The 56,632-nt window shown below is 69.5% G+C and carries 54 protein-coding genes (2 of these 54 running past the window's edge); 28 read left to right on the top strand and 26 right to left on the bottom strand.

The window, feature by feature from the left end:
- From ACZ5IK_RS34495 to ACZ5IK_RS34485, 3 genes are all read right to left on the bottom strand, one after another.
- Positions 1–147 carry the 5' end (the start) of a hypothetical protein gene (locus ACZ5IK_RS34495; protein ID WP_465491529.1) on the bottom strand. Its footprint begins 267 nt before the window's first position, so only the first 147 of its 414 coding nucleotides appear in the window; its start codon is at positions 145–147; the stop codon falls past the left edge of the window.
- Between the two features lie 547 nt (positions 148–694).
- Positions 695–2,026, bottom strand: coding sequence for a carboxyl transferase domain-containing protein (locus ACZ5IK_RS34490; RefSeq protein ID WP_465491528.1), 1,332 nt, complete (start codon positions 2,024–2,026; stop codon positions 695–697).
- A complete protein-coding gene (locus ACZ5IK_RS34485; RefSeq protein WP_465491527.1) occupies positions 2,023–3,444 on the bottom strand; it encodes an acyl-CoA synthetase in 1,422 nt (473 codons plus the stop codon). Before ACZ5IK_RS34485 ends, ACZ5IK_RS34490 begins: the two co-directional genes overlap by 4 nt.
- A 344-nt stretch (positions 3,445–3,788) precedes the next feature.
- Here ACZ5IK_RS34485 and tsaB point away from each other — a divergent pair, with 344 nt between their 5' ends.
- Genes tsaB through tsaD form a run of 3 tightly spaced genes read left to right on the top strand, consistent with a single transcriptional unit; the run spans position 3,789 to position 5,976 of the window.
- Entirely contained in the window at positions 3,789–4,454 is a 666-nt protein-coding gene (tsaB, locus tag ACZ5IK_RS34480; protein ID WP_465491526.1) for a tRNA (adenosine(37)-N6)-threonylcarbamoyltransferase complex dimerization subunit type 1 TsaB, read from the top strand.
- Positions 4,451–4,930: a ribosomal protein S18-alanine N-acetyltransferase gene (rimI, locus tag ACZ5IK_RS34475; RefSeq protein ID WP_101612215.1), complete on the top strand. Its 480-nt coding sequence runs from the start codon at positions 4,451–4,453 to the stop codon at positions 4,928–4,930. Before tsaB ends, rimI begins: the two co-directional genes overlap by 4 nt.
- Positions 4,930–5,976, top strand: coding sequence for a tRNA (adenosine(37)-N6)-threonylcarbamoyltransferase complex transferase subunit TsaD (tsaD, locus tag ACZ5IK_RS34470; protein ID WP_465491525.1), 1,047 nt, complete (start codon positions 4,930–4,932; stop codon positions 5,974–5,976). Before rimI ends, tsaD begins: the two co-directional genes overlap by 1 nt.
- On the opposite strand, the gene wecB is transcribed toward tsaD, so the two are convergent.
- The 3 genes from wecB to ACZ5IK_RS34455 form a co-directional block, all read right to left on the bottom strand.
- The gene (gene wecB, locus ACZ5IK_RS34465) at positions 5,973–7,124 is read right to left on the bottom strand and encodes a non-hydrolyzing UDP-N-acetylglucosamine 2-epimerase (RefSeq protein WP_465491553.1); all 1,152 of its coding nucleotides are present in this window, start codon (positions 7,122–7,124) and stop codon (positions 5,973–5,975) included. The two genes, tsaD and wecB, sit on opposite strands and share 4 nt — an antisense overlap.
- A gap of 107 nt (positions 7,125–7,231) precedes the next feature.
- Positions 7,232–7,411, bottom strand: coding sequence for an LPXTG cell wall anchor domain-containing protein (locus ACZ5IK_RS34460; RefSeq protein WP_044855691.1), 180 nt, complete (start codon positions 7,409–7,411; stop codon positions 7,232–7,234).
- Positions 7,412–7,432: 21 nt separating this feature from the next.
- A complete protein-coding gene (locus ACZ5IK_RS34455; protein WP_465491524.1) occupies positions 7,433–8,209 on the bottom strand; it encodes a choice-of-anchor P family protein in 777 nt (258 codons plus the stop codon).
- 426 nt (positions 8,210–8,635) lie between these two features.
- Between ACZ5IK_RS34455 and xrtP the strand changes: the two genes are divergently transcribed.
- Positions 8,636–9,139: an exosortase P gene (gene xrtP, locus ACZ5IK_RS34450; protein ID WP_465491552.1), complete on the top strand. Its 504-nt coding sequence runs from the start codon at positions 8,636–8,638 to the stop codon at positions 9,137–9,139.
- Entirely contained in the window at positions 9,139–10,527 is a 1,389-nt protein-coding gene (locus ACZ5IK_RS34445) for a glycosyltransferase (protein ID WP_465491523.1), read from the top strand. The genes xrtP and ACZ5IK_RS34445 overlap by 1 nt, the downstream gene beginning before the upstream one ends.
- A gap of 15 nt (positions 10,528–10,542) precedes the next feature.
- On the opposite strand, the gene ACZ5IK_RS34440 is transcribed toward ACZ5IK_RS34445, so the two are convergent.
- Entirely contained in the window at positions 10,543–12,438 is a 1,896-nt protein-coding gene (locus tag ACZ5IK_RS34440; protein WP_465491522.1) for an N-acetylmuramoyl-L-alanine amidase, read from the bottom strand.
- Positions 12,439–12,581: 143 nt separating this feature from the next.
- Here ACZ5IK_RS34440 and ACZ5IK_RS34435 point away from each other — a divergent pair, with 143 nt between their 5' ends.
- Positions 12,582–13,244, top strand: a complete 663-nt coding sequence (locus tag ACZ5IK_RS34435; protein WP_465491521.1) for an HAD family hydrolase — start codon at positions 12,582–12,584, stop codon at positions 13,242–13,244.
- A gap of 53 nt (positions 13,245–13,297) precedes the next feature.
- Here ACZ5IK_RS34435 and ubiA read toward each other — a convergent pair whose 3' ends face one another.
- A complete protein-coding gene (gene ubiA / locus ACZ5IK_RS34430; RefSeq protein WP_465491520.1) occupies positions 13,298–14,158 on the bottom strand; it encodes a 4-hydroxybenzoate octaprenyltransferase in 861 nt (286 codons plus the stop codon).
- 327 nt (positions 14,159–14,485) lie between these two features.
- On the opposite strand from ubiA, the gene groES reads away from it, so the two are divergent.
- Both groES and groL read left to right on the top strand, forming a co-directional pair.
- Positions 14,486–14,779: a co-chaperone GroES gene (gene groES, locus ACZ5IK_RS34425; protein WP_007031106.1), complete on the top strand. Its 294-nt coding sequence runs from the start codon at positions 14,486–14,488 to the stop codon at positions 14,777–14,779.
- Positions 14,780–14,878: 99 nt separating this feature from the next.
- Complete coding sequence (gene groL, locus ACZ5IK_RS34420) at positions 14,879–16,492, top strand: chaperonin GroEL (protein WP_101612222.1); 1,614 nt, start codon at positions 14,879–14,881, stop codon at positions 16,490–16,492.
- Positions 16,493–16,786: 294 nt separating this feature from the next.
- On the opposite strand, the gene ACZ5IK_RS34415 is transcribed toward groL, so the two are convergent.
- The gene (locus ACZ5IK_RS34415; protein WP_037315007.1) at positions 16,787–17,089 is read right to left on the bottom strand and encodes a WhiB family transcriptional regulator; all 303 of its coding nucleotides are present in this window, start codon (positions 17,087–17,089) and stop codon (positions 16,787–16,789) included.
- Between the two features lie 249 nt (positions 17,090–17,338).
- On the opposite strand from ACZ5IK_RS34415, the gene ACZ5IK_RS34410 reads away from it, so the two are divergent.
- From ACZ5IK_RS34410 to ACZ5IK_RS34390, 5 genes are all read left to right on the top strand, one after another.
- Positions 17,339–18,253, top strand: a complete 915-nt coding sequence (locus ACZ5IK_RS34410) for a MerR family transcriptional regulator (RefSeq protein ID WP_465491551.1) — start codon at positions 17,339–17,341, stop codon at positions 18,251–18,253.
- Positions 18,254–18,262: 9 nt separating this feature from the next.
- Positions 18,263–19,111: a hypothetical protein gene (locus ACZ5IK_RS34405; protein ID WP_465491519.1), complete on the top strand. Its 849-nt coding sequence runs from the start codon at positions 18,263–18,265 to the stop codon at positions 19,109–19,111.
- Between the two features lie 130 nt (positions 19,112–19,241).
- Positions 19,242–19,838 (top strand): response regulator transcription factor, encoded by a 597-nt coding sequence (locus tag ACZ5IK_RS34400; RefSeq protein WP_003073605.1) that lies wholly within the window; start codon positions 19,242–19,244, stop codon positions 19,836–19,838.
- Between the two features lie 383 nt (positions 19,839–20,221).
- The gene (locus tag ACZ5IK_RS34395) at positions 20,222–20,794 is read left to right on the top strand and encodes a sigma-70 family RNA polymerase sigma factor (protein WP_037314832.1); all 573 of its coding nucleotides are present in this window, start codon (positions 20,222–20,224) and stop codon (positions 20,792–20,794) included.
- Positions 20,795–21,742, top strand: coding sequence for an anti-sigma-D factor RsdA (locus ACZ5IK_RS34390; protein ID WP_465491518.1), 948 nt, complete (start codon positions 20,795–20,797; stop codon positions 21,740–21,742).
- Between the two features lie 90 nt (positions 21,743–21,832).
- Here ACZ5IK_RS34390 and ACZ5IK_RS34385 read toward each other — a convergent pair whose 3' ends face one another.
- Positions 21,833–22,219: a DUF5319 domain-containing protein gene (locus tag ACZ5IK_RS34385; RefSeq protein WP_005166667.1), complete on the bottom strand. Its 387-nt coding sequence runs from the start codon at positions 22,217–22,219 to the stop codon at positions 21,833–21,835.
- Positions 22,220–22,354: 135 nt separating this feature from the next.
- Here ACZ5IK_RS34385 and guaB point away from each other — a divergent pair, with 135 nt between their 5' ends.
- The 4 genes from guaB (at position 22,355) to ACZ5IK_RS34365 (ending at position 26,258) form a co-directional block, all read left to right on the top strand.
- The gene (guaB, locus tag ACZ5IK_RS34380) at positions 22,355–23,866 is read left to right on the top strand and encodes an IMP dehydrogenase (RefSeq protein WP_101612225.1); all 1,512 of its coding nucleotides are present in this window, start codon (positions 22,355–22,357) and stop codon (positions 23,864–23,866) included.
- Positions 23,867–23,947: 81 nt separating this feature from the next.
- Positions 23,948–24,427, top strand: a complete 480-nt coding sequence (locus ACZ5IK_RS34375) for a DUF3574 domain-containing protein (RefSeq protein ID WP_465491517.1) — start codon at positions 23,948–23,950, stop codon at positions 24,425–24,427.
- Between the two features lie 172 nt (positions 24,428–24,599).
- A complete protein-coding gene (locus ACZ5IK_RS34370) occupies positions 24,600–25,733 on the top strand; it encodes a GuaB3 family IMP dehydrogenase-related protein (protein WP_101612227.1) in 1,134 nt (377 codons plus the stop codon).
- Positions 25,734–25,892: 159 nt separating this feature from the next.
- On the top strand, positions 25,893–26,258 hold the full coding sequence (locus ACZ5IK_RS34365) for a hypothetical protein (protein WP_410604475.1): 366 nt from the start codon (positions 25,893–25,895) through the stop codon (positions 26,256–26,258).
- 41 nt (positions 26,259–26,299) lie between these two features.
- Here ACZ5IK_RS34365 and ACZ5IK_RS34360 read toward each other — a convergent pair whose 3' ends face one another.
- Complete coding sequence (locus tag ACZ5IK_RS34360; protein WP_465491516.1) at positions 26,300–26,869, bottom strand: DinB family protein; 570 nt, start codon at positions 26,867–26,869, stop codon at positions 26,300–26,302.
- Positions 26,870–26,946: 77 nt separating this feature from the next.
- On the opposite strand from ACZ5IK_RS34360, the gene ACZ5IK_RS34355 reads away from it, so the two are divergent.
- From ACZ5IK_RS34355 to ACZ5IK_RS34345, 3 genes are read left to right on the top strand one after another with little or no spacing between them, the layout of a single operon-like run.
- Positions 26,947–28,653: a GMC oxidoreductase gene (locus ACZ5IK_RS34355; RefSeq protein ID WP_101612228.1), complete on the top strand. Its 1,707-nt coding sequence runs from the start codon at positions 26,947–26,949 to the stop codon at positions 28,651–28,653.
- Positions 28,654–28,663: 10 nt separating this feature from the next.
- Complete coding sequence (locus tag ACZ5IK_RS34350) at positions 28,664–29,386, top strand: maleylpyruvate isomerase N-terminal domain-containing protein (RefSeq protein WP_465491515.1); 723 nt, start codon at positions 28,664–28,666, stop codon at positions 29,384–29,386.
- A 52-nt stretch (positions 29,387–29,438) separates the two neighbouring features.
- Complete coding sequence (locus tag ACZ5IK_RS34345) at positions 29,439–30,893, top strand: FAD-binding oxidoreductase (RefSeq protein ID WP_465491514.1); 1,455 nt, start codon at positions 29,439–29,441, stop codon at positions 30,891–30,893.
- Here the strand turns inward: ACZ5IK_RS34345 and ACZ5IK_RS34340 are convergent.
- The 3 genes from ACZ5IK_RS34340 to ACZ5IK_RS34330 form a co-directional block, all read right to left on the bottom strand.
- Positions 30,890–32,335, bottom strand: a complete 1,446-nt coding sequence (locus tag ACZ5IK_RS34340) for an aldehyde dehydrogenase family protein (protein WP_465491513.1) — start codon at positions 32,333–32,335, stop codon at positions 30,890–30,892. The genes ACZ5IK_RS34345 and ACZ5IK_RS34340 overlap by 4 nt on opposite strands.
- Positions 32,336–32,354: 19 nt before the next feature.
- Positions 32,355–33,389, bottom strand: a complete 1,035-nt coding sequence (locus tag ACZ5IK_RS34335) for a zinc-dependent alcohol dehydrogenase family protein (RefSeq protein ID WP_465491512.1) — start codon at positions 33,387–33,389, stop codon at positions 32,355–32,357.
- A gap of 88 nt (positions 33,390–33,477) precedes the next feature.
- Entirely contained in the window at positions 33,478–34,008 is a 531-nt protein-coding gene (locus ACZ5IK_RS34330) for a DinB family protein (RefSeq protein WP_465491511.1), read from the bottom strand.
- Between the two features lie 127 nt (positions 34,009–34,135).
- Between ACZ5IK_RS34330 and guaA the strand changes: the two genes are divergently transcribed.
- The gene (guaA, locus tag ACZ5IK_RS34325) at positions 34,136–35,692 is read left to right on the top strand and encodes a glutamine-hydrolyzing GMP synthase (RefSeq protein WP_465491510.1); all 1,557 of its coding nucleotides are present in this window, start codon (positions 34,136–34,138) and stop codon (positions 35,690–35,692) included.
- 229 nt (positions 35,693–35,921) lie between these two features.
- Here the strand turns inward: guaA and ACZ5IK_RS34320 are convergent, their stop codons facing one another.
- Entirely contained in the window at positions 35,922–36,164 is a 243-nt protein-coding gene (locus tag ACZ5IK_RS34320; protein ID WP_465491509.1) for a hypothetical protein, read from the bottom strand.
- Complete coding sequence (locus ACZ5IK_RS34315) at positions 36,157–37,431, bottom strand: PspC domain-containing protein (RefSeq protein ID WP_465491508.1); 1,275 nt, start codon at positions 37,429–37,431, stop codon at positions 36,157–36,159. The genes ACZ5IK_RS34320 and ACZ5IK_RS34315 overlap by 8 nt, the downstream gene beginning before the upstream one ends.
- Positions 37,432–37,542: 111 nt before the next feature.
- On the opposite strand from ACZ5IK_RS34315, the gene ACZ5IK_RS34310 reads away from it, so the two are divergent.
- Genes ACZ5IK_RS34310 through ACZ5IK_RS34300 form a run of 3 tightly spaced genes read left to right on the top strand, consistent with a single transcriptional unit; the run spans position 37,543 to position 39,982 of the window.
- Positions 37,543–38,898, top strand: a complete 1,356-nt coding sequence (locus ACZ5IK_RS34310) for a PspC domain-containing protein (RefSeq protein ID WP_465491550.1) — start codon at positions 37,543–37,545, stop codon at positions 38,896–38,898.
- Positions 38,899–38,938: 40 nt separating this feature from the next.
- Entirely contained in the window at positions 38,939–39,613 is a 675-nt protein-coding gene (locus ACZ5IK_RS34305) for a response regulator (RefSeq protein ID WP_076163075.1), read from the top strand.
- Positions 39,614–39,982, top strand: a complete 369-nt coding sequence (locus tag ACZ5IK_RS34300; protein WP_465491507.1) for a DUF4345 domain-containing protein — start codon at positions 39,614–39,616, stop codon at positions 39,980–39,982.
- Between the two features lie 83 nt (positions 39,983–40,065).
- Here ACZ5IK_RS34300 and ACZ5IK_RS34295 read toward each other — a convergent pair whose 3' ends face one another.
- Positions 40,066–40,419 carry a hypothetical protein gene (locus ACZ5IK_RS34295; RefSeq protein WP_465491506.1) on the bottom strand — a complete coding sequence of 118 codons (354 nt, stop codon included), beginning with the start codon at positions 40,417–40,419 and terminating at the stop codon, positions 40,066–40,068.
- Positions 40,416–41,357 carry a DMT family transporter gene (locus tag ACZ5IK_RS34290; RefSeq protein ID WP_465491505.1) on the bottom strand — a complete coding sequence of 314 codons (942 nt, stop codon included), beginning with the start codon at positions 41,355–41,357 and terminating at the stop codon, positions 40,416–40,418. Before ACZ5IK_RS34290 ends, ACZ5IK_RS34295 begins: the two co-directional genes overlap by 4 nt.
- Positions 41,358–41,458: 101 nt before the next feature.
- Between ACZ5IK_RS34290 and ACZ5IK_RS34285 the strand changes: the two genes are divergently transcribed.
- Positions 41,459–42,358, top strand: a complete 900-nt coding sequence (locus ACZ5IK_RS34285; RefSeq protein WP_410604488.1) for a LysR family transcriptional regulator — start codon at positions 41,459–41,461, stop codon at positions 42,356–42,358.
- Positions 42,359–42,472: 114 nt separating this feature from the next.
- Positions 42,473–43,141 (top strand): alpha/beta fold hydrolase, encoded by a 669-nt coding sequence (locus ACZ5IK_RS34280; protein ID WP_465491504.1) that lies wholly within the window; start codon positions 42,473–42,475, stop codon positions 43,139–43,141.
- Between the two features lies 1 nt (position 43,142).
- Here ACZ5IK_RS34280 and ACZ5IK_RS34275 read toward each other — a convergent pair whose 3' ends face one another.
- The 7 genes from ACZ5IK_RS34275 to ACZ5IK_RS34245 all read right to left on the bottom strand — a co-directional run bounded on the left by ACZ5IK_RS34275 (position 43,143) and on the right by ACZ5IK_RS34245 (position 50,586).
- Positions 43,143–44,225 carry a serine/threonine-protein kinase gene (locus ACZ5IK_RS34275; protein WP_465491503.1) on the bottom strand — a complete coding sequence of 361 codons (1,083 nt, stop codon included), beginning with the start codon at positions 44,223–44,225 and terminating at the stop codon, positions 43,143–43,145.
- Positions 44,226–44,238: 13 nt separating this feature from the next.
- A complete protein-coding gene (locus ACZ5IK_RS34270) occupies positions 44,239–45,864 on the bottom strand; it encodes a serine/threonine-protein kinase (RefSeq protein WP_465491502.1) in 1,626 nt (541 codons plus the stop codon).
- A 219-nt stretch (positions 45,865–46,083) separates the two neighbouring features.
- Positions 46,084–46,926, bottom strand: coding sequence for a hypothetical protein (locus ACZ5IK_RS34265; RefSeq protein WP_465491501.1), 843 nt, complete (start codon positions 46,924–46,926; stop codon positions 46,084–46,086).
- Positions 46,927–47,180: 254 nt separating this feature from the next.
- Entirely contained in the window at positions 47,181–48,425 is a 1,245-nt protein-coding gene (locus ACZ5IK_RS34260; RefSeq protein WP_465491500.1) for a hypothetical protein, read from the bottom strand.
- 338 nt (positions 48,426–48,763) lie between these two features.
- Positions 48,764–49,069, bottom strand: a complete 306-nt coding sequence (locus ACZ5IK_RS34255; protein WP_465491499.1) for a hypothetical protein — start codon at positions 49,067–49,069, stop codon at positions 48,764–48,766.
- Positions 49,070–49,710: 641 nt separating this feature from the next.
- Positions 49,711–49,998, bottom strand: coding sequence for a chorismate mutase (locus ACZ5IK_RS34250; RefSeq protein ID WP_101612246.1), 288 nt, complete (start codon positions 49,996–49,998; stop codon positions 49,711–49,713).
- Between the two features lie 168 nt (positions 49,999–50,166).
- Complete coding sequence (locus ACZ5IK_RS34245) at positions 50,167–50,586, bottom strand: DUF1707 SHOCT-like domain-containing protein (protein ID WP_465491498.1); 420 nt, start codon at positions 50,584–50,586, stop codon at positions 50,167–50,169.
- A 90-nt stretch (positions 50,587–50,676) separates the two neighbouring features.
- Between ACZ5IK_RS34245 and pcrA the strand changes: the two genes are divergently transcribed.
- The gene (gene pcrA, locus ACZ5IK_RS34240; RefSeq protein ID WP_465491497.1) at positions 50,677–53,094 is read left to right on the top strand and encodes a DNA helicase PcrA; all 2,418 of its coding nucleotides are present in this window, start codon (positions 50,677–50,679) and stop codon (positions 53,092–53,094) included.
- 663 nt (positions 53,095–53,757) lie between these two features.
- Here the strand turns inward: pcrA and ACZ5IK_RS34235 are convergent.
- The gene (locus ACZ5IK_RS34235; RefSeq protein ID WP_101612249.1) at positions 53,758–54,444 is read right to left on the bottom strand and encodes a M23 family metallopeptidase; all 687 of its coding nucleotides are present in this window, start codon (positions 54,442–54,444) and stop codon (positions 53,758–53,760) included.
- Positions 54,445–55,052: 608 nt separating this feature from the next.
- Between ACZ5IK_RS34235 and ACZ5IK_RS34230 the strand changes: the two genes are divergently transcribed.
- On the top strand, positions 55,053–56,632 hold the 5' portion of the coding sequence (locus tag ACZ5IK_RS34230) for a hypothetical protein (protein WP_465491496.1). The gene runs 250 nt beyond the window's last position; the window shows 1,580 of its 1,830 coding nt (coding positions 1–1,580); the start codon lies at positions 55,053–55,055; its stop codon lies beyond the right edge, outside the window.

The raw sequence follows: 56,632 nt of genomic DNA, 5'->3' as shown, positions 1-56,632 counted from the left end.
TTCGCCCGCCAGATCGAGCAATTCGTCGAGAGTGACTTCTGCCGGGTGACACCCGCCGCGGTGATCCTGGTTCTTATCCGGGGTCATCGCCTGCGACTGGGGTGGCTCCTCTGGCATACCGCCGGAACACGGCGCTACGCTGGGCATGTTTGACGCCTCCATGGGACTTGTTCGGGTTGATGGAGCTGTTGAACCTCAAAGCGGCTCCCCCTTGCACGGGGAGCCGCTTCCTTTTGTGCGGCATTCGGCAGTTGCCCGACCGCAACACAAGCCATTGTGGACGAACTTTCCGGACCTACGGGGCGGTAAGTAAAAGGTTGCTGATCCTTGCGCCGAGCGGTCGGCGCACTTCACCCCGGGTCATCGGATTTCGCTGCTGTAACTCGAAAGAGTAGTTGCGGCCGTGGGCTACCAGCACGTTGGCGAGATAGCGGGAGCTGAGTACACCTAGAGTGTTTCGAATTCACGCTATCGAGTGGATTGCAGTTGTCGGCGCGGAAAGAAATGTTCAGTAACGGACGTTCGAAAGCAGCATTCGCACATGCAGATGGTCATGCTTCGCACAAAGCGTCCGCTCAGCGCCGATCTCCGACCGTTTGTCGCTTCCCATTCCGCGCCGAAAGGCCATCGCCGACATCGACACGGAAGGTATCGATGATTGTTCAATCACCCCGCACGGATCGCGTTTAGCGGGCTAAACGCGATCCGCCGGGCCGACCACGGAACGCGCGATTCCCAGGTCGACTAGGTCTTGGGGGCGTAGCCGCAGACGGTCCGCGAGAGCGGGGACGTCGTCTGCGGGCAGCTTGAGGATCGCCGCGGCCGCCTCGGGCGTCGTGACCGAGAAGTACGCGTTGGGCGTCACCCAGGTCGATCCCGGCGCCGCGAACGCGAGCGCGCCACCGGATCCGCCTTCGCCGATCACCAGCGTCGTGATCGGCACGGCCGCGCTCGCGACCGCCTCGAACAGTTCCGCGATCGCCGCCCCGGCCCCGGCCTGCTCGGCCGCCGCGTCGTTCGCCGCACCGGGGGTGTCGACCAGGGTGAGTACCGGGATCCCGAGCCTCGACGCGAGCCGCACCAGCCGCGCGGCCGTGCGAAAGCCCGCGGGCAGAGTCGCCGTCCCGCGCTGCGCCGCGTACGCGATCGTCCGGCCGTCTCGCCGGCCGAAGCCGCACAAGACACCAGAGTCGACTCCGCCGCACCTGTCGCCGGAGACGTCCTCGCGCCAGTCGAAGTACGCGTCGAGGTACTCGGCCGCCCTTGGCCGATCAGCGGAGCGTGCCGCCTGAACCGCGGCCCACCCGCTGTCGGGCAGTCCCGCAGATCCGAGCGCTCCGGGAGGTTCAGCTGCTTCCGGCGTCGGCGAGGTCAGCAAGCGCACCCACCGTTCCAGGACCGCGGGAAGGTCTGCGGGCCGCACGATCCTGTCGACCTGGCCCCACGCGAGCTTCGCTTCGGCCGTGTACGCCTCCGCGGGCGCGTCGGAAGGCCGAACCCGGGAACCGGCGAAACCGACCTGCGCCCCGGGCAACGCGAGAATGACGTCGGCGCTCGCACCGAGTGTCGCCCAGCCGCCGCCCGTGGTCGGATCGCGCAGCACCGAGATCTGCGGCACCGACCGGGCTCCGGCCGCCGCCCGCGCGACGCGCTGCAACTGCGAAAGCGCGCGCATCCCGTGCTGCATCCGGCTGCCGCCGGTCGCGATCAGCGAAACCACCGGCAATCGGGACTCCACCGCCCGCGCGAACGCCGCCTCGACGCGATCACCGGTCCGCTGACCGATCGATCCGCCCAGGAAACCGAATTCGAAGGCGATCACGACCGCCTCGACCTCGCCGATCGTGGCGGTTCCGCAGACGACGGACTCGTCTTCGCCCGATCGCTCGGCAGCGGCTTCCCGTGCCGAGCGGTAGCCCGGCCAGCCGATCGGCCCGTCTTCCGGCTCGTCGGACCGCGGAACGTCCAGATCTTCGAAACCGGTCGCGATCTCCTTGATGACGGACCGTGCGGAAGCCCTGCTCATCCGAGTGCCCGCTTCAGGACCTTGCCCATGTCGTTGCGTGGCAACGCCTCCAGGTAGCGGACCACACGAGGTCGTTTGTGCGGCGACAGCAGGCGCGAGACGTGGTCGGCGAGTTCCGACTCCGTCGGGCGTTCTCCGTCGGGCACCACCCAGGCCACGATGCGCTCGCCGAGGTCGTCGTCGGGCTCCCCGGTCACGGCGACCTCCGCGACACCGGGGTGTTCCATGAGCGCGTTCTCGATTTCGCCCGCGCCGATCTTGTAACCGCCGCTTTTGATCAGGTCCGTGGCCTTCCGGCCGACGATCTTCACGTAGCCGGCCTCATCGCGGGTCGCCATGTCGCCGGTCCGGAACCAGCCGTCGTCAAAGGCGGCTTCGGTGGCGTCGGGGCGGTTGAGGTATTCGGTGAACAGGTTCGGCCCGCGGACCTGGATCTCGCCGACGGTCTCGATCTCCTCGACGGGCTTTCCCACCTCGTCCACGAGCCGCAGCTCGACGCCGCCCAGCGGGACGCCGACGGTGCCGGGGACACGCTCGCCGTCGGCGCGAACGCTGGTGTTCATGAGGGTCTCGGTCATCCCGTAGCGCTCGATCACGCGCTGGCCGGTCGCCGCCGTGATGCGCTGGTGGTCGGGGACGGGCAGCGCGGCCGATCCGGAGACGAGCAGTCGGGCGCCGCTGAGAGCCTCGGCGAGCGACGGGTTGTCGCCGACCTCGCCCGCGATGCGGTGGTACATGGTCGGGACGCCGAACATCATCGTCGCTCCGGTCGAGAGTTCGCGTGCGACGCCCTCGGTGGAGAAACGGCCGAGATGCCGGACCGAGCCGCCGCGCCGGAGCGGTCCGAGGATACCGAGGATCAGGCCGTGGACGTGGAACAACGGGAGGCCGTGGACCAGGACGTCGTCGCCGGTCCATTCCCAGGCGTCTTCGAGGGCGTCGAGGGTGGTCGAGATCGCGCGGCGGGGGAGGACGACGCCCTTGGGCGGGCCGGTGGTGCCGGAGGTGTAGACGATCAGCGCCGGGGCTTCGGCGTCCGGTTCCGCGGGGAGAGCGACGGGCGTGCCTTCGAGGGGGATGTCGCGGCGTGGCAGGCCGTCGAGACCGGCGGGCAGGTCGGCGCCCGGTTCGGCGAGGACGAGGACGGGCTCGCTGTCGGCGAGGATGTGCGCGAGTTCGCGCTCGCCGATCTTCGGGTTGAGCGGGATGGCGGGGACGCCGGCGAGCAGCGCGGCGATCACGGCGATGCTGGTGTGCACCGTCGGTGTCGCCCAGACGGCGACGCGGCCGCTCGGGAGGTCGCGCGCGAGGGTGCCGGCGACGGCCGCGACCTCGGCGTAGGTCAGGGAGGTGCCGCCGAAACGGAGTGCCTCCTTGTCGGAGCCGCTCGCCAGCGTGGGGAACAACCGATCGGGCACCGTGTGACCTCCTGCTCGACTCCGCCGGGCCGGGGCGCGAGGGCCCTCGCCGAACCGTACCGTTCCGCCCGCCTTCACCCCTGCGACCTGGTTCACACCCCTGCTCGCTCCTGCCACCGACGTGCGTTTAGCCCCCTAATCGCGATCTGGGCCGAGGTCAGCGGGCCCCCGGCGGGAGCGACTTTCGCCCCCTAATCGCGATCCGGCGTCGGGACGCGGGGGCGGAGCGGCGGAGCGCGTTTAGCGGGCTAAACGCGATCCGGCGGCAGGGGAGCGGCCACGGCGCCGGATCGCACTTAGGCCGCTAAACGCACTCCGGGGCGCTGGTCGTAGGCTGGGTAACCGTGCTGGTACTGGCCATCGACACCTCGACCCCGGCGGTCACCGCGGGCCTCGTCGCCCTGGACGGCGACACGCTCGAATCCCGCGGCGACCGCGTGACGGTCGACCCGCGCGCACACGGCGAGCTGATCACGCCCCACACCCTCGAAGCGGTCAAGGCCGCGGGCGTCACGCTTCGCGACCTCGACGCCATCGTCTGCGGCGTCGGCCCAGGCCCCTTCACCGGCCTGCGCGCCGGCATGGCGACCGCCGCGTCGCTCGCCCACGCCCTCGGCATCCCGGCCCATCCGGTCTGCAGCCTCGACGCGATCGCCGCCGACGTCGCCCCCGGCGAAGCGCCCTTCCTCGTCCTCACCGACGCGAGGCGCCGCGAGGTCTACTGGGCCGCGTACGCCGCCGACGGTTCCCGCACCGACGGCCCGCACGTCCAGCGTCCGGCCGAGCTAGAGACCACCGTCAAGGTCGCGGCGGGCGACGGCGCCCTCCTCTACGCGGACGCCCTCGGCGTCCAGCCGATCGAGCCGCGTTTCCCGTCACCCGTCGGGCTGGTCAAGGCCGCTCGTGAGGCACTCCAAAACGGAAGCGACCCCGCCCCGCTCACCCCGCTCTATCTCCGCCGCCCGGACGCCGTCGAACCGGCCGCGCGCAAGAAGGTGACCACGCCGTGAGGCTGGAACCCTTACGCCGCAAGGATATTCCCCGCTGTGTCGAGATAGAGAAGATTCTCTTCCCCGGCGATTCACCCTGGAGCGCCTACGCCTTCCACGCGGAACTCGACGCCGGCGGCCACTATCTCGTCGCGCGCCCGGACGAAAGCGACGAGGTCATCGGCTACGCCGGGCTCGCCGTCGTCGGCCGCCGCGGCGACTACGAGACGAGCATCCACACGATCGGCGTCGACCCTGGCTGGCAGCGCAACGGGATCGGCACCACGCTGCTGAAGGCGCTTCTCGTTCGTGCGGACGAGCTCGCCGCGCCGGTGTTCCTCGAGGTCCGCACCGACAACGAAGCGGCGATCACGCTCTACGAACGGCACGGTTTCGAACGCGTCGGCCTCCGGAAGCGCTACTACCAGCCTTCCGGCGCCGACGCCTACACGATGGCCCGCCCGCGGGCCCAGGTCCGAGACGAGGTGGCGGGCTGATGCCACGCATCATCATGGGCATCGAGAGTTCGTGCGACGAGACCGGCGTCGGCCTCGTCCGCCTGCACGACGACAACACGGTCGAACTCCTCGCCGACGAGGTCGCCTCCAGCGTCGATCAGCACGCTCGCTTCGGAGGCGTCGTCCCCGAGGTCGCCAGCCGCGCGCACCTGGAGGCGATGGTCCCGACGGTCGAGCGAGCCTTCGCGAAGGCCGGGCTGAAACTGTCCGATGTGGACGCCATCGCGGTCACCGCCGGACCCGGCCTCGCCGGCGCGCTCCTGGTCGGCGTCGCCGCGGCCAAGGCTTACGCCGCCGCGCTGGACCTCCCGCTCTACGGCGTCAACCATCTCGCCGGGCACATCGCCGTCGACACCCTCCAGCACGGACCGTTGCCCGAACGCTGTCTCGCCCTGCTCGTCTCCGGCGGGCACACGCAATTGCTTCTGGTGGACGACATCGCGTCCGAGATCACCGAACTCGGGTCCACTGTGGATGATGCGGCGGGTGAGGCCTACGACAAGGTCGCCCGTGTCCTCGGCCTGCCGTACCCCGGCGGCCCGCCCATCGACAAGGCCGCCAAGAACGGTGACGGCGAGGCCATCGCGTTCCCGCGTGGCATGACGGGACCGCGCGACGCCAAGTTCGACTTTTCCTTCTCAGGCTTGAAAACCGCCGTCGCGCGTTGGGTCGAAGGCGCCGAGCGCCGCGGTGAGGAGATCCCCGTCGACGACGTCGCCGCATCGTTCCAGGAAGCCGTCGCCGACGTTCTCACCAAGAAGGCGATCCGCGCGGCCAAAGAACACGGCGTGGACACGCTGGTGATTTCCGGTGGCGTGGCGGCGAATTCGCGGCTGTCCGAACTCGCCGCCGAGCGGTGCGCGGAGGCCGGGATCACGCTGCGAGTCCCGCGGCCGCGCCTGTGCACCGACAACGGCGCGATGATCGCCGCGCTCGGCGCGCACGTGGTCGCCGCCGGACGTCCGCGGCCATCGCTCGATTTCTCCGCGAATCCCGCGCTGCCGGTCCAGATCGTCTCGATCTAGCGCAATTCGGCGGCGGTGCGCGGCATCGGGGCGAGATTGAGCAGGTTCTCCAGCGCGGCCACCGTCAAGGCGGCGGCATTGCCGTCGCCGTAAGGATTTCCGGCGTGCGTCGGATGCAGATCGCCGCGCAGGATCTTCGCGGCGGTGTCGGCGATGAGGGCGGTGTCCGTCCCGACCAGCCAGGCGCAGCCCGCCTCGATGGCCTCGCGCCGTTCGGTGACCTCTCGGAGCACGAGGACAGGTGTGCCGAAGGTCGGCGCTTCCTCTTGGATACCACCGGAATCGGTCAGGACGAGTTCGGCCAGCCGCAGCGCGCGCACGAGATCGGGATACTCGAGCGGTTCGGTGATCGTCACCCGCGGTGTCCCGCCGAGTGCGGTCAAGACCTGCTCCCGCACGGCCGGATTGGGGTGCACCGGGAACAGCACCTGGACGTCGGCGTGCTCGGCGACGATCAGTTCGATGGCGGCGAGCGTCCGGCTCAGTGGCTCGCCCCAGGACTCACGCCGGTGCGACGTCACGAGCACGAGGCGTTCGTTCGCTTCGGCGATTTCCATCTCCAGTAACGCGAGCGCGGTGTCCCTCGCCGGGAGATCCCGTTCGGCGATCGCGATCACGGCGTCGACGACGGTGTTGCCGGTGACGGCGATCCGTTGGCGCGGAACACCTTCCGTGCGCAGCGCGGCCGCGGCACCCGTGGTCGGCGCGAGGTGCAGGGCGGCGATGCGCGAGATCATCTGCCGCGTGCCCTCCTCGGGGAACGGCGCGGCGAGGTCGTGCGTGCGCAGTCCCGCTTCGAGATGCACGACCGGGATGCCCAGCCAGAACGCGGCGAGCGCGCCGACCAGCCCGGTCGTCGTGTCACCCTGGACGACGACCGCCGACGGCGCGACCCGTCGCAGCACCGCGTCGAGCGCGGGGAGCAGTCCGGAAACCAGTTCCGCCTGCGTGCCCGTGGTCCGCGGCGGGGTGTCGAGCCAGGCATCGACGGGCAGGCCGAACGGGATCAGCGCCTGCTCGACCATGCCCTGATGCTGTCCACTGTGGACGATGAAGGGCCGGAGGTGCGGGTGCTCCGCCAGCGCCAGTGCCAGCGGCGCGAGCTTGACCGCCTCCGGCCGGGTCCCGGCCAGCAACATCACATCCACGCGTTCGCGCTCCTCGTCCACGATTTCGAGTGTCCCGAAAAACCCGGGTGACGGCCGCCGGCGTGCGAAGGGCCCACGCCGGCGGCCGGTCCTGCCGAAGGGAGCGATCAGCTCCCCACCTTGCCGAGCCGTTTCGTGCGGCGGTAGCCGGCGATGACCGCGATGGTTCCGAGAACCAGCAGGATCACGCCGACGGCCAGCCACCAGCCGACATCGGCCCCGGTGGCGGCGAGAGCACCCACCCCACCACCGGCGACGCCGACTCCGGCGCCAGGCAACTTGTACATCTGGACCTCACTTCACCCAGGTCAGGCGGTGGTCGCCGGACGCCGGTTGCGGACGACGCGGATACCGACCGGAACGGCGATGGCACCGAGCAGGCCGAGACCGATCCACAGCCCCGCGCCCGAAGCGAGCGGCACGGGCAGGCCTGCCGGGCCACAGGTGGCCGACGAGACGATCACGTCACCGGAACCGAGCGGGTTGAGTGCCTGGCCCAGTAGCTTCACGTGGATCGCGTTGACCGTCAGGCTGCCGTCACTGTTCTTGATCTGCTCGTTCAGGATGATCGTCGCGACATTGATGTTGCCGAGACCGACCTTGACCTGGGTGTTCGGTGCCGGGGTCGTGTCGACGGCGCCCGCGCTGCCGAGGTTCGCCCCGACCAGGTTCGTCGCGCCCTGCACACCCTTCTGGGTCGCGGTGCAGGTGGCTTCGACGACCTTGACGCCGACGTCGCCGAGAGCGCCCTTGAGCAGCGGCAAGCCGACATCGGCGGTGCTGGCCTTGGCCGTCACGGCGCCGGAGTTGTCGTCCCGCTTGGCCTCGGTGTTGATCGCGCCCGCGGTGAGCACACCGGTGAGGTTCGCCTTCGCGAGGCTGTTGGTGGTCGGGCCCGCGGTCTTCGCTTCAGCGAGCGGCCCGGCCTTCACCGCGTCGAGGCCGAGGAGTTGCACATCGACCTTGACGCCATACGCGGAGCCGTCGCCGGGGGCCGCCGAGGCGGGCACCGCACCGGCGAGAGTCACGCTCGCCACCACAGCGGCGAGCAGTCCGCCTCGTCGCAAGAGGTGCGTCTTCTTCAACTGGTCCTCCGAATTGATTGGTGGGGGTTTCTCATCTTCGGTCGGCGAGGGGGCACGACCGTTACTGACGAATCCTCAGTCGAGCCTGACTCGGCTCGCGGACCGTCTATCGCTGAGTGTTTCTCAATTTGCACAGAAAACTGTCAGGATCACCGGATCAGGTGGTCTTGCGGACATTTTCCGCAGGTCGCCGGGGACGTCACTCCTTCGGCCTAGTCAGTTTCTCCACGATCGTGCCGAAAGGGCCCTTGATCATGTTGGAAATGCGAACCCCGGTCGAAAGGGTGGGTTCCCGCTGACTTACTCTCGTCGGCGAGGTCCCTGTCCGCTTCGCCGAATCCCGTTGTCTGCTGCGCCTTTCCTGAGAGGGTCACCGTGGCCGTTGCGAGCGCTCCCTTGCCCAGTTCCAGCCGGTTTTCGCTGCGTATGGCGGTGCTGGCGGTGATCGCCGTCGCGGTCGGCCTCGTGCTGGCCGAACGCCTGTATCGGGTGTTCGAAGTGCAGCTCGCGGGGCTGATACTGAGGGTTATCACCACATCGGGTGTCTTCGTCGCCGGTGAACGCGAGACTGTCTACTTTGGGTTGTCTGGCGATACTCCACTCGGGTTAAGAATGACGCCGGAATGCTCTTCGGCATTCATGTTGCTGCCGCTGCTGTTGGTGACCGCCGTCATGTTGTATTTCCGGCCAAGAAATGCGAAGAGACTGTTCATCTCGTTGGCCATTTCCGCGGCCGTGGTCATTCTTGTCAATCAGATGAGGGTTTTGGCGATCGTCGGACTCGTGAACTGGCTCGGTGTGGACGAAGGTTATTACTGGGGACACACTTTGCTCGGTTCGATGGTGAGCGTCATCGGCGGCGCGGTCGCCCTCGTGCTCTTCGTCTGGCTGGGCACCCGCAAGTCCCGTGCCGAGCGCGAGGCCGTCTGATGGGTGGCGGCTCGCTCAAGATCCTGCTCGCGATCACCCAGGCGTTCGCGCTCACCATGAGCGTGGCGTTCATCGTGTACGTGGTCGTGATCGTCGTGCCGTACCTGCGGCGCAAACCCGCGCCAGTCGGCGATCCCGCCGACTTCACGTGGCACTTCTTCGTTCCGTGCCGGGACGAGCAGACCGTCATCCGCGAAACGGTGCGGTACCTGCGTTCGACGTTCCGACACGCGCACGTCTGGGTCGTCGACGACGACTCCGAGGACCGCACGGCCCGGGTGGTCAAGTCGATTTGGCGGCGCAACGGTGGTTACGACCCGTACCTGCACCTGGTTCCCCGGCGCCGTCCGGAGGCGAGGACGGGCAAGGGCGACGCGCTCAACGCCGCCTACCAGGCGCTCAACGACTGGATGGGTCCGGACGCGAGCCGGGAGGACGTGGTCGTCGTGGTGGTCGACGCGGACGGCCGCCCGGCGGAGAACTGCCTCGAAGTGTGCGCCGCGGACCACCTGTTCGGCGACGAGACGATCGGCGCCGTGCAACTCGACGTCTGGATGGGCAACGCCGACAGCCGTCCGCCGGGGAGGAACTGGTTCTCGCGCGCCTTCGGGCTGAAGCTGGCCCAGATGCAGGATCTCGAGTTCCGCACGGCCATCGCGGCGATCCAGACCTCGCGCGGGTTCACCGGCACGATCTCCATGGGCGGCAACGGTCAGTTCACGCGACTGTCCGCATTGGACTCGATCGCCGGGCCGGACGGACAGCCGTGGCGCGGTTCGCTGCTGGAGGATTTCGAACTCGGCGTGCACCTGCTGACCGCGGGCTGGCGGACCGGCTACACGCCGGATTCCCATGTGAAACAGGAAGGGCTGTACAGCCTGCGGCGGTTCCTGGTGCAGCGCACGCGCTGGGGCCAGGGCACGATGCAGTGTTCGCGGTACCTGCGGCGGATCTGGGATTCGCCGCACGTGAGCACGCTGGGTGCGGCGGAGATGATGTACTACCTCGCGCAGCCGTGGATGCAGTTGCTCGGCTCGCTGCTGTACCCGATCCCGTTCATCCTGCTGCTCTTCACCACCGCGGGGGATCCGGCGCAGGTGTGGACCTGGTTCGCCGACGACGGCGCTTGGATCCTGTTCGCGATCTACGGCTCTTTCGGGCTGCTGCCGTTCATCGTGTGGGGCCCGATCTACCAGTTCAAATGCCTGAAGAGCCGCAATCTCCTGCGTGGCATCGGGATGGGTTTCGCCTACGCGCTGTACATCTACACGTTCTACATCACGTCGTGGCGGGCGCTGTTCCGCTTGGTGCGCGGCCGGAACGGCTGGTCGAAGACGCGGCGGAACACCGAACACGCTCCCGGGGTCAAGGTCGCCCTCGACTCCTGACCCCGGGACCGGGCGTCAGAACGCGGGCAGGAGCCGGACGTCGTCCGCCTTCACGAACGCGACGCGATGCCCGAACTGGATCTGCACGTAGCGCGTCTTTCCTTTGACGACAACGTGATTGGCCGGATCGAACGTCGTCGCCCAGTAGTACTCGGAGCCGAGCACGTTGCCGACCGAGTACCGCTGCCCCGCTGAGAAGGTGTAGGGGAGCGGGACGACCTGCTGCACCGGCACGTTCGCCGGGTAGGCCTCAGGCTCGGGGTACGCGCGCCCGAACACCGGCACGGTCGCCAAGCCGGGCTTCGGGGTGACGACCAGGCCGAACGCCGGGCTCGTCGTGCGCGTGTCGCGGAACCAGCCCTTCTGACCGAGGTACCAGATCGCCGTCCAGCCGTCACGCCGTTCGGCGACGACGTAGCGCTGGCCGGTCTCCGCCCGGCTGCCGATGTCGGAGACGGCCATCGTGCTCGCCGAGCCGTCCGGGCGCAGGCCGATGTCCTTGAGCAGCGGCGCCGCGTCGTTCGGCTCGCTTCGCAGCACGACAGAACCGGAACCCCTTGCCGGGCAGGGCTTTCCAGCGGTCTCGCAGCCGGTGAAGGCGGGCTGGTTCGTGGCGAAGTCCGGTGTGATGGTCACCAGCGGCGAACCGGGACGCCCGAAGCCGGACAGGGGAGCGCCCATCAGGTCGAAGTAGTGCGACCAGTCCCAGTACGGGCCCGGATCCCAGTGCATTCCCTTGATGGTCGAGGGAATCGTGCCCGGGACGTTGTCGTGGCCGAGGATGTGCGCGCGGTCGAGCGGGACGTCGTACTTCCGCGCGAGGTAGCCCACGAGCTTCGCGGAGGTGCGGTACATCGCCTCCGTGTACCAAGTGCCCTTCGCGGCGAAGCCCTCGTGCTCGATGCCGACGGACTTCGCGTTGACGTACCAGTTGCCCGCGTGCCAGGCGACGTCCTTGGTCGGCACGTGCTGCGCGATCTGGCCGTCGGCGGAGCGGATCGTGTAGTGCCAGCTCACGTACGTCGGGTCGGTGACGAGGTCCATCGCCGTGTCCCAGTAACCCTCGGTGTCGTGGATGATGATGTATTCGACCTTCTGGCTCTTCGGCCGATCCGCCTTGTCGTGGTTGCCGTAGTCGTTGTCCGGCAACTCCTGGTACGGCGCCGGCACCGAAAGGCACGAGAGCTTCTTCGGGCACTCCGCCTTCGAGACGTCGGCCTGCGCGCGGGGCGCGCTCGTCGGCGTCGCCGCGAGAGCCACACCTTGGCCGTCGTCGGTCTTGCGGCTGACGCCCTTGGAGATGGTGTCGAAGACTTCGTCGGCGAAGGACTGCGCTCCCGCTTCGTCCTTCGCGCCGCTGTAGCGCGCGACGGCGTCGTACCAGTCACCCGCTTCGCGTTGGTACTTCGCCAGAAGCGCGGCGCCACCGCGGATGTTCTGCGTGGTGTTCGTGCGCAGCGTCGCGACGTCTTGGCCGATCAGCGCGGACGCCTCGTCGATGGTTTGGAGGCCGGGCGGGGGAGGCTTCGGAGCCGGTGTCGCCGGGAGTTTCGCCCGGCGGGCGTCGTCGCCGCGCGGGTCCTCCCCGCCTTCGTCGTGATGCGTGCCGGTGCCCGCTTCGCGCAGGTCGGTCAGGTGCATCGGGCCGTAGCCGGCGGACGTGCTCGGGGTGCCGGCGTTGAAATCCCAGCGAGATTCCAGGAAGGAGACGCCGAGCAGGACGTGCTCGGGGACGCCGAACTCCCGCGCGGCGGCCGCGAAGTCCCGCTGACGCTGCTGATCCGCTGGGGCGGCGTCGGCGGGGATGGCGGCGAGGAGTCCGGCTGCGAGGGTGAGGACCGCGAGTCCGGCGGTCCGTTTGGACCGGCGCCGGAGCGGTTCGAGGGCAACGGGACGGAAGGGACGCGGCATGGGCGTGTACCCCCAGTGTCTAGGTCTGCTGTACAGGACCGACCCCAATGGTCGGAACCTAACCAGAAACCCGCCCCGTCCGTAAGGTCTGTCCAGGACTTGCGTTCAGCGGGCAAATCGCGATCCGGTGGCAAGGTGGGGGCATGACCGGGGTGAAGGAGCTTCTGCAGGAGAAGGACCATGTCTTCCTCGATTTCGACGGGCCGGTGTGCGACGTGTTCGCCGAGTTGCCCGCGCGGGAGGTGGCCGATCGGCTCAAACACCTCGTCGGACCCGATCTGCCCGCTGACGTGCGCGCCACCGCCGATCCGTTCGACGTGCTGGAGTACGCGTGGTCGTGCGGTCCGAACACCGCGCACGTCGTCGAGCGGCAGCTCGGCCGCCTGGAGGGGGAGGCCGTCTCGCTGATCGCGCCCGCGCCGGGTGCGCAGGAGACGATTCGCGAGTGGGTCGCGCAGGGCTTCACGGTGACGATCGTCAGCAACAACTCCGTCGACGCGATCCGGTCGTTCCTCACGGTGTACGAACTCGCCGAGCAGGTCCGCCGGATCAGTGCGAGGAGCACGAGCGACCCGGGACAGCTGAAGCCGAGCCCGACACTGATCGAGGCCGCGATGCGCGCTCTCGGTGCTTCGCCCGGGCAGTGCGTGATGATCGGCGACTCCGCCGCGGACGTCCTCGCCGCTCGCGCCGCGGGCGTCGCTTCAGTCGCCCTGGGGGTCACGCCCAAGAAGCGCGCGGCCCTCGCCTCCGTCGACCCCGACGCCCTGGTGAGCGACCTGGCGGACTTGCGTTCAGCGGGCTAATCGCGATCCGGGCGGTGGGGACGTGCGACCGTGGGCCAGGCGACTTTAGCGGGCTAAACGCGATCCGCCAGCAAGCCCAGGAGGAGCACCATCCCGACCTGGTTGTTGTTCATGAACGCCTGGAAGTAGCCGTCGCGCCCACGACGGGCGATCAACTTCCGCTGGTGGACGAACAGCGCGCCCGCGACCACGACGGCCAGATGGAACTTCCAGCCGAGCGAGCTCAACAGGCCGACCGCCACCAGGAGCACCAGCATCGCGCCCTGCAGAACGCCGATGGCCAGCCTGTCGTGACGGCCGAACAGGATCGCCGTGGACTTCACGCCGATCTTCAGGTCGTCGTCCCGGTCGACGGCGGCGTACTGCGTGTCGTACGCGACCACCCACAACAGGTTGGCAAGGAACAAAAGCCAGCAAACCGGCGGCAGGGATCCCTCCGTGGCGGCGAAAGCCATCGGGATCGACCACCCGAACGCCGCTCCCAGCACCACCTGCGGCAGATGCGTGTAGCGCTTCGCGAAGGGGTACACGCACGCCAGCGCCAGAGCCGCCACCGAGAGCGAGACGGTCAAGAGATCGAGCGTCATGGCCACCAGGAAGGAAAGCAGCACCAGGACGCCGAACAGGAAACGCGCCTCTTTCCCCGTCGCGGCACCGCTGGGCAGCGGCCGGTTCGCGGTGCGCTGGACGTGACCGTCGAACCCGCGGTCCGCGTAGTCGTTCACCACACAGCCCGCCGCGCGCATCAGCCACACCCCGGCCACGAAGGCTGCGAGGATCAACGGCGACGGCGGACCGGCGATCCACAGCGCCCACAACGTCGGCCACAGGAGCAGCAGCGCGCCGATCGGCTTGTCCGCCCGCATCAGGCGCAGGTACACCGGGAGCTTGTTCCGTGCGAGGAGCAGCGACATCGTCCCTCCAGCCCGGTCACAAGCTAGTGGGCCCGCCACGCGCGTCGCCCGAACTTGGCACTATGGGCCAAGAGGCCGTCAACGGACGGGCACGCCGGACGAGTGCGATCGAGAGCGCCGAGGAACCCTGGCGGAACAAAACGGCCGGTCAGGCGCCCGGAGACCGAGTTTTCGCAAGGTGATCGGACCCTCCTTGCGAAGCTGGCACTCACATGGCTAGAGTGCTAATTGCACGGCCCGAACACGCCCCGGCACCCGCGACGGCGGGGGTGGTAGGAGCCGTAACTCATCCTGCCAACGCTTTCGACGACCGTGGAGGTCAACCCGGTGAGCGTGAACATCAAGCCGCTCGAGGACAAGATCGTTGTCCAGACGAGTGAGGCCGAGGAGACGACCGCTTCCGGCCTCGTCATCCCCGACACCGCCAAGGAGAAGCCCCAGGAGGGCAAGGTTCTGGCCGTGGGCCCGGGCCGCATCGACGACAAGGGCAACCGCGTCCCGCTCGACGTTTCCGTCGGCGACGTCGTCATCTACTCCAAGTACGGCGGCACCGAAGTGAAGTACAACGGTGAGGACTACTTGATCCTCTCCGCTCGCGACGTGCTGGCCGTCATCAACTGACGTCCGCTCTCAGCGCATGACGCCCCGGGCCCCGCATTGCCGGGGAACGGGGCGTTCGTGTTTTCCGAGCAGTAAGACTGGAAGGTAAGCGGAACAGGCATGCCCAAGCAGATCAGTTTCGACGAGGACGCTCGTCGCGCGCTCGAGCGCGGGGTGAACAAGCTCGCCGACGCGGTCAAGGTCACCCTCGGCCCGCGCGGTCGCCACGTCGTGCTCGACAAGAAGTTCGGTGGCCCGACCATCACCCTCGACGGTGTCACCGTCGCTCGCGAGATCGAGCTCGACGACCCGTTCGAGAACCTCGGCGCCCAGCTCGCCAAGAGCGTCGCCACCAAGACCAACGACGTCGCCGGTGACGGCACCACGACCGCGACCGTGCTCGCGCAGTCGCTGGTGAAGGTCGGCCTGCGCAACGTCGCGGCCGGCGCGAACCCGACGGCCGTCGGCCGCGGCATCGAGGCCGCCGCGGAGAAGGTCATCGCGATCCTCAAGGAGAAGGCGACCCCGGTCAAGGGCCGCGACAACATCGCCCAGGTCGGCACCGTCACCTCGCGTGACGCGGCCATCGGCGCCCTGCTCGGCGAAGCCGTCGAGCGGGTCGGCGAAGACGGTGTCATCACGATCGAGGAGTCGTCCACGCTGGCGACCGAGCTCGTGATCACCGAGGGTGTGCAGTTCGACAAGGGTTTCCTGTCGGCGCACTTCGCGACCAACCCGGAAGAGCAGAAGGCGATCCTCGAGGACGCCTTCATCCTGCTGGTCCGCGAGAAGATCTCGTCCCTGGCCGACCTGCTCCCGGTGCTGGAGAAGGTCGTCGAGGCCAAGAAGCCGCTGCTGATCATCGCCGAGGACGTGGACGGCGAAGCGCTGTCGACCCTCGTGGTGAACTCGCTGCGCAAGACGATCACCGCCGTCGCGGTCAAGGCGCCGTTCTTCGGTGACCGCCGCAAGGCGTTCCTGGACGACCTCGCGGTCGTCACCGGCGGCGAGGTCATCTCGGCCGAGATCGGGCACAAGCTGTCCGAGACCACGCTGGCCCAGCTGGGCGGCGCGCGCCGGATCGTCGTCACCAAGGACGACACCACGCTCGTCGACGGTGCCGGCACCAAGGACGACATCGCCGGGCGCGTTTCGCAGATCCGCAAGGAGATCGAGAACACCGACTCCGACTGGGACCGCGAGAAGCTGCAGGAGCGGCTGGCGAAGCTCGGCGGCGGTGTCGCGGTGATCAAGGTCGGCGCGGCCACCGAGACCGAGCTCAACGAGCGTAAGCACCGCATCGAGGACGCCGTGGCTTCGACCAAGGCGGCCGTCGAAGAGGGCATTCTGCCCGGCGGTGGCTCGGCGCTCGTGCACGCGGTCAAGGAGCTCGAAGGCGGCCTCGGTCTCGAGGGCGACGAAGCGACCGGTGTCCGCATCGTCCGCGACGCGCTGTCCGCCCCGCTGTTCTGGATCGCGACCAACGCGGGCCACGAGGGCGCTGTCATCGTGAACAAGGTCCAGGAGCAGAGCTGGGGGCACGGCTTCAACGCCGCCACCGGTGAGCTCACCGACCTGCTGGCCGCCGGCATCGTCGACCCGGTCAAGGTGACCCGGTCCGCGGTGGCGAACGCCGCCTCCATCGCCCGGCTCGTGCTCACGACGGAGAGCTCCGTCGTCGAGAAGCCGGCCGACGAGGAGCCCGCCTCGGGCGGTCACGGCCACGCGCACTAGTTCCACCGTTCCACTCGAAGCGGGGCGGCACTTCCACCGGAGTGCCGCCCCGTTTTGTCGTCCCGACCACCCCGTCGGCGCGACTTTAGCCCCCTAATCGCGATCCGCCCTCGGCCCGTCTCGCCCGGTGACCGGATCGCGATTAGGGGGCTAAACGCAGGTCGGCGATGGGGGAGCGCGGCGGCGGGCGGATCGCGTTCAGCCCGCTAAACGCGACGCGCACCCGGGTCTGGACGCGCGGAAGGGCGGCACCCCACCCGGATGCCGCCCTTCCGCGTTGCCGACCCGGCCGGATCAGCCGTTCGACATGCTCAATGTGCGCTTGTCCGCCTTGATGATGTGCTCGCGTTCCGACTCCGACAGCCCGCCCCAGATCCCGTAGGGCTCGTGCACGGCGAGTGCGTGGGTCCGGCACATGGCCAGCACCGGGCAAGCCAGGCACACGGCTTTGGCCCTCGCCTCACGGCGGGCTCTGGCGGGCCCGCGTTCGCCGTCAGGGTGAAAGAAGGACGCGCTGTCCATGCCTCGGCACGACCCTTCGAGCTGCCAGTCCCATACATCGGCGTTGGGTCCCGGGAGCCTGCGTGTGTCCGCCATCCTGACCGCCTCCGTCATCCGGTCGAAGCGTTTAACCTGCTCTGCTGCGCTGCGGCTACTCCATTCGGTGCAACGGCCGTAACGTTAGAAGCGCGCCAATACTTGTTCAAGGGATTCAAGACGATTCAGCCGTTAGGCATCCCCCGGATGTGTGAGCGGTACTTTCCGTTCCGGTTGCCGGGGCACCGGCCTGCCTGGATATTGGGTCGAGTGGGATCTCGGATCAGCAGTGAAGAACCCACCCTGCCGGTGGCCTCCGTCGCACGCCGGCTCGGGGTCGCACCGTCCACCCTGCGAACCTGGGACCGCAGGTACGGCGTGGGACCGAGCCGCCACACCAACGGCCGTCACCGCCGCTACGGCAGCTCCGACATCGGTCGTCTCGAACTGATGCAGCGCGCGTTGCTCCGCGGCGCTTCGACGGCCGAAGCGGCGAAGTACGCACTCGAGCAGATGCCCCGAGCGGTAGCGGAGAGCCCCGAAACCGCTGTGGTCCAGGTGGAGGAACAGGCCGCCTCACCGCCGGCCGAGGATCACGACGTCCCGTCGCGCCTCGCCAGACGCTTGAGCACCGCCGCGCTCGCGATGGACTTCGGCGCGGTCCAGCGCATGCTCGCCGACACGATCCGCGAACTCGGCGTCCTGCCCGCGTGGACCGGCGTCGTGTCGCCGGTCCTGACCGCGCTCGGCGCCCGCTGGCGCGGGGTCAGCGCCGGAGCCGAGGTCGAGTACCTGCTCGCCGAATGCGTGTACGCCGCCCTCGTCCGCGCGACGCCGGTGCTCCGCGAACCGCGAAACCAGCGGCCGGTCCTGTTGACCTGCGTTCCGGACGAACGCGACAACATGCCGATGTACGCCCTCGCCGCGGCGCTCGCCGGACGCCGGATCGGGACGCAGCTGTTCGGCGCCTCCCTGCCGGCCGAGGTGCTCGCGGTGACCGTCCGCCGCAGCGTCCCCGCCGCGGTGGTGCTGTGGTCGGGCAGGCCCGCGACCGCGGACCCGCGCCTGTTCGCCAGGGTGTCCCGCGGCCGTCAGCGCAGCAGGCTGTTCGCCTGCGGTCCCGGCTGGGATCCCGCGACCCTCCCGGACAAGATCGAACTGCTCGGCGAGCTGACGACGGCCGCCGACCGGATCGAGCACGTTCTTGTCGGTGCGAGGCGATAGAAAGGACCGATGGAAGCGTCCTTGCGGTCCGCCGCGTTCGGCGACGGCGTGCCGCCGCCGAAACCCTTCGAGGTGCCCGCGTCGCCTCGCGGACGGCTGCTCGCCGCGATCGTGCTCGGCGGACGCGGCCGGTACGCGGCGGCGGCCACCCTGCTGAACGGTTTGCGCACGAGCAAGGACCCTGTGCTCGCGTCGTTGGCCGCGAGCACGCTGGCGTCGCATCGGCGGCAGTTGGGCGGGCACGCGGCGGCCCTCGTGCTCGACGGTGAGGCGCTCGCGCTGGCGATCGCGGTGCCAGGGGGCGAACCCGATCCCGACGGCCTGGACGCCGAAGGGGCGCGGGCGGACGCCCTCCTCGGTCTCGCGGCGGACAACCTCGGGCGGGGAAGGCTGGCCGCCGCCCGGCGGCTGGTGTCGCGTGCGGGAGCGCACACCGGCAACTGGCGGAGCCGGACCAGGGCCGGTTGGGTGGGCGCGGAAATCGAACTGGCGAGTAACCTTTCCGAGGCGGGGATCGCACCTGCGGAAATGGCGTGGGAAACCGCGCGGATCCGGGGCGCGTGCCGACATGTCGTCAAATCGCAGCTTGTACTCGGCGTGACGATCGCGAATGGGAGTTCCGCTCAGCGGGAGCGGGCGAAGGCACTGGTCGAGAGCGCTCGCGAAACCGCCGAAAAATACGAATTCAATTCACTTCTGTGGGTGGCCTGCCTGCTCGCGGCCGACCTCGGGGCAGGACACGCCGATGAGTATCGATTCAGAGTGCCCGAACTGTTGCACGCAGTGTTACGGCACGCAGATCCTTGCGGGAGGTGGCTCGCCCGGGAATCTCCGTGGGTCCCCGCCGGAGGCGTCTAGCCTGTTGGAGGGCCCATTCCGGCAACTGGGCTAAGAGTTTTCAAAAAAAGCCACCGGATCGTGTCAAGGTTCGGGCTAAAGCGTCCGATAGGGGAAGTGGAATGTCACCCGGCTGCAGGAAGGAAACCCCGTGACGACGGTCTTGATCTGCGACGACCGACGCAGTGTCCGTGAAGGGCTCACTCGAGTGATGTCCGCGGTCCCAGGGGTCAGTCGCATCGACTGCGTAGCGCACGGTGACGAGCTGCTGGCCCGGTACTCCCGTCAGCCGGTCGACGTCGTGCTGGTCGGTACCCAGCGCGCTGTCCCGACTGGCGTCGAAGCCACCAGGCGGCTCGTCTCAGCGAACCCCCAAGCGAACGTGATCGTGTTCGGCGCCCCGGACGATGCGGGCAGCATCGCCGCCGCCATCGCCGGCGGAGCCCGCGGCTACCTGCGTTGGGACGCCTCGCGTCCCGAGCTGGTCGCCGCACTGGCGCACACCCTCGCCAGCACTTCGGTGCCGGCGCCGCGCCAGCCGTCCGACCCCGGTGTCCAGCTCACCGAGCGCGAGCTTCAGGTGCTCCGCGGAATGAGCCAGGGCAAGAGCAACGGGCAGATCGGCCGCGAGCTGTACCTGTCCGAAGACACCGTGAAAACCCACGCGCGCCGCTTGTTCCGCAAGCTCGGCGTGCGAGACCGCGCTCAGGCGGTCGCCCACGGATTCCGCCGTGGACTCGTTTCCTGACAATGCTTTCCTGATTTCACTGGCTGGATTGCGCAACGGGTGACAACGGGCCGGGGGCGAACCCCCTGGCCCGTACCTGTGTTCCCTGTCACGCTTCGTGCCTTTATGCTCACCGCTCGGGCACTCTTGCCCGAGCGTGTCCGCCTTCGGGTGGACCGTCGTATCCCACTGCGTTCCAGCTCGTTGAAAGTTCGACTACGAGCGAAGGGAACCCAGGAAGACCCGGGTCTCAGCGTGCTCGCCGGAAAGGCGGCGCGCCGGTGGCGGCCGTCAGCGAAGGCGGCGGGCCCGGGCGGTACGGTAGCTATCACCGGTAGTGGCCTCCGAAGTCACACGCCGGACTCTTTGCACACCTATACGTAACACTGGGACTGTTGTCTGCGATGGCCAATGTGGGGGATGGACTGGATGAGCCGGTCGCCGCTGCTGTTGAGGGTGATCCTCAAGCGGTCGAGCGGTTGCTGGCGGCCATCCGTCCTTTGGTAGTGCGGTACTGCCGCGCTCGGGTTGGCAGGCAGGAGCGTTCGTTCGCTTCCGCAGACGACGTTGCTCAGGAGGTGTGTCTCGCGGTGCTCACGGCATTGCCTTCGTACCGTGATCAGGGCCGCCCGTTCCTGGCCTTCGTCTACGGGATCGCCCAGCACAAGGTGGCCGACGCGCATCGCGCCGCCGCCCGTAACCGCGCCGAACCGGTCGCCGAAGTCCCCGACGAGATCGAGGGCGGCGTCGGTCCCGAGCAGCGTGCCCTCCAAGGCGAGCTGAACGAGCGTATGTCGCAGCTACTCCGTGTACTTCCCGACAAACAGCGCGAGATCGTCGTCTTGCGTGTCGTCGTCGGACTGTCCGCCGAAGAGACGGCCGAAGCCGTGGGGTCCACCCCCGGCGCCGTCCGGGTGGCCCAGCATCGCGCCCTGGCGCGCCTACGTAAGGTTCTGGCCGCTGAGGAGGTGATCTGAGTGACCGATCGCGACCATCGGTTCTCCCCTGGGACCGATCGTGAACTGACGGCCTTCGAAAGAGGGCTGACGTCCTCCGAGGCGGAGTTCGCCGCTGATCTTTCGGCCGTTCAGGCCGATGACGCGCTGCTCGACGCTCTCGGCGGCTCGGACCCGAAGATGGCCGACGACCTCGGCGATCAGGAGCTCAACGCGCTCCTGCTGGCCTGGCGGCGTGACATCGACAGCGAACCGCTCGCGGAGCTCGTCGACGTCGACACCGCCGTCGTCACCGTGAAGACGGCCGCGCTGGCCCGTAAACACGGGGGAAGACGCCGGCTGCTGGTCCCGGTGGCCGCCGCGGCGGCCGTCCTGGCCATCGCCTTCGCCGGTACCGGTCTCGCCGCGAAGGACGCGCAGCCTGGTGACACGCTCTGGGGCCTGACCAAGGTGCTTTACGCCGACCACGCCCGGTCGGTCGAGGCCGCGGCGGCGGCCAAACTCGATCTCGAGAAGGCCAACCTCGCACTCGCCGGAGGACGCCTCGACGACGCGCGCAAGGCGCTCGACGAGGCACAGGCCGCGCTGAGCCAGGTGACGGACGAAGAGAACCGCGATCAGCTGCTCGAACAGCATCGCCAGTTGAGCGCCCAGCTGCAGAACCCCGGCCAGCAGCCACTGCCGCCGGATCAGCAGTCGCCGACGCAGACCCCGGTCGCGACGACCCCGCAGCCCACTCCGCAGCCGACAGCTCCGCCGACGTCGCTGCCGGGAGGCGGCAACCCGGGGACGACCCTGCCGGGCACCACGACCCCCACCCCGACTCCGCCGACCACGACGAGTGAGCCTCCGCCGCCCACCACGTCGACGACGCCGCCCGCCTCGGGCAACGACCCCGGTGGCTCGCGTAACGAGCCGTCGCCGGGTGCCGGAGCACAGGCGCCGGGCGCCGCGGTCGAGACGCCGTAACACCCCAAGAACGCCGAAGGGCCTGGTGAGATCCCTCTCACCAGGCCCTTTCGCGTAAGTCCCAAATCGCCTTTAGCGGGCTAAACGCGATCAGTAGGCACTCTCGTTGGCTGTGACGCCGTCCGCGAAACCGCGGCAGTAGTCCCAGCTCACGTAGTCACCGGGGTTCGGATCGAACGCGGGCTCGTGCGGCCGCATCCGGCCGTCGGCGAGCAGCTGCTCGAGACTGGCGCGCAGCAGATGCCAGTCGTGATAGTGGGGTTCGTCGCATTCACCGCAGTCGACCACGATCCCGCGTACCCCGCGCGGTTCGAGAAGCGCCTGGTAGACGGCGAGATCGGAGAGGTCGGCCAGCAACTCGGTGCGCTCTTCGTCGCTGATCGGCTCGTCGAGCCGGTCGGCGTCGTCGATGAACGCGCGGGCCGGGTCGTCCGGGTCATCCGCGAACGGGTCTGGGGGCAACGCATCTTGCGGCACGTCTGCACGCTACCGGGCGCCCACCCGGGCCGAGCGGCCGCCCGGCCCGGATATCATGAGGGGCAGGCCCTCGCCGTGATGTCCTCAGCCACGGCGGCCCCCATTAGTCACCGCTAGGAAGGCCCCTCGCCTGCTATGACCAGCGACAGCGTCACCGCCCCCGTCCCGAGCAAGTTCGCCATGCTCGGGCTGACCTTCGACGACGTGCTGCTGCTGCCGGCCGAGTCCGACGTGGTGCCCAGTGCGGTCAGCACCCGCACCCGGCTCTCCCGCAACGTCACCCTGAACATCCCGCTGGTCTCCGCCGCCATGGACACGGTCACCGAAGGCCGCATGGCGATCGCCATGGCGCGCCAGGGCGGGATGGGCGTGCTGCAACGCAACCTGCCGATCGACGACCAGGCGTCCGCCGTCGAGGTCGTGAAGCGTTCGGAAGCCGGCATGGTGACCGACCCGGTCACGTGCTCGCCTGAAGACACCCTCGCCGAGGTCGACGCGCTCTGCGCGCGGTTCCGGATCTCCGGTGTGCCGGTGACGGACGCCGCCGGGACGCTCGTGGGCATCATCACCAACCGCGACATGCGGTTCGAGGTCGACTACACCCGTGCGGTGCACGAGGTGATGACGAAGCTGCCGCTGGTCACCGCGCAGGTCGGCGTCACCGCGGAAGCCGCGCTCGGGCTGCTGCGCCGTCACAAGATCGAGAAGCTCCCGATCGTCGACGGTGCCGGCAAGCTGCGCGGGCTGATCACGGTCAAGGACTTCGTGAAGACCGAGCAGTACCCCAACGCCTCCAAGGACACCAACGGCCGCCTGATCGTCGGTGCCGCCGTCGGCGTCGGCCCGGACGGGCACAAGCGCGCGATGGCGCTGGCCGACGCCGGGGTCGACGTGCTGATGGTCGACACCGCGCACGGGCACTCCCGCGCCGTCGTCGAGACCGTCGCGCTGCTGAAGAAGGAACTGGGCGACACCGTCGACATCGTCGGTGGCAACGTCGCGACGCGGGCGGGCGCGCAGGCGCTGGTGGACGCGGGCGCGGACGGGATCAAGGTCGGTGTCGGCCCGGGCTCCATCTGCACCACCCGCATCGTCGCCGGGGTCGGCGTGCCGCAGATCTCCGCGATCTACGAGGCCGACCAGGCCGCTCGCCCGGCCGGGATCCCGGTGATCGGCGACGGCGGCATCCAGTACTCGGGCGACATCGCGAAGGCGATCGCGTCCGGCGCGTCCACCGTGATGCTCGGCAGCCTGCTCGCGGGCACCGCCGAATCGCCCGGTGACCTGATCCTGGTCAACGGCAAGCAGTTCAAGACCTACCGCGGCATGGGCTCGCTGGGCGCCATGCAGTCGCGCGGCCAGGCGAAGTCCTACTCGAAGGACCGCTACGCGCAGGACGACGTGCTGAGCGAGGACAAGCTGGTCCCCGAGGGCATCGAGGGACGGATCCCGTTCCGCGGGCCGCTCGCGAACGTCGTCCACCAGCTGGTGGGCGGGCTGCGGTCGGGGATGGGCTACGCGGGTGCGTCGACGATCCCCGAGCTGCAGGAGGCGCAGCTGGTGCGGATCACCGCGGCCGGGCTCAAGGAAAGCCACCCGCACGACATCACGATGACCGTCGAGGCGCCGAACTACACCACCCGGTAGTCCGCCCTTTAGGACACTTACCCATCCGGTTCCGTTCCCAGGAGACTTGGTCCGCTGATCAAGTCTCCTGGGAGGAACCCGATGTCTTTCTCGCTGACCACTTCACGGCGGACCGCGCTGGCCGTCTTCGCCGCCGCGGCGCTCGGCCTCGGCGGCGGGGTGGCGGCCTCGGCCGTACCCGCCGCTTCCGCGGCGCCTTCGACGCCTGAGGCCGTGGGGCTCCAGGCGTCGCCGGGTGAGCTGTGGAAGCGCACCGAGCTGTACTTCGGCACGACGAAGCCGGGCGGCGGGGAGCTGACCGACGCCGAGTTCACCGCCTTCACCGACAAGGTCGTCACGCCGCGGTTCCCGGACGGGTTCACCGAGCTGACCGGGCGCGGGCAGTGGCGCGGCTCGGACGGGAAGATCTCGCGGGAGAAGTCGAAGGTGATCGTCGTCGTGTACCCGTTCAGCGACCGCGACGCGAACCGGGAGATCGAGGAGATCCGGACCGACTACAAGAAGGCGTTCTCGCAGGAATCCGTCCTCCGGACCGACTCCGTGGAGAAGGTCTCGTTCTGACCCTCCAGCCCCACTCGCCCCACCGGCGCGCCTTTAGCGGGCTAAACGTGAAACTGGTGAGGCAGGTGGGGCTGGTGTGACTTCGGGGCCGGTTCGGGAGCCCCGTGCGCAGGTCACCCACGCGGCCTAGCGACAATGGGGTGTAACGGTCGTCGTTGAGAAGGGACTTGACGTGCGGGATCTGGTCGAGATCGGCATGGGCCGCACCGCGCGGCGGGCGTATGACCTCGATGACGTGGAGATCGTGCCGTCGCGGCGCACCCGGTCGTCTTCGGTCGTGTCCACCGCCTGGCAGATCGACGCGTACCGGTTCGAGTTGCCGCTGGTCACGCACCCCACCGACGCGATCGTGTCGCCGGGGACCGCGGTGGCCGTCGGCGAGCTCGGCGGGCTGGGCGTCCTCAACGCCGAAGGGCTCTGGGCGCGGCACCCGAACGTCGAGGACGCGATCTTCCGCCTCGTCCGGGCCGCCGAGGACACTTCGGACCCGACCGCGATCGTGCGTGAGCTGCAGGAACTGCACTCCGCCCCGATCCGGCTGGACCTGCTGACCGAGGCGATCAAGACCGTCCGCGAATCCGGCGTCACGGTGGCTGCGCGGGTCAGCCCGCAGCACGCCGCCGAGCTCACGCCGGACCTCCTGGCGGCGGGCGTCGAGATCCTGGTCGTGCAGGGCACGATCATCTCGGCCGAGCACGTCCAGCGCGACGCCGAGCCGCTGGACCTGAAGGACTTCATCGGACGTCTCGACGTCCCGGTGATCGCGGGCGGCGTCAGCGACTACCGCACCGCGATGCACCTGATGCGCACCGGCGCGGCCGGCGTCATCGTCGGTCACGGTGCCAGCCGTGGTGTGACGAGCACCGACAGCGTGCTCGGGATCGGGACGCCGATGGCGACCGCGATCGTCGACGCCGCCGCCGCGCGCCGCGACTACCTCGACGAGACCGGCGGCCGGTACGTCCACGTGCTCGCAGACGGCGGCATGAGCGTTTCCGGCGACATCGCCAAGGCGATCGCCTGCGGTGCCGACGCCGTCATGCTGGGCGCGCCGCTGGCCGCCGCCTCCGAGGCGCCGGGACAGGGGCTCTACTGGACGTCCGCGGCCGCGCACCCGTCCCTGCCGCGCTCTCGCGTGGCCTTGGGCCCGGACTACGCCGTCGACCTCAAGACGCTCCTCTTCGGGCCGTCCTCGGACGCTGAGGGCGTCGTAAACCTCTTCGGAGCGCTTCGCCGCGCGATGGCGAAGACGGGCTACTCGGACCTGAAGGAGTTCCAGCGCGTCGGTCTGACCGTGCGCCGCTGACATCCGACCCCGGACCGGAGCGCGTTTAGCCCGCTAAACGCGCTCCGGCGCCACGGTCGGTGCCGGATTCGTCCGTATCCAGGACAAAGATGATCTTCCGTCGATAAGGTGCTCCCGCTAGGCCATTTGGCCTTGTGATAGTCACTGGAGGGATCATCAATGCTGCGTAAGGTTCGTGCCGTGCTGCTGGGGGCAGTGGCGATTTCGGGACTGGCGGTGGTGTCCGCGCCGGCGGCGCAGGCCGCCAGTTACACCGCGGTCGTCCAGCAGGCGGGTTATGGCCGGACGGTCATCCTCTGGCGGAACAACGACACCCAGTGCTTCCACGCCGAGGGGAAGAACCTGCTGAGCCGTGAAGTCGTCGCCGTGGTCAAGAACGAGTCGGAAGTGCTCAGCGCGACCTCCCCTGCCGACGGCTCGAACGTCAGCACGGGTTCGTTCTGCAGCAGGGGCTCCTCGTACCACGGTGCACTCGATCTGCGGGCTCCCGACGTCTTCGTCAAGACGCAGCCCTGGGCCTCGTGACCCTGGCTGGGTGAGGTGACGACCGGAGCGCGTTTAGCCCGCTAAACGCGCTCCGGCGCCGCCTTGGCCGCGCGCTCGATCTCCGCGCGCCTGTCCGCCCAGAACGCCGCGTCCTGTCCCGGCCGGGACGGGCCTTCCACTTGGCCATCCAGCTGTTCCCGCAGGATGTCGGCGTGTCCGGCGTGCCTGTTGGTCTCGGTGAGGATGTGGACAAGAACGTTGAACAGCTTCACGTCGGGACGCGGCCACCAGGGCACGTGGCCGGGCGAGTCGACGGCGAGCGCGGCGATGGTCGCGTCGGAGTGCTCCCAGGCGCGCCGGTAGAGACTGATGATCTCCTCGCGGGTTTCCTGCTCGGTCGCCCACAGGTCGGTACCCCGCTCGGGGATGGCCTCGGGAAACGGTCGGCCGAAGACCTCTCCGAAGTAGCGGGCTTCCCAGGCCGCCAGGTGCTTGACCAGGCCGAGAAGGTTGGTTCCGGTCGAGGTCATGGGGCGGCGGATGTCGTACTCGGACAGCCCGTCGAGCTTTCCGAGCATCGCCTCACGGATCTCCTTCAGGTCACCGTGCAGGTATTCCTTCGCGAATTCGTCGATCACGACTCCGAGCATGCACCATCCGGGTGGCAGGTAACCGGCCAGTAACTTACCTCTGGTCAGAAGAGGTGGCCGGGGTTACAGTCGAGGGTGTGACTGCCAGTAACACCACCACTGAAGACGATTTCGACTACGACGTGATCGTCGTCGGCTCCGGGTTCGGCGGCAGTGTCGCTGCCCTGCGCCTGACCGAAAAGGGCTACCGCGTAGCCGTCATCGAGGCGGGCCGCCGCTTCGCCGACGACGAGTTCGCGAAGACGTCCTGGGACCTTCGCCGCTACGTCTGGGCGCCCCAGGTCGGCTGCTTCGGCATCCAGCGCATCCACATGCTCAAGGACGTCATGGTGCTCGCCGGGGCGGGCGTCGGCGGCGGCTCGCTGGTCTACGCGAACACGCTGTACCGCCCGTTGAAGCCGTTCTACGTCGACCCGCAGTGGTCCCACATCACCGACTGGGAGTCCGAGCTCGGTCCGCACTACGACCAGGCCAGCCGCATGCTGGGCGTCGTCACCAATCCCAGCGTCACGCCGTCGGACGTCGTGATGAAGGGCGTCGCCGAGGACATGGGCGTCGCCGGTTCGTACCACCCGACGCCCGTCGGCGTGTACTTCGGCAAGCCGGGGGAGCGAGCCGAGGACCCGTACTTCGGCGGCGCGGGCCCCGCGCGCACCGGCTGCACCGAATGCGGCGCCTGTATGACCGGCTGCCGCGTCGGCGCCAAGAACACCCTGGTCAAGAACTACCTCTACCTCGCGGAGAAGGACGGCGCGAAGGTCATCCCGCTCACCACCGTGAGCGCGATCAGCCCGCTGAACGCAGGTGGGTACGAGGTGAGCATCAAGAAGACCGGCACGACCTCGCGCAAGTTCCGCCACAAGCTCACCGCCGCGCAGGTGGTGCTCGCCGCCGGCACGTGGGGCACGCAGAACCTGCTCCACGGCATGCGCGACACCGCCAAGTTGCCGAAGCTCTCACCGCGCCTCGGCGAGCTGACCCGCACCAACTCCGAGGCCATCATCGGCGCCGCCCGCACCTCGGTCGACGAGGAACGGAACTTCAGCCGCGGCGTCGCGATCACGTCGTCGATCCACCCCGACGACAACACGCACATCGAGCCGGTCCGCTACGGCAAGGGCAGCAACGCGATGAGCCTGCTGCAGACCATCGCCACCGAAGGCGATTCGGCGGTCCCGCGCTGGCGCCAGGCCGTCAACTTCATGGTCAAGCACCCCGTCCAGACGGTCCGCCTGCTCAACGGCTACCGCTGGAGCGAGCGCACGGTGATCCTGCTGGTGATGCAGAGCCTCGACAACTCCATCACCACCTACACCAAGCGCGGTCTCTTCGGCCGCCGCAAGTACACGTCCAAGCAGGGCCACGGCGAGCCGAACCCCAGTTTCATCCCCGCCGGGCACGAGGCCAACCTCCGCACCGCCGAACGGATCGGCGGGATGGCGGGCGGCACCTGGGGTGAGATCTTCGACATCCCGCTGACGGCGCACTTCATCGGCGGCGCGCCGATCGGCACGGCGGCCGACAACGGCGTGATCGACCCGTACCACCGGGTCTTCAACTATCCCGGTCTGTCCATTGTGGATGGATCGGCGATCACCGCCAACCTCGGCGTCAACCCTTCGCTGACCATTACCGCGCAGGCCGAGCGCGCGTTCTCGCTGTGGCCCAACAAGGGCGAAACGGACAATCGGCCGTCGCAGGAGCTGCCGTACGCGCGTCTGGAGCCGATCGCGCCCAAGAACCCGTCCGTTCCGGCGGACGCACCGGCGGCTCTTCGGCGGTAGGTTGGGGCTTGTGACCGCCTCAGAACGCGCCCACGTCCTGCTCGATCGCGTCCGTGCCCTGCATGACGAATGGGCACTCGTGGCCCGCGGCCTCGGCGAGGACGCCGTGCACGCCCCCAGCGCGTTGCCCGGCTGGACGAGGGCGCATCTGCTCTCGCACGTCGCGCGCAACGCCGACGGCCTCGGCAACCTGTTGACCTGGGCGAAGACCGGCGTCGAGACGCCGATGTACGACACGGCCACGGCTCGCGACGAGGGCATCGAGGCCGGAGCCGACCGCTCCGCCGCGGTGATCGTCGCCGACGTCGTGGACTCCGGTGAGCGGTTCGAGGAGCTGGCCGCGTCCATGCCGGACGAGGCGTGGACCGGTGAGGCTCGTGATCGGCTGGGCAATCGCCTCACCGGTGAGGGAGTGCTGCTCAAACGGCTGTCCGAAACCTCGATCCACCTCGTCGACCTGGACTCCGGTTACGACTTCGACCGGGTCTCCGGGCTGCTCGGCCGGGAGTTCGAGGTGGTGGTGAGCGGCGCGATCGCCTGGTACGGCGACGGATTGCCCGCGGTCCTCCTGGTCGCCGTCGACGGCGACGGGACGCGGCACGAATGGCGGATGGGTACCGGCGAACCGGCCAAGGTGACCGGCGCGCCCGGTGACGTCCTCGCCTGGATCACCGGCCGCTCCGATGGGTCCACTTTGGACGGCGAAGTGCCGCCGCTGCCGCATTGGCTCTGACTCGGTCGGGTGAGCCTGGCAACCTGGCCGGCGTCCACGCGTCTTCACAAGTATGAAGTTGGGGCGAAGGAACTTCCTCAAACTCGCCGGGGCGGCCGCGGCGGGGGCGGCCGCGACGGCGTGTTCCGCCGCGCCTCCCGCACAAGCGCCCACCTCGGCTCCCGGAACCTCGTTGCCGCCGAGCACCAGTGTCGCGCCGCCGTCCGGTCCGCCGGACTGGGCTGCCTTGCGGAACAAGGTCTCGCTGTTCTTGCCGGGTGATTCCGGCTACGAGAACGCCAAACGCGTGTTCAACCCGGCCTTCGACGGCCTCAAGCCCGCCGCGATCGCGAAATGCGCCAAACCGGAAGACGTCCAGGTGGCGATCGAAGCGGCCGCGCGACGCGTGCCGATCGCCGCTCGCAGCGGCGGCCACAGCTACGCCGGGTATTCCGTTCCCGATGGTGGCCTGATGATCGACCTCGGCGGAATGTCCTCAGTGGACGTTCAGGGCGAACAGGTCGTGATCGGCGCGGGCGCGAAACTCAAGGATGTCTATGCCACCCTCGGCGGCGCGGGACGCTGCCTGCCCGCGGGATCCTGCCCCAGCGTCGGCATCGCCGGGCTGACGCTCGGCGGCGGAATCGGTGTCCTCGCCCGCAAATACGGACTCACCTGTGATCACCTGGTCTCCGCGCAGGTCGTCACGGCGGACGGGAAGCTCCGGACGGCGTCGGCCGATTCCGAGCCCGAGTTGTTCTGGGCGTTGCGAGGGGGAGGCGGCGGCAACTTCGGTGTCGTCACCTCGTTCACCTTCCGCACCGATCCGTCGCCGTCGGTCGTTTCGGTCTTCTCCCTGCATTTGCCGGCGGGGAGCGCGAACGAGGTCCTCGCCGAGTGGCAGCGATGGCTGCCCGAAGCGCCGCCGGAGTTGTGGGCGAACGTCGTGTTGGCGGGAGGATCTCCGGTCGGTGCGCGGGTTTCCGGCTGTTATGTCGGCGATTCCGCCTCGCTGGGCCGGGAACTCGACAAGCTGACCGGCAAGGTCAAGGGCACGCGGACGGTGAAGCAGCTCGACTATCTCGGTGCCATGAAGTACTTCTCCGGCAGTGAGAATCGACAGTCCTTTGTGGCCTCATCGCGCATTCTCGGTGAAGCGGTGGATCCCGCGAAGCTGACGTCGATCCTCAACGGCAGGCGAGGAATGGACCTCCTGGTCGACGGTCTCGGCGGAGCGGTCGCCGACATCGCCCCGGACGCCACCGCCTTCTGGCACCGGAAGGCGATCGGCAGCGTGCAGATCTACAGCCAGGCGGATACGCGCAACCGTTCCGTGGCAACGGATTCCGTCGCCGAAGTGGTGACGGGGATCGGGCTGGGCGGGGGCTACGTCAACTACATCGACCCCGCCCTGCCCGACTGGATGACGGCCTACTACGGCGACAACGCCACCCGCCTCAAGCAGGTGGCGAAGACCTACGACCCGGACAAGGTGTTCGGTTTCGCGCAGGCCGTCACCCCGGCCTAAAGATCGATGCCGGTGAAGACGGTGACCCGTTCCTCGGTGAGGTCGTGCATCGCGGCGAGCACGCCTTCCCTGCCGACGCCCGATCCCTTGACGCCGCCGTACGGCATCTGGTCCGCGCGATAGGACGGGACGTCGCCGATGATCACGCCACCGACCTCGAGCTCGGTCGACGCGTAGAAGGCGAGATGCACGTCGCGAGTGAACACTCCGGCCTGCAACCCGTAAACGGATTCGTTGACCGAAGCAAAAGCCTCGTCGACACCATCCACAATGGACACGGCGAGCACCGGTCCGAAGACCTCCTCGGCCCAGGCCTTTGTGGACGGTGGGACGTCGGTGAGCACGGTCGGCTCCACCGTCGCGCCGTCCCGCTTGCCGCCGGTGAGGATCTTCGCGCCCGCGGCGACGGCCTCGTCGATCCAGGCCACGATCCGCTCCGCGGCGGCCTCGTCGACGACCGGCCCCACGTCGGTGTTCTTGTCGTAAGGGTCACCGGTTCGCTGTTCCCGCACGGCTTCCACCAACGCGGGCACGAACTCTTCGGCGACCTCGCGTTCGACGATCACCCGCTGCACGGCGATGCAGGACTGCCCGGCCTGGTAGTTGCCGAAGGTCGCGATGCGGTGCGCGGCGCCTTCGGGATCCGGCCAGTCACGGAGCACGACGGCGGCCGCGTTGCCGCCGAGTTCGAGCACGACGTGCTTGCGCGGCGCGGCGTCCGCCAGCGACCAGCCGACCGGACCCGAACCGGTGAACGACACCACCGGCAGCCGGGGGTCCGCGACCAGCGCCGACGTCTCCTCGTTGCCGAGAGGCAGCACTGAGAACGCGCCTTCCGGCAGGTCCGTCTCGGCCAGGATCTCGCCGAGGATCAGCGCGGAGAGGGGCGTTCGCGGCGCGGGTTTGACGATGATCGGCGCGCCGACCGCGAGCGACGGCGCGACCTTGTGCGCCACCAGGTTCAGCGGGAAGTTGAACGGCGCGATGCCCAGCACCGGGCCGCGCGGGATCCGGCGGGTGAGCGCCAGCCTGCCTTCGCCCGCCGGGTCGGTGTCCAGGCGTTGCAGGTCACCGCTGAACCGGCGGGCCTCTTCGGCCGCGATCCGGAAGACCGACACCGCGCGCCGCACCTCGGCGTCGGCCCACTTGAGCGGCTTGCCGTTCTCGGCGGTGATGACCTCGGCGATCTCCTCGGCGCGGCCGGCGAGAACCCGCGAAACATGGTCGAGCGCCGAAGCGCGGCTGTGCGCCGAGGACCGCCGGAACTCCTTCGCGACGCTCGCCGCCGCGCTCACCGCTCGTTCGACCTGCTCCGGTCCGGGCACCGCGACGGTGGCGACTTCGCTTCCGTCGAACGGGTGGTGCACGGTGAGCGTCGAAGCGCCCTGCTCGGCGCGGCCTGCGATCCAGGCGGGGCGCGGCTCCGGGGTGATCATGTCCATGGAAGACAAGGTATTCCAGTCAGGGCTTGACGAGCACCTTGAGCGCTTCGCGGTCCGCCATCGCGCGGTAGCCGTCGGGGACTTCTTCGAGCCCGATGGTCCGGTCGAACACCTTGCCCGGCAGGTACCTGCCCTCGACGACGTCGTCGAGCAGCTCGGGGATGTAGTGCCGCGCCGGGGCGACGCCGCCGGTGACGGTGATGTTGCGGCGGAAGAGCGGCGGGCCGATCGGGCCCTCGTCGTACTGCGGCACGCCGACGCGGCTGATCGTGCCGCCGGGGCGGACCGCGCCGACGCCCATCTCGAAGGCGGGCTTCGTGCCGACGCACTCGAGAACGGTGTGGGTGCCTTCGCCGTTCGTGAGCTCTCGGACCTTCTCGATGCCTTCGTCGCCGCGCTCGGACACGACGTCCGTCGCGCCGAACTCGCGGCCGAGGTCCGTGCGGGCCTGATGACGACCCATCAGGATGATGCGCTCGGCGCCGAGGCGTTTCGCGGCGAGGACCGCGGAGAGCCCGACGGCGCCGTCGCCGATGACGGTGACCGTCGTGCGCTCGTTCACGCCCGCCTTGGTCGCGGCGTGGTGGCCGGTCGGGAAGACGTCGGACAGGGTGAGGAGTCCCGCGAGCAGTTCGTCGTCCTCGGTGTGCGGCAGTTTCACGAGCGTGCCGTCGGCCTGCGGGACGCGGACGGCCTCGCCTTGGCCGGCGTCGACGCCCTTCGCGCCCCAGAAGCCGCCGTGGACGCACGAGGTGTGGAGGCCTTCGCGGCAGAACTGGCAGGTGTTGTCGGAGTAGACGAAGGGCGCGACGACCAGGTCGCCGGTCTTGAGCGTGGTGACGTCGGAGCCGACGGCCTCGATGACGCCGAGGAACTCGTGCCCGATCCGGACGCCGCGGTCGCGCGCGGGCATGCTGCCGTACGGCCAGAGGTCGCTGCCGCAGATGCAGGAGCGGACGACGCGGAGAAGGGCGTCGGTCGGCTCGCTCAGTTTCGGGTCCGGGACGGTCTCGACGCGTACGTCGCCGGCGCCGTAGATGACAGTCGCTCGCAAGACGGGTCCTTTCCTGGGCTCGCCTCAGTATGAGCGCGTCGCGGTTAGCCCGCTAAACGCGACGTGGGCCGGGAGCGCGTTTAGCGGGCTAACCGCGACGCGCGTGGAGGTCGCGCAGCAGGAGGACCTCGGCGCCGTGGTGGATGGCCTCCCGGTTGATGTGCAGGACCAGGGCCACGAACGGGTACTCCGCGTAGGGGCCCTCGGCCTCGCCGCAGGGGCGCTCGAGGTCTTCGGCGGTGAGGCCGCGGACGCCGTCGCGCCAGCGCGCGTGGGCGTCGTCGAGCTGCTCCAGCGCCTCCTTGGCGGAGGCCGCGTACGGGAAGGTCTGGTAGTCGACGGGTTCGGCGCCGAAGTGCGACGCGTTCCGCATCGCGAAGACGCCGATGACGATGTGGGCGAGGCGCCAGGCGATCGTCGTCACCGGCGGCGGTGACGGCTCCGGGTACGCCCAATCGATCATCAGGCGGCCGCCCTCCTGAGGACGGATCGACCAGCAGTCCTCGGCGGGTTCCCAGAGGTATTCGTCGTCGGTGAGAGTGTTCAGCCGCGGGCGGAAGTGCTGCGTCCAGTGCCACTCGAGCTGTTCGGAGAGTTCCTTGCTCCAGTCGATGCTCATGTCCGCCGACGGTAGGGCCCCTAGCGGTCAGCCGCTGTCCTGAATCGTGAGGGGGTTGGCGGCGAGGTGACCCGGCCCACCTGGGACGATGGTGGGGAAGCGTACTGCTCTGATCTGGAGGTTTCAGGTGCCCAGTCCCACCGGTCCGGTAATCGTCGTGGACTTCGGGGCGCAGTACGCGCAGCTGATCGCGCGCCGCGTGCGCGAGGCTCAGGTCTACTCCGAGGTCGTCCCGCACACCGCCACCGCCGAGGACATCCTCGCGAAGGATCCGGCCGCGATCATCCTTTCCGGTGGTCCTTCCAGCGTGTACGCGGAGAACGCCCCCGCCCTCGCCCCCGGGCTGGTCGACGCGGGCGTGCCGATGCTCGGCATCTGCTACGGCCACCAGGTGCTCGCGCAGGCACTCGGCGGCACGGTCGAGCCGACCGGGATCCGCGAGTTCGGCCGCACCGAGGTCCGCGTCACCGGTGAGGGCGGCGTCCTGCACGCCGGGCTGCCGAACAACCAGCCCGCGTGGATGAGCCACAACGACAGCGTCACCAAGGCTCCCGAGGGCGCCACCGTGACCGCGTCGAGTGACGGTGCCGCCGTCGCCGGGTTCGAAGACGTCGAGCGCCGCTTCGCCGGGGTCCAGTACCACCCCGAGGTGCACCACTCGCCGCACGGACAAGAGGTGCTTCGCCGCTTCCTGCACGACATCGCGGGCATCCGGCCGCAGTGGACGACGTCGTCCATCGTCGACGACCAGGTCAAGCGCATCGCCGAACAGGTCGGCGACGGACGGGCGATCTGCGGCCTTTCCGGCGGCGTCGACTCGGCCGTGGCGGCCGCGCTGGTCCAGCGGGCCATCGGTGACCGGTTGACCTGCGTGTTCGTCGATCACGGCCTGCTTCGCTCCGGCGAGCGCACCCAGGTCGAGCGCGATTTCGTCGCCGCGACCGGGGTCAACCTGGTGACCGTCGACGCGCGCGAGCGGTTCCTCGACGCGCTGGCCGGGGTCACCGACCCCGAGGAGAAGCGCAAGATCATCGGCCGCGAGTTCATCCGCGTGTTCGAGCAGGCCGAGCGCGACCTCAAGGCCGAGGGCGACTACAAGTTCCTGGTCCAGGGCACGCTGTACCCGGACGTCGTCGAATCCGGCGGCGGCGAGGGCGCGGCGAACATCAAGAGCCACCACAACGTCGGCGGGCTGCCCGACGACCTGCAGTTCGAGCTCGTCGAGCCGCTGCGCCTGCTGTTCAAGGACGAGGTGCGGCGCGTCGGGCTGGAGCTCGGGCTGCCGGAGACGATCGTGCAGCGGCAGCCGTTCCCCGGCCCGGGTCTCGGTATCCGGATCATCGGCGCCGTCGACGCCGAGCGTCTCGAGACGCTGCGCGCGGCCGACGCCATCGCGCGCGAGGAGCTCACCGCGGCCGGGCTGGACGGCGAAATCTGGCAGTGCCCGGTGGTGCTGCTGGCCGACGTCCGCAGTGTCGGAGTCCAGGGCGACGGGCGGACCTACGGGCACCCGATCGTGCTGCGGCCGGTGTCGTCCGAGGACGCGATGACCGCGGATTGGACGCGGCTGCCCTACGAGGTCCTGGAGCGGATCTCGACCCGCATCACGAACGAGGTCGCCGAGGTGAACCGGGTGGTCCTGGACGTCACGTCCAAGCCGCCGGGCACCATCGAGTGGGAGTGACCCGCACCCGCTCCGACTTGCGTTTAGCCCCCTAATCGCGATCTGGCGGTCCCGGGCACCTGCGCGACCCGGATCGCGATTAGGGGGCTAAACGCACTCTGGGTCCCTCAGGTGCCCGAGGCCCATCGGATCGCGATTAGGGGGCTAAAGTCGCGCGGCCCTGGGCAAGGCGAAGGCCCCGGCGAGGGGCCGGGGCCTTCAGGAGTGGAGTGGGTCGTGAGCGGGGCCGCTAGCGGCGGCTCTTGCGCAGCGAAGCGGCGAGAAGCAGGACGCCGACGAAGATCGCGCCGCCCGCCATCACCCAGCGGAAGTCGAACTGCGGGAGCCACGAGGAGCCGTCCGAGAGGACGTAACCCGACACCAGCAGCGTCGCGATCCCGACGATCAGGGTGAAGACGTCCACCCCGCGCTTCGCGGGCTGAGCCGCCTGGGTCTGCGTGCTGTCGTAGTTGTCGTAGTCGTACTCAGCCACGACGCACCTCCACATTTCCGACGCTGTTCTTGACCTGCAGGACGATCTTCTGGCCGCTGGTGCCCGCCGAGGTGAAGTCGACGGCGTCCTCACCGACCCCCGAGCGGGACTGGCCGAGGCAATCGACTTCGCCCGCTCCCGTCTCACAGGTGACCTTCACTTCGGCGCCCGTCGGCACGAGCACCGTCGAGTTGCCCGCTCCGCTGGAGACCTTCGTGGTCACCGACGCTCCCGCGGGCAGCTTGGTCAGGTCGAGGTCGATGTCGCCCGCCGAGCGGTGGTACTCCGGCAGCACATCGGACGCCGCGCTCGGCGTCGCGCTCAGGTCGCCGACACCGCCCTTCACGGAGAAGTTCTCGAACGGGACCGTCGTCAGCGCCATCCCGACGATCGCCAGCGGCACCGCCAGCCCGATCAGCCCGCGGCCGCCCCGGACGAACGAACCGGCCACCAGCCCGATCCCGACCACACCCAGGGTGAGCCCGATGACGTGTTGCAGGGAGAACCACGCTTCGCCGTCCAAGCCCAGGACGGTGCCCACGCCGCCGACCAGCACGGCGACCCCGAAGGTAGCGGCGCCGATCTTCGACTTCCGGCCGCGAGGCACCGGCGGAGCCGGAGGCTGCGGAGGGCTCTGCGGCGGCAGACCGCCGGACTGCGACGCGTTCGGCAGATCCCAAGCGGACGGGTCGGCCGCGAGCGGGTCCCAGCCACCCTCGGTCGCAGCCGAAGCGGAGGTCGCCGTAGACGAGGACGCCATCGAGAACGCGGCGGTCGGCTGAGCCGGAGCGGGCGGCACCGGCCGGTTGAACTGCCCGCGGTTGCGGTGCAGCAAGTACAGCGCGACGGCCATCAGCGCGAAACCGATCAGCCCGGTGCCGTCGGTCAGCCAGCCGCCGCTCAGGGTCCAGGTGAGTCCCGGGAACAGCAGGATCAGCAGCAGCACCGCGAACGCGGGTGAACTCGACGCGCGGCCCCGGCCGATCAGGCCCTCGAACGCGGAAACGCGGTCACCTTCCTGCGGCAGGAACAGCCAGCCCAGCAGATAGATGAAGACACCGAAGCCGCCGAACACGGTCGCGGCGACCAGCGCCACCCGGATCACGGTCGGGTCGATGCCGTACCGGTAGCCGATTCCCGCGGCGACACCGGCGAACTTGCGGCCGTGTGCCGGACGGACCGGCCTGCTCCGCCAGAAATCCTTGACGGTCGCTTCGAAGCCGGCCGCTGGGCCGTGCTTCGGCGTGTGTGTCTCACTCCCACTCATGCCACAAAGAATGCGCTCCGCCCGACCCTCGCCACATCCGGGAAGTCCCCTGAGGTTTCCCCCAGCGGGAAGAGTCAGGGGTTTCCCCGATGGATCAGTTCCGTGCTCCGTGTGACCATGGAGAACGTGCAGGAATCCGCCCCCGACGAGCTCACCGTGCAGGTGCAGCCGATGATCATCGAGCGCCCTCCGGTGCCCGTGCCCGGCAGCCTGTCCCCGGCCCCGTTCGAGCCGCCCAAGATGTATCGCCGCCGCTCCGGCCGCGCCATCGCGGGTGTCGCCGGCGGCCTCGCCGACCACCTCGGCGTCAAGGTGCTCTGGGTCCGGACGGCGTTCGCGCTGCTGGCCGCGCTGAACGGCACCGGCTTGCTCGCGTACGGCCTGCTTTGGGTCTTCGTCCAGCAGCAGAGCGGTGATGTCGAGCCGGAGAAAACCGCGCCGAAAGAGAAGCAGCAGGCTTTCGGCCTGATGGCGCTGGGTGTCGGCCTTGCCGTCGCCAGCGGCACGCTGACCGGCCTGATCAGCGGCTGGGTCGCCATCCCGCTGGCGCTGGCCATGATCGGTGCGGCGGTCGTCTGGCGTGAGGCCGACGAGTCCCAGCGCAGGCGCTGGCGTCTCAGCGGGAAGGGCAGTGTCGCCGGGGCCTTCCTCGGCGGCGGGGGCTGGTCGGCCGCGATCCGCGTCGTCGCGGGTGTCGCGCTGGTGATGACCGGGATCGGCGTCGTCGTCCTGCAGAGCGGCAGCATCGACCAGGTCAAGTTCGCGCTGGTCGCGGTGATCGCGACGCTGTTCGGGGTGGCCGTGCTGACCGTCCCGTTCTGGCTGCGCCTGGTCCGTGATCTCTCCGACGAGCGCACCGCCCGCGTCCGCACCGACGAACGCGCCGAGATCGCCGCGCACCTGCACGACTCGGTCCTGCAGACCCTCGCGCTGATCCAGAAGCAGGCGGAATCGCCGCGTGAGGTCGCCAGGCTCGCGCGCGGTCAGGAACGCGAACTGCGTGGCTGGCTGTACGGGCCGACGGGATACGGCAAGAGCCAGAAGACCGAAGAGGAAGCCGTCAGCGGGCAGCTGTCCGAGGTGCTCGCGGCCGCGTGCGGCGAGGTCGAGGACGCGTTCGCGATTTCGGTGCAGCAGGTGGTCGTGGGGGAGGCCACGCTGAACGAGCCGCTGACCGCGCTGGTCCAGGCGGCCCGCGAAGCGATCGTCAACGCCGCCAAGCACGCGGGCGTCGACGAAGTCAGCGTGTACGCCGAGGTCGAGCCGACAGCGGTGACGGTTTTCGTGCGCGACAGGGGCAAGGGGTTCGACCCCGACGTCGTGCCGAGCGATCGGCACGGTCTCGCGGATTCGATCCGCGGCCGGATGGAGCGGCACGGCGGAAAGCTCAAACTGCGTACCGCACCGGGTGAAGGAACCGAAGTCCAGCTGGAGATGCCGGTCAAGGCGGGGAAGGGCGCGGCGTGAGGTCGCTATGCTCACGGGACAGGGCGAGTGAGGGAGCATCGTGACGGAGAACCAGCAGACGCGAGAACCGGTCAAGGTCTTCCTCGTCGACGACCACGCGCTTTTCCGGGCGGGCGTGCGCACCGAGCTGGACTCGATCACCGACGACGTGCGCGTGGTCGGCGAGGCGGGCTCGGTGGCCGAGGCGGTCGCGGGGATCGCCCGGACCAAACCGCAGGTCGTGCTGCTCGACGTGCACATGCCGGACGGCGGCGGCGCCGAGGTGCTGCGCCGGATCCGTCCGGAACTGCCGGACGTCGTGTTCCTCGCGCTGTCGGTTTCCGACGCCGCGGAGGACGTGATCGCCGTGATCCGCGCCGGGGCCCGTGGCTACGTCACGAAGACGATCTCGTCGAAGGAACTCGTGCGCGCCGTCGTGCGGGTCTCCGACGGTGACGCGGTGTTCTCGCCGCGGCTGGCCGGGTTCGTGCTCGACGCGTTCGCCGACCGGCCGGGTTCCGCGCCGATCAGCGACCCGGACCTGGACCTGCTGACGCCGCGGGAACGCGACGTGCTGCGGCTGCTCGCGCGCGGGTACGCGTACAAGGAGATCGCGTCCGAGCTGTTCATCTCGGTGAAGACCGTCGAGACGCACGTTTCGAGCGTTCTGCGGAAGACGCAGCTTTCGAACCGGTACGAGCTTTCGCGCTGGGCTTCCGACCGGCGCCTCGTCTAGATGGCGCCTGTTCTCATCGGCCTGGTGGCCGTGTTCTTCCTGGGGATGGGGCTGCTCGGGCTCGCCGCGCCGGGGCGGCTGATCCGGCCGTTCGGCATCAAACTGGACTCCGCGACCGCGCGGACCGAGGTGCGCGCGGTCTACGGCGGCTTCGGGGTGGCGATCGCCGTGCTGCTCGGTTTCGCGGCCTTCGACGTCGGCGGGATCCAGCGGGGCGCCGCGATCGCGGTGGCCGTCGCGCTCGCCGGGATGGCCTTCGGGCGGATGGTCGCCCGGTTCGCGGAGCGGCCCGAGCGGTTCTACCCGAGCTGGCTCTACTTCTGGGTCGAGTTGGTCATGGCCGCCCTGCTCGTCGTCTCCGTTTTCTGACGACGCGTCGCCTTTAGCGGGCTAAACGCGATCCGGCGAGCCCCCAGGCCCCACCGCATCGCGATTTGCCCGCTAAACGCAGGTCAGACGGGCCGCCTGAATTCGTGGGTCACTTCGATCTTCCCCACGATGTGCGTGTTGAACTCGGCCAGTTCCTCGGCCGGGACCCAGAGCTCCAGGATGGTCTTCCCGCCCGCCTGCTGGACGGGGTACCGCTGGACGAAGTCCGTCTCGACCTCGAACCGCGTCACGAAGCCCGCACCGTCGTACCGCACGTTCCAGTCGCGGGCGATCTTGATAGCGTAGTCCTCGTTCAGCACCGGGTAGAAGATCGGCTGCTCAGGCAGGCGCGGCGGCCACTCCCGCCAGCCCGACTCGCGGACGAGGTCGAGCTCGGCCGGACCGGTCGGGCGCCACAAGGTCGTGGTCGTCGTCACGGCGCCGTCTCCCCGGCGATCGCCAGCGGCCGCTCCACCACCGGGGCGGTAGCAAAGGTCCCCCGCTCCTTCGGGCGGAGCCGGGTCAGCGCGACGCCGCCCAGCACGACGACCATCCCGGCGATCACCCGGAAGTTCAGCGGCTCGGCCAGGAACACCGCCCCCAGCAGCACCGAAACCACCGGCAGCAGGTACCCGACGATCGACGCCGCGACCGCGCCCTCGCTCGCGAGGAGCTGGTAGTTCAGCGCGAACGCGATCCCGGTCGACCCGATCCCCAGGATCACGACCGCGACGATCGCGCCGGTGCTCAGGTGCACCGGCGAGAAACCGCCCATCGGCATCGCCAGCAGGAGGAACCCGGTCGCGACCAGCATCTGCCCACCGGCCAGCGACAGCGGCGAGTCGCCGGTGCCGGTCAGGTACTTGCCCTCGTAGACGAACGCGAACCCGTAGCTCGCGGCCGCCGCGAGGCAGGCCAGCGCGCCCCAGCTGAGCAGCCCGGAGGCCTCCCACGGCGCGAAGATCAGCAGGATCCCGGCGAGCCCGACGACCAGTCCGGCGACGCGGACCGCGGTCATCTTCGTGCGCGTGCCCAGCATCGGCGCGGCCAGCAGCACCCAGAGCGGCGTCGTCGAGTTCAGCACCCCGGTGATCCCGGAGTCGACGGTCAGCTCACCCCACGCGAACAGCAGGAACGGCAGCGCGTTGTGGAAGAACGCCGCGACGGTCAGATGTCCCCAGATCCGCCGCCCCGACGGCAGCCTGCCGCGCCCGAGGTAGCAGAGCCCGATCAGCACCGCCGCGCCGAGCGCCACCCGCGCCAGCACCAGCTGCACCGGCGAGAACGCGCCCAGCCCCAGTTTGATCCAGAAGAAACTCGATCCCCACATGAGCGCCAGCGCGCCGATCCGCAGCAGGGTCTTCGTCTCGCCCACCTGGTCCTCCTTAAGTGCCTGGCTCAGCTTCACCGCGCCGACGCGTAAGGACAAGCGAAAATAACTGCAGGGAGCCTTAAGAAGAACTGTAAGATCGGACCATGCTGGACGTCCGCCGCATGCAGGTCCTCCGAGCCGTGATCAGTAGTGGTTCGATCACCGCCGCCGCCAGGAACCTGGGCTACACACCTTCCGCGATCAGCCAGCAATTGTCCACCCTGGAAAGGGAAGCCGGCGTCGAACTGCTCGAACGCGTCGGCCGCGGCGTGCGCCCGACACCCGCCGGTTCGCTGCTGTCCGAACACGCGGAAACGCTGAGCACTCAGCTCGCGAAGGCCGAGGCCGCGCTCACCGAACTCAAGGAAGGCCGCACCGGCAGGCTCGCGATCCGCTACTTCGCCACGGCCGGCGCTTCCCTGGTGCCCTTGGCCGTCGCCGCGCTGCGCCGGGACTTCCCGGGCGTCCGCCTCGACCTCAAACTGGTCGAGCCCGACGATTCGATGCCCGACATCGAGTCCGGCAAGGCCGACGTCGCGATGATCGTGCTCCCCACCAGCACTCCCCGCGTCAAGGGCGTCGAGTACATCCACCTCCTCGACGACCCGTACCGCGCGATCCTGCCGAAGAACCACCGGCTCGCCCGCAAGCGCGTCCTCGACCTCGGCGAGCTCGCGGAGGATCCGTGGGTCGGTGTCGACGGTCTTCCCGGCGCTTGCCGCGACATCCTGCTCGACGCCTGCGGCGCGGCCGGATTCGCCCCGAACCATGTCGTCGAATCCGAGGATTACCAGACGGCACAAGGGTTCGTGGCCGCCGGGCTCGGGGTCGCGCTGATCCCGGAACTCGGTCTCGGCGCCCCGCATCCCGGTGTCGCCATCCGCAAGGTCCGCCGCCCCGATCCGGTGCGCTCCATCCACGCGGCGGTCGCCGCGCACGCCAGGGAACATCCCGCGGTGCGAAGGTTCCTCAGCGCGATCCGCGAAGCGGCGAAAGCGGCCTGACCGGACAGACAACCGGGATCAGATGGGCACGAAAACCGGCTGAGCTTGAACAGCCGGGCCGGCGGTCGACAGCCTGGCAAGGAAGTCACGAACTCCGCCGGCGAAAGGACCCCCGTGCGTCCCCTGATCATCCTGCACGGCTCTTGGCACCAGCCCGCCCATTTCGACGACGTCGCCGAGCGTCTGCGACAGGAAGGCGCCGAGGTCACCGTCCCCGACATCGGCGCGCGCCCGGTCGCCGAAGCCACCCGGATCGTCCAGGAGATCGTCGACAAGGCGGCCGAACCGCCGGTGGTGCTCGGGCACTCCTACGGTGGAGTGATCGCCAGCGGGCTCCAGGGGATCGCCCACCTGATCCTCCTGGCCGCGATCGTCAGCGAACCGGGTGAGACCGCTCAGTACTGGATCGAGCGGGTCAAAGAGGAAACCGGCCGCGAACCGGAGTCACTGCCCCTGACCTTCGACGACGCGGGGATGACCCACCTCGATCTCGACGCCGTCCGTGAGGCGCTGTACGCCGACTGCTCGGACGCCGTCGCCGAGCGGGCTACGGCCCTGCTGCGCCCGGAGCCCGTCTCGATCTTCACCGAATCGCCGATCGGGGCGGCCTGGAAGGACACTCCGACCACCTACATCACCTGCTCCGAAGACCGGGCGCTGGCACCGGAAATGGTCGCCCACTTCGCCGCACGGTGCGAAACGCAGGTGACCTGGCGGGCGAGCCACAGCCCGTTCCTCAGCCGTCCCGTCGAACTGGTGACTCTGGTTCTCGAGCGGCTCTAGCTCAAATCAGGAACAGTTCCGCGAACAGCACACCGAGGAGGATCGCCGCCACGACGGCGCCCGCCGTGATCAGCCACTTGCGGGTGTCGGGCGATTTCGCCGCGGCCGGCGCCGCCGCGGGAGCGTACTGCTGCTGCGGCGGTGCCGGTGGCACGTACTGCTGCGGCGGCTGCGGCGGTTGATACTGCTGCGGCTGGTGCTGGGGGAACTGCGGAACCGGCGGCGGCTGCTGAGGTGCCTGCTGCTGAGGTGCCTGGTGCATCGGGAACGGCATCGAGGCGGGCATCGTCGGCATGGCGGGCGCCGTCGGCGGGATGAACGCCGTCTGCCGCCCCTCGGTGATCGCGCCCAGCGAGCGGACGGTGTCGGCCATCGTCGGCCGCACGTCCGGCTCGGCCCGCAACATCTTGCGCAGCGCACCGGCCAGCGGACCGGCGGTCTGCGGCGGCCGTTCCGAAGACTCGCCGTCCTCGCCGAACGGCGGCACGCCCTCGACGGCCGTGTACAGCGTCGCACCCAGCGAGAACACGTCGGACGCCGAAGTCGCCGGTTCGCCGCGCGCCACCTCGGGCGCCCGGTACGCGGGACTCGCGCCGCCGCCGGTGATGCCGATGTCGGTGAGCTTCACGCCGCCGTCGTCGGCCAGCAGGATCGTGCCCGGCTCGACGGTCCGGTGAACCACCCCGGCCTCGTGCATCGCGGCCAGCGCGCGGCCGAGCATGATGCCCAGCGCGGCGGCCTGCTCCGCGGTCAACCTGCCGTGCTCGGCGAGGAAGGTCGACATCCCGCGCGACGGGATGTACTCCATCACCAGCCACACGTCCGGACCGTCGGGCAGCACGTCGTACACCTTGATCGCGGTGGCGTGCTCGAACTTGGCCGCGTCCTTGCCCTCTTGGACGACGACGGCCTTGGCCTGTTCCGCCCGGTCCGTCGGAAGGCCGACGGGCAGGTACATGCGCTTCATCGCGACCGTGCGGAGCAGGCGTGTGTCGAACGCCAGCCACACGATGCCCGCCCGGCCACGCCCGATGGGCTGGTCCAGGCGGTACCGGCCGCCGACGATGGAACCTTCAGAACTCAATTGCTGCCTCGGATCATGCTCCGGCCGGGGTCGAGACCGGTGGTGTCGGTGTGTCGGACGGAGTGGGTGTCGGCGTCTTCGTCGGAGTCGGCGTGGGGGTCGTCTTCGGGGTCGACTTCGGTGTGGTCGGCCGATCCGGCTCGTCCGTCTGAGTCGCCTTGGTCGAAGTCTTCTTCGACGAGCTCGCCGTTTCCTTGGGCGGCTCGGCCGACTGCGTCTCCGACGGCGATTCCGTCGTCTCGGGGGCCGAGGACGTCGCCGACGGGGTCGGCTTCGTCGAGGAGTTCCCCACCTGCGCGGGCGTCTCCGGGTTGTTCGGGCTCAACAGCCAGAAGCCCAGCGCGGCCAGCGCCACGACCACGACACCGCCGATGATCGCGGGCTTCTTCCACGCGCCCGGCTTCTCGTCGTCGTCCTCGTCCACCGGGCTGGTCTTCGCCCGGGTGGGAGGAGGCGGCGGCGGAGGAGGCGGGGCGTCGTAGTCGTCGTCGTAGGGATCGTCGGCGTAGGCGCCCGCGGGGATCGGCACGGCGCGCGTGGGCGTCGGGCCGCCGGGGTGACCACGTTCGGACAGCAGCGCCGTCTCGTCGTAGTTGTCGTACCCGTCGTAGTCGTCTTCCGGGTACCTCGACGCGGCAGGCTGGTGATAGTCGTCTTCGTCGTAGTACGAACCCGCCGCGGCCTGCTCGTCGAGGAGCGAGCCCGAGTGCCCGGCCGATTCGCTGTCGAGCGCCTGGGTCACGCCCGCACCCGCGACCGCGCCCGCGACCGGGGCGGCGAGCAGGGTCTCGTCCGCGGGACCGCCCAGCGGCGTTTCACCCCGCGCGACGGCGGCGAGGAGCTCCTCGCACTCTTCGGCGGTGGGACGGTGCCGGATCTCCGGGTGCAACAGCACGGCCAGCACGCTCGCGAGCGGGCCGGACTGGCGCGGCGGGATGATCTGCCCGGCCGCGACCGCGTGCAGCAGGCTCAGCGTGTTCTCGCTGAGGCCGAACGGCGGCTGGCCCTCGCAGGCCGCGTAGAGCGTCGAGCCGAGCGAGAAGACATCGGACTCCGGGCCGGGGTCGCCACCGATGGCCACCTCGGGCGCCAGGTAGGCGGGGGTTCCGGCGATCATCCCGGTCTTCGTGACCGTGACGTCGTCCTTGGCCCGCGAGATGCCGAAGTCGGTGATCTTCACGGTGCCGTTGGGCGCCAGCAGGATGTTGCCGGGCTTGATGTCCCGGTGCACGATGCCGACCGCGTGCGCCTCGGTCAGCGCCGCCGCGACCTGCGCGCCGATCCTGGCCACCTCGATCGGTGGCAGCGTCCGGTGCTCCTGCAGCTCCTGGGCGAGGCTGGTGGAGTTCAGGTACTCCATGATCAGGCATGGCTGACCGTTGTCGTCGGTGACCACGTCGAACACCGAGATGGCGTTCGGATGGTGCAGCCTGGCGGCGATCCGGCCCTCGCGCATCGTGCGCTGGCGGGCGTCTTCGGCGTCGTGAGCCTCGAGGCCGGGTTGCAGCAGCAACTGCTTGATCGCCACCGTGCGGCCGAGTACCTCGTCGTGCGCTTGCCAGACGGCACCCATCGCGCCCGTGCCGATCCGCCCGGCGATGCGATATCGACCGGCGACCAGGCGACCCTCGTCGCTCACGCGACCTCCCTTTGGGCTCCGTCTTCACGTCGCGGAGTGGTCCGCGCACGCGGTGCGGCCTTCAGCACGCCACAGCGTTGGAGCGTATGCACATGTAGTGGTCTGTGTGCCGGCTTTTCCGAGACCGACTCGTGACAAGGCTAGGCGCTCACTCTGCGCACACACACGCGGTACGCTCTGATCGCCCTGGGTAGAGGGCTGTTCGACGCCGGGTATTCGTCACATGTGCTGCGCGGACAGCAGCCGGGCGTCGGTGATCAGGCCCGTCGTCTCGTCGGCGAATTCCAGCACCTGGGTGACCCGCAACAGGCCGCCGTCCGGATTGCGCATGGTCACCACGGCGAGGATCGTGCCGTCGGCCTGTTCCCGGAGATCCTGGATCTGGATGGCGTCCATCGAGCTCCACGCCTGGATCAGCCTGCCCGCTTCGGACTCGGCCAGCACCGGCGTGAGCAGCGACATCGCGCCGTAGGGATCCGCGTCGACGGTCTGGTAGAACTTCCGGACCGCGCCGATCTTGTCCTCGGCCGTGCTGACCGCGGCCGGCTTGGCGGCAGGCTGCGAACTGGTGCTGCTGGACGCCGAACCCCGCCGAGGGGCCGAACCCTGGCCGGTACCCGAGGACGGCTGGGCCGTCGTGCTGGTGCCCGCGGGAGTCGGTGTCTCCTGCTTGTGCTGCGACTCGGAAGCGTCCGGGACGGCGAGCCCGCCGAGTGCGGCGGCTCCGCTCATCACCTCGGGTGCGGCGGCGCCCGGTGCCGGGTTCTGCCGCTGGGTGCCCGCGAGGACTCCCGCGGTGACGACGGCGCCCGCGACCAGCAGTCCGGCGGCGACCAGACCGGCCAGCTTGGCCCGCCGGGCGGTGCGGCTTTCCGGCTCTTCTTCGGGCTCGGGTCGCGGAGACGGCTCTTCGCGGGAGCGGGAAGGAACGAACTTCTGCGGCTCCCGGAAGACCTGCTCGAGGTACTCGCGGTCGACGCGGGTGTCGTTCAGGATCTCTTCCGGGATGACGTCCTCGACACGTACGGCGTCCTCACGCCGTATGCGCTGTCGATCAAGCACGAAATTCCTCGCTCTGGTCCGGGGCAGGCGCTAGGCCGTTCGGCCGACGCCTCTGGTCCGCGCGGCCGTCTTCTGAACGGTGCGGACCCTGCAGTCGCCAGGTAACCCTGTCGAGACGGTCCGCGGCCAGGCTCTATCGCCGGAATGCCGTCGCGATACGACGAACGGCAGCTTAGGTCACCCACCCGGACCAGGGACAACCGCTCGCCGCACCGCACGTGCAGAGGAACAGGACACTTGCACGTGCGTGACACCTACATGCCGTCGTCGACGATCTTGTCGTCGTCACCGAAGGTCAGTGTGCGCTGCTCCATGGTCTTCGTGCCGTCTTTGTGAGTGACTTCGACGGTGTTGACCGTGACCCCGCGGCGCTGGTCGATGCTGACCTTCTTCACCTCGAAGTAGGCGACGTCGGCGTAGCGCTCACGGAGGCCCTGCGCACCTTCTTCGCGCAGGCCTCCGGAGGTCACCGCGGCTGCTTCGTTCGGGTTCGTGGTGACGGAGTTGAGGAAGACCTCGGTGTTGTCGCCCATCGCCTGCGCGTCCGGCTGCGACGCGTACCAAGGGGAGGTCGTGGTGGTGCGGTCGGCGGGCATGACCGGCGGCTTCTGCGGCCGATCGCTCGACGACGGCGCGGGCCGCCCGGTCGTGGCCGGTCCGCCCGTGTCGGGCCGCGATCCGCCGTCGCCGGTGCCGTCGTCGTCCGTGGAGGTGCCGGAGTTGGCGGAACTGCGGTCGTCCTGAGTGGAGGAGTCGGTCGCGGAACCGGACGGGTTGCCCGCCGCGCCACCCTGCGGCGGCGTGGCCGGGTCGCCGTTGCCGGCGAGACCTTCGTTGGTCAGCGGGCTGCCGCCGCGGTAGCCGGGCCAGCCGCCTTGGCTCTGCTGCTCCGGGGCGGGCTTGCCGACCAGGAACGAACCGGCGAAGAGGAGGCCGACGACGACCAGCGCGGACGCGGCCGCGGCGAACCAGGCGGCCTTGCGCCAGGTCTTCGGCGGGGTCACCGAGGCGGGCACCGACCCGAGGTCGAAGGTGCTCAGGCCGTCGGGGGGAGGGGCTACATAGACGCGGACGTCGTCGTCACCTTCGTCGATCTCCACCGGTTCGGGACGGCGGGGAGCGGGCGCGGTCAGTGTCACCTTCGTGCGCTGGGCCGCCTTCACGCGCCGTTCTTCGGCGGGGGAAAGGACGGGTTCGGTGAACGAGACCTCGACGCGGGCCGGGCGTTCCACGGGTACCTCGCGAGCGGGCTGGGGGAGCGGCAGGCTGCCGCTCGATGGGGCATAGCCAGGGTTCGGCGCCCTCCTGTTCCGCGGTGGCGGCAGGGGCAGGGAACCGGTGGAAGGCGGGGCGAACTCGCTGTGCGCGTGATGCCCGTGCCCGGTCGGGCGCTGCCGCCGGGGCGGCACGGGTGGTGTCCAGCTTTCAGTGCCGCCCGCCCGGTGACGGCCCGCGTGCGCGGCGCCGTCCCGTTCCTGGTGTCCCACCCTGCCGTTCATGTCCGAGCGACCCCCTCATGGGCCACCCCTGACGGCGATGTGACACCGATTAAGCCGAACGGAGCAGCGGTTTCACGGGATCCCTCGCTTGCAGACTCCCGGGCACTCTCGTGAGCAAATGCACGCGCATGCGACTGTGGACGCGCGGGGCCGATGCCCCCGCGCGCCATTCGGGCATCGCCCGACCCAGACGCAAGGGTCCTCACGGGATCCACACTAAAAGCTCGACACCCGCAAGTCTTCACCCGCTCTGCAAGTTGCAGATGTTTCACTCGGTCGGGCGCGGCCGAACGGGCCTTGGTGACGTTACGCAGTGCTATCCGTGCTGGTGAAGCCGTTCAGTTGCCGCTGCGGTACTTCTGCTGGGTCGATTGCAGGGCTTTGGTGGCGGTGATTCCGCTACCCGCTGCAAGCAAAATGGCGATGATGTCGAGCGGCGTTCCCCCACTAGTGAGCAACCACGCGAACAAAGAGGCCGCGGTGGTACCCGCTGCGATCGGCCAGCGCGATTTGACGTACTGGACGATGGGGGTACCGCCCGCGCGCTTACCCGCCGCGTTGTTCAGCATGGCGAGATAACCGAGATGGCCCAATGCCGCGAGGACACCGGCGATCGCGATGATCACGGCGATGAGGTTAATCATGTGTCCAGTTTGCCTGGTCCCGAGCCGTCATGGCTCGGGGAACACCCTGAGTTTCGCCTCACTGCACGCAATCGTGACGCGGGCGCGGGTGGCCGTTCGCGTTCAGCGGGCTAAACGCGAACCGGCCGCGGGGAGAGCGGGGGACCTTTGCTGTCGCCTACCGCCCGAGCCTGCCCCGGCGACCGAGCCGGTACGTCCGTGTGACTGGGCCCCTGGCCCGAAACGCCACTCAAGACCGACCTGACCCATTCGGTACCGGCGCCGTGGTCGCCCTGAAGTACGTGAAGACCCTTCACTGCGTCGAGCGCCAGGGTTTGGCGAAGTTGGCTATTCGCTGGTCACGGGGGTGGGGGGGGGGGGGGGGGGGGGGGGGGGGGGGGGGGGGGGGGGGGGGGAGGGCGCAAGGGCGGGTGGGGGTGGGGGGGGGGGGGAGGGAACCCCCCCCCCCCCCCCCCCCCCCCCCCCCCCCCCACCCCCGTGCGGACTCTGGTGCGGGTGGAGCGAAAGTTGGGGATCGCAAAGTAGTGAAGGCCCCCTTCACTACCGTCAAGGTAGGCAAGCGGCCCTTCGCGGTCCGGCCCCATGGCGCCAACCCGAAACGCGACCTGGTGACCACCACGAGCCCCGAAGCCCACTGTCGCCTACCGCCCGAGCCTGCCCCGGCCCAGGTTCAACAGGGCCATCGCCAGCTGGCGTCCTTCCGGCCCGAGCTCGCGATAGCGCGCCAGCACGTCCATCTCGCGGTTGTAGACGATCTTGGTGCCCCCCGCGGCCATCCTGGTCGCGCCGATCGTCTTGGAGACCTCGACGCGGCGCTTGACCAGCCGCAGGATCTCGCCGTCGAGCCAGTCGATCTCCTTGCGGAGCTCACCGATCTCCTCGGCCGACGCGATCGGGCCTTCGGCGTCCGGCTTCTGTGTGGTGTTCATCGGGACCTCTCTTCGGTCCGGATTCCCTGCTGGCCCCCGGAACAGCGAAAGCCCCGAGGTCCGAGGACTCCGGGGCTTCGGGTGATGGCATTTGGAGGCACTATGCGATCACGGGAGCCGGAGTCCGGGTCCCGTAAAAAAATCGCGTCGCGTGCCGCATGCCGATCATTATGCCACAGAGACGCCGTCACCCCGGCCGAAATCACGTCGCGCTCCGCGGACGCGAGCGTGTACGAGGACGCTCATGGCCAGCCAGAACATCGGCATCGCGGGCCAGAAGAACGGCACCCCCGAAACCGTCCAGCGGACGATCAGCAGCACCGAGAGCGCGACGGCCACCGCGAGGTGGATCCGCACCGCCGGATGCCCGAAGACGACCGTGCGTCGCTTCGGCGCGGGTTTCGGCAGATCCGAGGTGAGCGCGGCCAGTTCGTCCGTGTACTTGGTGGAATACACAGTGCCTAGCCGGTCTTCTACTTCTTCGAGGCTGAGACGGCCTTCGCCGCCGGCGGCCTGGATGAGCGAGGCGACCCGCTCGCGGTCGGCGTCGGCGGCCCGGAGCCGGGAGGGAATTCCGTTGGTGTCCATGGCATCCGATCCTCCGCCGCGAACACCGCCCGCGCGTCGGACGGCAGGCGGCAACGGCGCCTACGCCCGGCGCTGTAGCGTGGACCGGCGATGAACACCCTCTTCGATCTCCCAGCGGACGGCCCGGCCAAGTCCCGGCACTCCGACCTGCTCGACGACCTGAACCCGGCGCAGCGCGAGGCCGTGACCCACGCGGGCTCACCGCTGCTGGTCGTCGCGGGCGCGGGTTCGGGCAAGACCCGGGTGCTGACCAGGCGGATCGCGTATCTGCTGGCCGAGCGGCACGTGCACCCCGGCCAGATCATGGCGATCACGTTCACCAACAAGGCCGCCGCGGAGATGCGGGAGCGGGTGAGCGACCTCGTCGGCCGCCGGGCGAACGCCATGTGGGTGTCGACGTTCCACTCCATGTGCGTGCGGATCCTGCGCCGTGAGGCCAAAACGCTGGAGATGTCGTCGAGTTTCTCCATCTACGACTCGGACGACACGAAGCGGCTCATCACGCTCGTCGCCCGGGATCTCGACATCGATCCGAAGAAGTACGCGGCGCGCACGCTGGCCGTGAACATCTCGAACCTCAAGAACGAACTGATCGACCCGGACACGGCGGTCGCCGACGCGGGCAACGACCTCGAGCGCCGCGTCGCCGAGGTCTACGTCGAGTACCAGCGACGGCTCAACCAGGCCAACGCGTTCGACTTCGACGACCTCATCATGCGGACGGTCGAACTCCTGCAGACCTTCCCGGACGTCGCCGAGTACTACCGGCGGCGGTTCCGGCATGTGCTGGTCGACGAGTACCAGGACACGAACCACGCGCAGTACACGCTGATCCGCGAACTGGTCGGCACCGAGGAGAACGAGGCCGGGCTCGAGCCCGCCGAACTGTGCGTCGTGGGTGACGCGGACCAGTCGATCTACGCCTTCCGCGGCGCGACCATCCGCAACATCGAGGAATTCGAACGCGACTTCCCGAACGCGCGGACCGTGTTGCTGGAACAGAACTACCGCTCGACCCAGACGATCCTGAACGCGGCGAACGCGGTCATCGCGCGCAACCCGAACAGGCGCGCGAAGCGGCTGTGGACCGATTCCGGCGACGGCGAGAAGATCGTCGGCTACGTCGCGGACAACGAGCACGACGAAGCAGCGTTCGTCGCGGGCGAGATCGACGCGCTGGCGGACAAGGGCGAGGCGGACTACTCCGACGTCGCGGTCTTCTACCGCACCAACAACCAGTCGCGGGTCTTCGAAGAGATCTTCATCCGCCTCGGCCTGCCTTACAAGGTCGTCGGCGGCGTGCGGTTCTACGAGCGGCGCGAGGTCCGGGACATGCTCGCGTATCTGCGGGTGCTGGCGAACCCGGAGGACACGGTCAGCCTGCGCCGCGTCCTCAACGTCCCCAAACGCGGCATCGGCGACCGCGCGGAAGCGGTCATCGCGACGTACGCCGAGCGGGAGCGCATCTCGTTCGCGCAGGCGCTGCGCGGCGCCGTCAACGGCGAGGTGCCGCTGCTGAACCCGCGCTCCGCCAAGGCGATCACCGGTTTCGTCGAGCTGCTGGACGAACTGGGCGAAGTCGCCGAGAGCGGCGCCGAGGTCGCCGACATCCTCGAAGCGGTCCTGGAGCGCACGGGCTACCGCGCGGAACTCGAGGAGTCCGACGACCCGCAGGACGCGTCGCGGGTGGAGAACCTGACGGAACTCGTCACCGTCGCGCGGGAGTTCACCGAATTCACCGCCGAGGTCGCCGGTCCGGACGGCGAACTCCCCGAGGCCGAACCCACCGATGCCGGAGTGCCGGAGCCGGGCTCGCTGCCCGCGTTCCTGGAGCGGGTTTCGCTGGTGGCGGACGCGGACTCGATTCCCGCGGCCGACGGCGGCGAGGACGGCGAAGGGCACGACGCGGGCGTGGTCACGCTGATGACCGTGCACACCGCGAAGGGCCTCGAGTACCCGGTCGTCTTCGGCACGGGCTGGGAAGACGGGATCTTCCCGCACATGCGCGCGCTCGGTGACCCGACCGAACTGGCCGAGGAACGACGGCTCGCCTACGTCGCGATCACGCGCGCCAGGAAGCGGCTGTACGTCTCCCGTTCGATGGTGCGCTCCGCCTGGGGCCAGCCGCAGATGAACCCGGCTTCGCGGTTCCTCGACGAGCTTCCCGCCGACCTGGTCGATTGGCGCAGGCTCGCGCCGTCGTCGTCCTCCGGCGGTTTCGGTTCGTCGGGTGGCTCGCCGCGCGCCGCGACGACGTGGGGAAGCCGTGGCGGCGGCGCCGCGTCGTCGTCGAGGTCGGCGGGCACGAGCCCGTTCGGCAAGGGCTGGAAGGACACCGTCGCGCTCAAGCTCGACGTCGGCGACAGGGTCAGCCACGACAAGTACGGCCTCGGGACCGTCATCGCCTGCGACGGCGCAGGGCCCCGGGCCACCGCGACGATCGACTTCGGTGCCGCCGGCAAGGTCCGGCTGATGCTGATCGGCAGCGTCCCGATGGTCAAACTGTAGCTCTGACCTGCGGTTTCTTCGCCGCGCCCGAAAACTGTCGGGCCCTTCCCGTATACCTGTGCCATCGAACACGAGTTCGATGCGCTGGGGTATGCTGGGCAAGCCGGTATGCCCCCCGGAACGGAGAGGGGGCGCACGGTGCGGACGGGGTCTTGTTTGGTGCGCTCTCCGCTGGGGTACTTGAGAGCTTGCGGGGTGTTGAAAAGGGGCGGGGCCGGATCGGGGTCCGGAACCGCCGGAAGTGCTCAGGCTGGTCGCGGCCTGGCGCGCGTTACCGCGGACGCACGAACCGGTCGGGGCCGGACGGTGTGTCGGATACGGGCACGCGCGGCGATGGTCGTTCGGGCCGCGATCAGCCGGGTACCGGCCTTCCCACGGGTTCTTCGCCGGATGGTGGCCGATCGAACGGCGCCCGGCGGGACTCTGCACGGGATGGCAGACCGCCGTGGGGTTACTTCGTCCGGAAGCTGCCCGATGGCGTCACGTGAGCCAGTTGAGGGCCCGGAAAGCCGGACGTGCTCCGAATCAGAGAACCTGCGACGCTCCCTTGTGCCCGAAACGGGGGGAGCGGAGGTCCTGAAGGCGCGCCAGAGCTTCGTTGCCCGGCGCGCCGGTGCTTCCGGCGGTACTGGCCGGGATGCGAAAAGCGGGAAAGAGGCTCGATCAGCCGACGCTGACGCCACGGGCGGCGAGCCACGGGCGCGGGTCGATCTTCTTGGAGCCGTTCTGCCACACCTCGAAGTGCAGGTGCGGGCCGGTGCTCTGGCCACGGTTGCCGACCTCGGCGATCTCCTCGCCGCACTTGACCTTCTGGCCTTCGCGGACGGAGAAAGAGTTCATGTGGCCGTAGACGTGAACGGTGCCGTCGGAGAGCTGGACCTTGACCCAGAGGCCGAAACCGCTGGCCGGGCCCGCTTCGATGACCGTGCCGTCGGAGGCCGCGACGATCGGGGTGCCGATCGGGGCCGCGAGGTCGATGCCGAGGTGGCTCGTGCCCCACCGGGCACCGAAGCCCGAGGTGAAGGTGCCCTTGGTCGGCATGCAGGTCTTGGGGCGCTTGGCCTCTTCTTCGGCCTTGCGGGCCGCTTCGGCCTCACGCTTCACGCGGGCCTGGGTGATGCTGTTGTTGTCCGAGAGCTTCTGGGCCTCGGCGGAGGCGTTCGCCGACTGGCTGGTCGGCAGCAGCTCGGGGGCGCCGCCACCGGCTCCACCGCCGAGGGCGAACGAGGCGCTCGCGTCCTGCGCGCTGGCCAGCGGCGTGACTGCGGCGTCGGAGGATTCCGAAACGGACTTCAGGGTCTGCCCGGCAGCGGCGGCCGCGAAGGCGCCGGCAGCGACGGCTGCGACCACGACACGGCCGCGAAGGGCCGAAGACGGGGGCGACAGTCGGTGCGAGCCCCGGACGCGAACGACCGCACCATCGAGTGCGTTCTCGAGCGCCGGGGAAGGAGCTTGGCCGCCGGGGGAGCGGTGTGAAGCCAAGACGGGGCCTTCCATGTTCGGGGAGTCGGATCAAGAGCCCGGGCGGGGGAACCCGGTGAACGACCTCGGGGGTGGTTCGTTCGGTGCTCTCATTCGTGATCTGACTGTAATGGGGACCAGGGGACAGTAACGAAGCGGCACCCCGATCAGCAAGATTTGACGGCCCTCTCGGCCGATCGGGCGACGACGATCTGGCCGTTGTCCAGTGAAGATTACCCAAAGTTAGAGGAGGTTTACTCGTAACCTTGTGATCTGCGTTACAAGATCAAGCGGCCATTCGGGGGTACCGGAGGGCCGGAAAGGAGGCAAACGAGGGAAATAACCGGTTGCCCAGCGATGTTGAAGGACGTTTACCGCGATCCAGGGCTTCGGTGAGTGCACTGAGCGGTCCGGCGAGGCCCGGCCGAGCGCCGGTGAGGCCCGCGATCCCCCTGCTGGCGGGCCTGGGCGGGCACGGCTTGCTAGCGTCGCCGTCGATGACTTCGCGCTCACGGCACCCCGGTGACAACTCCACCGGGCAGGCCGTCCCCGGGACCGCGTCCGCCGAACTTCTCCGGAGCGAACCGGGCGCCCGCCCGCGAGCGCTCGTGCTGTCGGCGGGGCTGGTGTCGGCCGGAGCGGTCGCACTGGCCGCCGGGGCGCTGATGCCCGTCGTCCGGGGTGGTTCGCCCGGGTTCACCGCCGCGCCGTTGCTGGTCGTGCTGGCCCTGGCGCCCGCGGTGGCCGTGCTCTACGCGGTGTCGACGGGACGTCCGGGACTCACTGCGGGACTGGTGCTCGGCCTGACCGCGCTCGCGCCCGGACGGCTGCTGCTGGACCTGCAGTTGCTCGCGGACGGATCCCTCGCCGCGCGGCCGGAACTGTTCCTCGCCGATCGCCTGCTCGCGCTGCCCCCGGCGGGGCCGGGGCTGTGGCCGCTGGTGGCCGGCCACCTCCTGACCCTCGCCGCCGGGGCGTTCGCCGCGGGGACCGCCCGCGACGAGGCCGAACTGGCCGGTGAACTCGACGGACGTCGCCGCTGGCGGCTGCTCGGCCCCGTGCTCGGCGTGGCGGGCGGGATCGGCCTGCTGCTCGCGCCCCTGGGTTCGGGCAACGCGTACCTCCTGGCCAAGAATGCCTTCGAGGGACCGACGGTCGCGATGGCCGGGTACCTGCTGCTCGCGGCCTTGCTCCCGCTGACCGTGCTCGTGGCGGTGAGCTCGCCCTCGGCCGGGGTCGGCAAGGGCGGGTTCGCGGGCGCGGGCCTGGCGGCGCTCGCGGTCGGGGTGCCGCCGGTGGTCGCGGGGCTGGTCGTGGACCGGCTCTCGGTCGCGCCGGGTTCGGTGCTGGTGACCGTCGCGGGCCTCGGGCTGTTCGGGCTGGCCTTCACCAGGTTCGACGTCGCGGAAGCCGGCGAGGCGGTCACCGGTGACCTGGCGGGCGAGGCCCGGCTGCCAGGGCTGTTCTGGTGGCGGCTGGCCACCGGCGGGCTGGCGCTGCTCGCCGCCGCGGCCGCGGTCGCGGGTGCGCTGACCCCGGTACTGACGGCCAACGGTGAGACGCCCGTCCCGGAGACGCCGTCGCGCTGGCTGCTGCTCGGCGCGGCCGTCGTACTCGCCGTGCCCGCCCTGTTCGTGTTCGTGCCGCGGCTCTCGGCGTTCGCCAGGGGAGTCGTCGCGGCCACGTGGGCCGGGGTCGTGCTCGCGGGGGCGGCCGTGCTGAGCGCGGCCTTGTCCGTGACCGAGGACAAGGCCGTCGATCCGGCACTGTTCGGCGTCGATCTGCCGCTGCCGTCGCCCGACAAGGTCGGTTACTCGGCGGGCCCGGGCGTCACCTGGACCTTCGTCGCGCTCGCACTGGCGGCCGTCGCGGCGCTCGCCGCCGTGATCACCGGTGTGGTGGAGCGCGACGACTCGGACGACGGCGGAATGGACGAACCGCGAGCGAACGGCGCCGTGCTCACCCCGGTCGTCGCGGCGGCGGTGCTGGCGATCGCCGCGTTCGGCACGCCCGTGTTCACCGCGCCCGGCTACACCGCCCCTGGCCTGTGGTCGGACTTCGGCGCGGCGTCGTGGGG

Source organism: Amycolatopsis sp. NPDC031561, from assembly GCF_055580625.1.
This window is presented reverse-complemented; position numbering and strand designations above follow the sequence as displayed.

Bases quoted from the DNA above. Each gene is read 5' to 3' on its own strand.
- ACZ5IK_RS34490 (WP_465491528.1), bottom strand. From the start codon at position 2,026: ATGAGCAGGGCTTCCGCACGGTCCGTCATCAAGGAGATCGCGACCGGT.
- tsaD (WP_465491525.1), top strand. From the start codon at position 4,930: ATGCCACGCATCATCATGGGCATCGAGAGTTCGTGCGACGAGACCGGC.
- ACZ5IK_RS34460 (WP_044855691.1), bottom strand. From the start codon at position 7,411: ATGTACAAGTTGCCTGGCGCCGGAGTCGGCGTCGCCGGTGGTGGGGTG.
- xrtP (WP_465491552.1), top strand. From the start codon at position 8,636: ATGGCGGTGCTGGCGGTGATCGCCGTCGCGGTCGGCCTCGTGCTGGCC.
- ACZ5IK_RS34445 (WP_465491523.1), top strand. From the start codon at position 9,139: ATGGGTGGCGGCTCGCTCAAGATCCTGCTCGCGATCACCCAGGCGTTC.
- ACZ5IK_RS34440 (WP_465491522.1), bottom strand. From the start codon at position 12,438: ATGCCGCGTCCCTTCCGTCCCGTTGCCCTCGAACCGCTCCGGCGCCGG.
- ACZ5IK_RS34435 (WP_465491521.1), top strand. From the start codon at position 12,582: ATGACCGGGGTGAAGGAGCTTCTGCAGGAGAAGGACCATGTCTTCCTC.
- ubiA (WP_465491520.1), bottom strand. From the start codon at position 14,158: ATGTCGCTGCTCCTCGCACGGAACAAGCTCCCGGTGTACCTGCGCCTG.
- groL (WP_101612222.1), top strand. From the start codon at position 14,879: ATGCCCAAGCAGATCAGTTTCGACGAGGACGCTCGTCGCGCGCTCGAG.
- ACZ5IK_RS34415 (WP_037315007.1), bottom strand. From the start codon at position 17,089: ATGGCGGACACACGCAGGCTCCCGGGACCCAACGCCGATGTATGGGAC.
- ACZ5IK_RS34405 (WP_465491519.1), top strand. From the start codon at position 18,263: ATGGAAGCGTCCTTGCGGTCCGCCGCGTTCGGCGACGGCGTGCCGCCG.
- ACZ5IK_RS34395 (WP_037314832.1), top strand. From the start codon at position 20,222: ATGGCCAATGTGGGGGATGGACTGGATGAGCCGGTCGCCGCTGCTGTT.
- guaB (WP_101612225.1), top strand. From the start codon at position 22,355: ATGACCAGCGACAGCGTCACCGCCCCCGTCCCGAGCAAGTTCGCCATG.
- ACZ5IK_RS34375 (WP_465491517.1), top strand. From the start codon at position 23,948: ATGTCTTTCTCGCTGACCACTTCACGGCGGACCGCGCTGGCCGTCTTC.
- ACZ5IK_RS34365 (WP_410604475.1), top strand. From the start codon at position 25,893: ATGCTGCGTAAGGTTCGTGCCGTGCTGCTGGGGGCAGTGGCGATTTCG.
- ACZ5IK_RS34360 (WP_465491516.1), bottom strand. From the start codon at position 26,869: ATGCTCGGAGTCGTGATCGACGAATTCGCGAAGGAATACCTGCACGGT.
- ACZ5IK_RS34345 (WP_465491514.1), top strand. From the start codon at position 29,439: ATGAAGTTGGGGCGAAGGAACTTCCTCAAACTCGCCGGGGCGGCCGCG.
- ACZ5IK_RS34340 (WP_465491513.1), bottom strand. From the start codon at position 32,335: ATGGACATGATCACCCCGGAGCCGCGCCCCGCCTGGATCGCAGGCCGC.
- ACZ5IK_RS34330 (WP_465491511.1), bottom strand. From the start codon at position 34,008: ATGAGCATCGACTGGAGCAAGGAACTCTCCGAACAGCTCGAGTGGCAC.
- ACZ5IK_RS34315 (WP_465491508.1), bottom strand. From the start codon at position 37,431: ATGAGTGGGAGTGAGACACACACGCCGAAGCACGGCCCAGCGGCCGGC.
- ACZ5IK_RS34300 (WP_465491507.1), top strand. From the start codon at position 39,614: ATGGCGCCTGTTCTCATCGGCCTGGTGGCCGTGTTCTTCCTGGGGATG.
- ACZ5IK_RS34285 (WP_410604488.1), top strand. From the start codon at position 41,459: ATGCTGGACGTCCGCCGCATGCAGGTCCTCCGAGCCGTGATCAGTAGT.
- ACZ5IK_RS34260 (WP_465491500.1), bottom strand. From the start codon at position 48,425: ATGAACGGCAGGGTGGGACACCAGGAACGGGACGGCGCCGCGCACGCG.
- ACZ5IK_RS34255 (WP_465491499.1), bottom strand. From the start codon at position 49,069: ATGATTAACCTCATCGCCGTGATCATCGCGATCGCCGGTGTCCTCGCG.
- ACZ5IK_RS34250 (WP_101612246.1), bottom strand. From the start codon at position 49,998: ATGAACACCACACAGAAGCCGGACGCCGAAGGCCCGATCGCGTCGGCC.
- ACZ5IK_RS34245 (WP_465491498.1), bottom strand. From the start codon at position 50,586: ATGGACACCAACGGAATTCCCTCCCGGCTCCGGGCCGCCGACGCCGAC.
- pcrA (WP_465491497.1), top strand. From the start codon at position 50,677: ATGAACACCCTCTTCGATCTCCCAGCGGACGGCCCGGCCAAGTCCCGG.